The sequence below is a fragment of the Pseudobutyrivibrio sp. 49 genome (assembly GCF_900100545.1).
Lineage (GTDB): Bacteria > Bacillota > Clostridia > Lachnospirales > Lachnospiraceae > Pseudobutyrivibrio.
The window spans coordinates 1-57,671 of the sequence record NZ_FNDP01000001.1 but is presented as its reverse complement, the minus strand read 5'-3'; the positions used below and the strand labels follow the sequence as shown (position 1 = coordinate 57,671).

Annotated in this window: 38 protein-coding genes and 1 pseudogene (1 of these 39 running past the window's edge); 5 read left to right on the top strand and 34 right to left on the bottom strand. The window is 39.6% G+C overall.

What is annotated here, in order from left to right:
- From BLP54_RS00195 to BLP54_RS00080, 23 genes are all read right to left on the bottom strand, one after another.
- Positions 1-1,456 carry the 5' portion of a glycoside hydrolase family 43 protein gene (locus tag BLP54_RS00195; RefSeq protein ID WP_090165598.1) on the bottom strand. Its footprint begins 83 nt before the window's first position, so the window shows 1,456 of its 1,539 coding nt (coding positions 1-1,456); its start codon is at positions 1,454-1,456; its stop codon lies beyond the left edge, outside the window.
- A 166-nt stretch (positions 1,457-1,622) separates the two neighbouring features.
- A complete protein-coding gene (locus tag BLP54_RS00190; RefSeq protein ID WP_090165596.1) occupies positions 1,623-1,871 on the bottom strand; it encodes a DUF6171 family protein in 249 nt (82 codons plus the stop codon).
- A 114-nt stretch (positions 1,872-1,985) separates the two neighbouring features.
- On the bottom strand, positions 1,986-2,294 hold the full coding sequence (locus BLP54_RS00185) for a hypothetical protein (RefSeq protein WP_090165594.1): 309 nt from the start codon (positions 2,292-2,294) through the stop codon (positions 1,986-1,988).
- Entirely contained in the window at positions 2,294-2,764 is a 471-nt protein-coding gene (locus BLP54_RS00180; RefSeq protein ID WP_090165591.1) for a helix-turn-helix domain-containing protein, read from the bottom strand. The genes BLP54_RS00185 and BLP54_RS00180 overlap by 1 nt, the downstream gene beginning before the upstream one ends.
- Positions 2,765-2,873: 109 nt before the next feature.
- Entirely contained in the window at positions 2,874-2,996 is a 123-nt protein-coding gene (locus tag BLP54_RS16185) for a hypothetical protein (RefSeq protein ID WP_255405339.1), read from the bottom strand.
- Between the two features lie 391 nt (positions 2,997-3,387).
- Positions 3,388-8,109: a choice-of-anchor L domain-containing protein gene (locus BLP54_RS00175; protein WP_090165589.1), complete on the bottom strand. Its 4,722-nt coding sequence runs from the start codon at positions 8,107-8,109 to the stop codon at positions 3,388-3,390.
- Positions 8,110-8,388: 279 nt separating this feature from the next.
- Complete coding sequence (locus BLP54_RS00170; protein WP_090165586.1) at positions 8,389-9,966, bottom strand: GH25 family lysozyme; 1,578 nt, start codon at positions 9,964-9,966, stop codon at positions 8,389-8,391.
- Between the two features lie 8 nt (positions 9,967-9,974).
- Positions 9,975-10,760, bottom strand: a complete 786-nt coding sequence (locus BLP54_RS15745) for a hypothetical protein (protein WP_176754420.1) — start codon at positions 10,758-10,760, stop codon at positions 9,975-9,977.
- Complete coding sequence (locus BLP54_RS00160; RefSeq protein ID WP_090165585.1) at positions 10,741-12,027, bottom strand: sensor histidine kinase; 1,287 nt, start codon at positions 12,025-12,027, stop codon at positions 10,741-10,743. The genes BLP54_RS15745 and BLP54_RS00160 overlap by 20 nt, the downstream gene beginning before the upstream one ends.
- Before the next feature lie 4 nt (positions 12,028-12,031).
- Positions 12,032-15,136, bottom strand: a complete 3,105-nt coding sequence (locus BLP54_RS00155) for a sortase (protein ID WP_143001974.1) — start codon at positions 15,134-15,136, stop codon at positions 12,032-12,034.
- A gap of 2 nt (positions 15,137-15,138) precedes the next feature.
- On the bottom strand, positions 15,139-16,434 hold the full coding sequence (locus tag BLP54_RS00140; protein WP_176754419.1) for a class C sortase: 1,296 nt from the start codon (positions 16,432-16,434) through the stop codon (positions 15,139-15,141).
- A gap of 98 nt (positions 16,435-16,532) precedes the next feature.
- Positions 16,533-21,665 (bottom strand): LPXTG cell wall anchor domain-containing protein, encoded by a 5,133-nt coding sequence (locus BLP54_RS00135; RefSeq protein ID WP_176754418.1) that lies wholly within the window; start codon positions 21,663-21,665, stop codon positions 16,533-16,535.
- A gap of 111 nt (positions 21,666-21,776) precedes the next feature.
- Entirely contained in the window at positions 21,777-23,762 is a 1,986-nt protein-coding gene (locus BLP54_RS00130) for a hypothetical protein (protein ID WP_090165575.1), read from the bottom strand.
- A gap of 12 nt (positions 23,763-23,774) precedes the next feature.
- Complete coding sequence (locus tag BLP54_RS15740) at positions 23,775-25,922, bottom strand: hypothetical protein (RefSeq protein WP_176754417.1); 2,148 nt, start codon at positions 25,920-25,922, stop codon at positions 23,775-23,777.
- 69 nt (positions 25,923-25,991) lie between these two features.
- On the bottom strand, positions 25,992-26,813 hold the full coding sequence (locus BLP54_RS00120; RefSeq protein WP_176754416.1) for a LytR/AlgR family response regulator transcription factor: 822 nt from the start codon (positions 26,811-26,813) through the stop codon (positions 25,992-25,994).
- The gene (locus tag BLP54_RS00115; RefSeq protein ID WP_090165571.1) at positions 26,794-28,128 is read right to left on the bottom strand and encodes a sensor histidine kinase; all 1,335 of its coding nucleotides are present in this window, start codon (positions 28,126-28,128) and stop codon (positions 26,794-26,796) included. Before BLP54_RS00115 ends, BLP54_RS00120 begins: the two co-directional genes overlap by 20 nt.
- Positions 28,129-28,138: 10 nt before the next feature.
- Complete coding sequence (locus BLP54_RS15735) at positions 28,139-28,831, bottom strand: hypothetical protein (RefSeq protein ID WP_090165569.1); 693 nt, start codon at positions 28,829-28,831, stop codon at positions 28,139-28,141.
- A 155-nt stretch (positions 28,832-28,986) separates the two neighbouring features.
- Complete coding sequence (locus BLP54_RS00105) at positions 28,987-31,209, bottom strand: SpaA isopeptide-forming pilin-related protein (protein ID WP_090165567.1); 2,223 nt, start codon at positions 31,207-31,209, stop codon at positions 28,987-28,989.
- Between the two features lie 173 nt (positions 31,210-31,382).
- On the bottom strand, positions 31,383-34,991 hold the full coding sequence (locus BLP54_RS00100) for a SpaA isopeptide-forming pilin-related protein (protein WP_090165565.1): 3,609 nt from the start codon (positions 34,989-34,991) through the stop codon (positions 31,383-31,385).
- Positions 34,992-35,175: 184 nt separating this feature from the next.
- A complete protein-coding gene (locus BLP54_RS00095) occupies positions 35,176-37,062 on the bottom strand; it encodes a hypothetical protein (RefSeq protein WP_090165563.1) in 1,887 nt (628 codons plus the stop codon).
- 193 nt (positions 37,063-37,255) lie between these two features.
- Positions 37,256-38,596 (bottom strand): butyryl-CoA:acetate CoA-transferase, encoded by a 1,341-nt coding sequence (locus tag BLP54_RS00090; RefSeq protein ID WP_090165561.1) that lies wholly within the window; start codon positions 38,594-38,596, stop codon positions 37,256-37,258.
- Between the two features lie 103 nt (positions 38,597-38,699).
- The gene (locus BLP54_RS00085) at positions 38,700-39,497 is read right to left on the bottom strand and encodes a PDDEXK family nuclease (RefSeq protein WP_090165559.1); all 798 of its coding nucleotides are present in this window, start codon (positions 39,495-39,497) and stop codon (positions 38,700-38,702) included.
- Positions 39,460-39,702, bottom strand: coding sequence for a hypothetical protein (locus tag BLP54_RS00080; RefSeq protein WP_090165557.1), 243 nt, complete (start codon positions 39,700-39,702; stop codon positions 39,460-39,462). Before BLP54_RS00080 ends, BLP54_RS00085 begins: the two co-directional genes overlap by 38 nt.
- A 496-nt stretch (positions 39,703-40,198) precedes the next feature.
- Here BLP54_RS00080 and BLP54_RS00075 point away from each other — a divergent pair, with 496 nt between their 5' ends.
- Positions 40,199-40,654: an acyl-CoA thioesterase gene (locus BLP54_RS00075; RefSeq protein ID WP_090165556.1), complete on the top strand. Its 456-nt coding sequence runs from the start codon at positions 40,199-40,201 to the stop codon at positions 40,652-40,654.
- Positions 40,655-40,724: 70 nt separating this feature from the next.
- Here the strand turns inward: BLP54_RS00075 and BLP54_RS00070 are convergent, their stop codons facing one another.
- Positions 40,725-40,964, bottom strand: a complete 240-nt coding sequence (locus BLP54_RS00070) for a hypothetical protein (protein ID WP_090165554.1) — start codon at positions 40,962-40,964, stop codon at positions 40,725-40,727.
- 124 nt (positions 40,965-41,088) lie between these two features.
- A complete protein-coding gene (locus tag BLP54_RS00065) occupies positions 41,089-43,428 on the bottom strand; it encodes an ATP-binding protein (protein WP_143001973.1) in 2,340 nt (779 codons plus the stop codon).
- Between the two features lie 141 nt (positions 43,429-43,569).
- Between BLP54_RS00065 and BLP54_RS00060 the strand changes: the two genes are divergently transcribed.
- Positions 43,570-44,517 (top strand): tetratricopeptide repeat protein, encoded by a 948-nt coding sequence (locus BLP54_RS00060; protein WP_090165550.1) that lies wholly within the window; start codon positions 43,570-43,572, stop codon positions 44,515-44,517.
- A 10-nt stretch (positions 44,518-44,527) separates the two neighbouring features.
- A complete protein-coding gene (locus tag BLP54_RS00055) occupies positions 44,528-45,715 on the top strand; it encodes a hypothetical protein (protein WP_143001972.1) in 1,188 nt (395 codons plus the stop codon).
- Positions 45,716-45,718: 3 nt separating this feature from the next.
- Here BLP54_RS00055 and BLP54_RS00050 read toward each other — a convergent pair whose 3' ends face one another.
- From BLP54_RS00050 to BLP54_RS00035, 4 genes are all read right to left on the bottom strand, one after another.
- A complete protein-coding gene (locus BLP54_RS00050; protein ID WP_090165546.1) occupies positions 45,719-46,162 on the bottom strand; it encodes a MarR family winged helix-turn-helix transcriptional regulator in 444 nt (147 codons plus the stop codon).
- Positions 46,163-46,218: 56 nt separating this feature from the next.
- Positions 46,219-46,530 (bottom strand): thioredoxin, encoded by a 312-nt coding sequence (trxA, locus tag BLP54_RS00045; protein WP_090165544.1) that lies wholly within the window; start codon positions 46,528-46,530, stop codon positions 46,219-46,221.
- 44 nt (positions 46,531-46,574) lie between these two features.
- On the bottom strand, positions 46,575-47,435 hold the full coding sequence (locus BLP54_RS00040) for an NAD(P)/FAD-dependent oxidoreductase (protein ID WP_090165542.1): 861 nt from the start codon (positions 47,433-47,435) through the stop codon (positions 46,575-46,577).
- A gap of 211 nt (positions 47,436-47,646) precedes the next feature.
- Complete coding sequence (locus tag BLP54_RS00035) at positions 47,647-49,926, bottom strand: hypothetical protein (protein WP_090165540.1); 2,280 nt, start codon at positions 49,924-49,926, stop codon at positions 47,647-47,649.
- 244 nt (positions 49,927-50,170) lie between these two features.
- Here BLP54_RS00035 and BLP54_RS00030 point away from each other — a divergent pair, with 244 nt between their 5' ends.
- Positions 50,171-51,253: a PTS sugar transporter subunit IIC gene (locus BLP54_RS00030; RefSeq protein WP_090165538.1), complete on the top strand. Its 1,083-nt coding sequence runs from the start codon at positions 50,171-50,173 to the stop codon at positions 51,251-51,253.
- A 43-nt stretch (positions 51,254-51,296) separates the two neighbouring features.
- Here BLP54_RS00030 and BLP54_RS00025 read toward each other — a convergent pair whose 3' ends face one another.
- The 5 genes from BLP54_RS00025 to BLP54_RS00005 form a co-directional block, all read right to left on the bottom strand.
- On the bottom strand, positions 51,297-52,031 hold the full coding sequence (locus BLP54_RS00025; protein WP_090165536.1) for a hypothetical protein: 735 nt from the start codon (positions 52,029-52,031) through the stop codon (positions 51,297-51,299).
- A gap of 106 nt (positions 52,032-52,137) precedes the next feature.
- Positions 52,138-53,997, bottom strand: a complete 1,860-nt coding sequence (locus BLP54_RS00020) for an RsiV family protein (RefSeq protein WP_090165534.1) — start codon at positions 53,995-53,997, stop codon at positions 52,138-52,140.
- Positions 53,998-54,023: 26 nt separating this feature from the next.
- Positions 54,024-55,235: a class I SAM-dependent rRNA methyltransferase gene (locus tag BLP54_RS00015; protein WP_090165532.1), complete on the bottom strand. Its 1,212-nt coding sequence runs from the start codon at positions 55,233-55,235 to the stop codon at positions 54,024-54,026.
- Positions 55,236-55,244: 9 nt separating this feature from the next.
- On the bottom strand, positions 55,245-55,898 hold the full coding sequence (locus BLP54_RS00010) for an HAD family hydrolase (RefSeq protein ID WP_090165530.1): 654 nt from the start codon (positions 55,896-55,898) through the stop codon (positions 55,245-55,247).
- Positions 55,891-57,252, bottom strand: coding sequence for an MATE family efflux transporter (locus BLP54_RS00005; protein WP_090165528.1), 1,362 nt, complete (start codon positions 57,250-57,252; stop codon positions 55,891-55,893). Before BLP54_RS00005 ends, BLP54_RS00010 begins: the two co-directional genes overlap by 8 nt.
- Positions 57,253-57,532: 280 nt before the next feature.
- Between BLP54_RS00005 and BLP54_RS16015 the strand changes: the two are divergent.
- Positions 57,533-57,671: pseudogene (locus tag BLP54_RS16015) on the top strand (IS5/IS1182 family transposase); the annotation flags it as partial.

Here is a 57,671-nt window from a genome sequence, read left to right as displayed (position 1 = left end):
CTTTCATCTGGCAAAAAGCACCACTGTAGTCCTGACCATCAATAGTAATAGTCATATAGTAAGTGCCATCCTTCATTTCCCATTTACCACTTACTTCCTTGCCTTCACAGCTTCCATCATTGTTTAAATAAACAATTATCGGATTTGCGATATCACTGGAAATATCCGTCCCCTGATTAACTACAAAGTAACGACCAACAACATCTTTCTTGTCATATCCTGACTCAGAAACAGTCTCACCCTGAGTCTGATATGGAAGTTCGCATGGCCATCCCTCTTCATTCATCAGCACCTGATGCACTCTTGGAGAATGTCCCTCACCGCCGTCATTAAAGCGGGTGTGATAAACGATATATTCTTTTCCATCTGAATCTACAAAGGCAGAGTTATGACCTGTTGCCATATATGCCTTATCTAAGCTTGGTAGCTTGTAGTTGCCCGAAAGCTTTAAACCAAAATTCTGATGTAAGGCGCTCTTTTCTGGAAAAGCTCCATTCATGTCCACATAGTCTCCATCCACAGTCTTTGAACGGAACACTCGCATCTGATATCCACCATTGCTTGTAAGTCCACCATAGCTTACAAACAGATAGTAATAATCTGTGTTTGCATCATACATTATGTATGGTCCCTCGATGGAGATGTGTCCACCGCCTAAAAGCTTCTTGCCAAAATAAGCATCCACCCTTTTTTCTTCATCAGCTTCAGGATGAATCACCTTGCCTGTGGCAGAATCAAGCTCCAACAGATAAATGCCACCAGACCAAGAACCGTAGGTCATCCACATCCTGCCATCCTTATCATAAAAAATAGTAGGGTCGATTGCATTTGGATAGTCCTCGTAATTATAGGCGCCACCCTTTATATAATTCTTCTTCGCATATGTCTCATCTACATAGTCAAGTACATCCGTATTTGCGATATTTTTGTTTGTAAAACCTGAATAAATCAATGCTCCCTGCCATTCAAATGGTCCTTCAGGGGAATCACTTATTCCAAAGCAAAGATTTGATGCATTAAAGGTACTGGTGGTGCAATAATACATCACATATTTTTCCATGGTCTCGTTGTAAATCACATCTGGTGCCCACACATGAGTCTTTCCATCATCAGTTTTAATGATACTATCCTTGTTTCCTGAATATGCAAATGCCTTATCAGCCACATCATAAATCTGCCCATAAACAGAATTAGTCTTGCTGTAGCCATCTGCCACCTTCTGCCAATTTAATAAATCATCACTCTTGGCGCAGGTCATGTGCGAGCCATAAATATAATATGTTCCGTCTACTTCTAGGATTGATGGGTCATGGACAGAAACGCCCGAAGAAACATCGCCTGTGGCAATGCCGTCATAGCTGACTGTATAGTTTTTCACTTCTGAATCTGAGCCTGAGCACGCCACAAGACCACCTGCCATAGTAATAGCCAGAACACATGAAAGAATTCTTTTCATGGTTCCTCCTCCATAATTGTCTTATCGCTAAGCATCAAGCCCCTATTTCATATGCTTAGTAGATGAGGTATATCCTCAATCGATGATTTCAATATATCAAATTAATTTTACATTTTCAATAAATATTTTAATTTTCTCTAAAATATTTGTGGTGTTGTCTGTTCTCCTACCACTTCTTGTTAGGACATCTAGATACTTTAGCTGCTGCCCTGAGCTCCACATAGCATCCACAGGACATACATGTACCTTCATTTAGCTTCTCGCAGCTGGTACAGATTCCAAGACGTCTTTCATATTCTGCATCATCCACAGTGTCCTCTGCCTTTAAGGCTGCCTTATATTTTTCTATCATCCCCATGTCTGCATCAATCATATCCCTCAGCAAACAGCGGGTGCATACTCTTTTTTCAGTCATAAAATTACATTCCTTTAATATATAATAATCTAGCCCGCAAAAATTGCGGGCTAGGTATAATGCATTATAACATGCATTAGAAATTCTGGAAGCAAAAAAATGTGCTTTCTAAGATTAATCATATTCAAACATGCCCTGAATGGCATCTGATATATTAATGATACCCCAATAATTTATTCTATCAACTTTAGTACATGCTCTTGCAACAGGGTCTATTAGCTTAATCTCCTCACAAATCACTGTTCCTTCTGTCCCATCAACACCTTTTATATCTATATTCATAGGATTAATTATATCAGTATTAACTATCGGACTAACATGAAACATTTTTCGTTCTCTGATAAATACATTCTTACTTATTATCAAAAAAAGGTTTCCAAATCCACTAATTTTAATAATATCTCCTTGATAAAAAACTTTCATTAAAACATCTCTCTTCCTTTTGGTTCTCCCCAATCAAATTTGTAAGTCTGTGCGACCCCACCGCACTCAGCTAATCTTTCCTCATAAGTCTTATGCTTAAAAGTAAACCCGGAATTCAATAATTCCTTTACCTGTTCATCTGACATTTCTCTAACTACCTTCATATCAAGTACCTTCCCCTTTCTTACTATTTCATTAGTATAGGTTAGAAGTCTATTTGCATCTTCTAGCTTCCCTTCCTCGTCAAGAGGTCTAAGGAACTCAATTGTTTCTATTCCAAAGTAATCGCCTAACTTTTCCAAATTTTGATATTTGGGAACGATACGTCCATTAACCCAATCGCAAAAGGTAGTATACTTAATATCCAAATCATTACATACCTTTTTCCTCGACACTCCATGAATTTTTAATAAATATTTTAAATTGTTTGAAACTATAATGTTTGTCTCTAATGCAGTATTTGTTTTCATATGCTCTCCTACGATTTTTTCGTATTATCATAATACGATATTTTCGTATCGTCATCAATAACCTACAACAATTTTCTCTAAAATATTTGTGGTGTTGTCTGGGGAGCTATTAAATCCCAAAAATCTTAATTTTTGCTCCACGCATATAATTTTCTATTTTTTTTGCATTTTTATATGCTTGAACAGGTTTAATTCCTATGTAACCTTCTGCTCTAAGCATATAATTTTTCAATTTTTTCCTTTTTTATATGCTTGAACAGTTTTAATTCCTATGTAACCTTCTACTCTAAGCATATAATTTTTCAATTTTTTTCTTTTTTATATGCTTGAACAGATTAAATCCCTATATAATCTCCTTCTCTAAGCATATAATTTTTCAATTTTTTTCTTTTTTATATGCTTGAACAGGTTAAATCCCTATATAATCTCCTTCTCCAAGCATATAATTTTTGGTTTTCTTCCATTTTTATATGCTTGTTCACCATATAGGTACTAAATAGATTATCTCTTACCCGTTTCTCTTACCACTTCCGTCAATCTTTTTTAACACAAGAACACCTCCCCGTAGGGAGGTGCCTTGTGAGGTGTTGAAATATGAAGTATTAGGCGTAATTATCTTTTTATTATTCCTCTTCCTGCTGCTTTCTTGTTGACTTATAAAGCTCTAATGAAATACCTGCTGCTGCAACTATTGCAAGCCATACAAAGTAGCAAATTCCAAATAATGTTGGACACTTATGACAAACATTACATGTTGAAGCTGTAGATACGATATCTGCCTTTACTGCCACCTGTGGCTCATCATACATAAGTGCGTATGTTGAGAACTGGCCAGTAGAGATTGTAATTGTATCAGGGTCGCTGTCCTTATCCTCAAGAAGTGTGCTGACACCTTCATGTGCTCTCATGATGAAGTATGTATCAGATAATCCCTTATGATTTTCTGGAATATCGATTACGATATCGATAGGATCAACTTCTGTAAGCTGGTTCCAGTCACTGTCATCGATTCTCATGAACATACTGATATCGATGTAATCTGCCATTGAAAGATTTGGTATCTGCTCAGCATACTCTGTCACGCCATCATCAATAACCTGACGGTCTAATTCAGGAATAGTTTCTTCCTCAAGTGGAGTAAGCTCAACCTTGATTTCAAGAATACTTCCTGCTGCAACTGCTGCATACTGTTCTTCTGTAAGAATAGATTTTGCAACTGCCTTTGCGTCAGCAAGACCTGCATTAGCCTTTGAATTATCTGTAAGCTCAAGTGTAACTACAACTGCACCTTCGCCCATAACAAGTGCGATTGGTGTTTCCTTTACAGGAACCTTGTCATCTACTATATCTCTTTCGTTTTCTTCTGCCTTCAGCTCTGCCTTTGCAGATGCTACAGGGTCAATAAGATTTGCTGTCTTAACAACCTCTCCACCCTTCTCCTCAAGCTTGTCCAAAAGCTTGAGCTTGGTGTCCTCTGTCATATCGCCCCAGATGTCACCCTTGTCAATAATCTTGCCCTTGCCAAGAGTATCATCAGCATCTGTTGTAATCTCTTCAGTCTCAGCAGTAACTTTGGTTGTCTCTTCTACTATTTCAGGAATTATCTCCTGAGCTGCCTTTATATCAGGTACATACTCAGGCTTCTTTTCTTCATCTTCCTTCTTTTCTTCTACCTTTTCATCCTTTTTCTCTACAACCACTTTAGAAGTTGTCTCTTCCCTCTGCATTACTGCTGGAGCACTTGAAGGTGCTGAGGTAGTAGTTCCAGTACTAATATATGTTGGAACATATACTGGAGCAGGTCTCTTTGAAATCAAAGGAATAATGATTGTGTAATCCTCATAATTTGTACTTCTTACTTTTGCTTTAAGTACACCAGTTGTTCCGTTCTCATTTTCTGATATGTTGTAAACAATCTTACCATCGATAAAATCAACATTGTCAATGTAATCATATAAATCTCCTTCTATCTGGTAGTCTATTAACTTAGCTCCATCCTCTACATATTTTGTTAAATCAATGTTTGCTTCCTCTGTAGTTTTAACTGGAACATTTGTATTTGTTGTAAGCTCCACATCCTCATGAACACCTTTATCGATTGTTACGGTGAAGTTGCCATATGTTGTAGTACAATCAGTCTTTGTTGCCTTGTAGTAAATTGTGTATTCACCGGCATCCTTGATTACTGGCATTGTGCTGCTAAATTCGCCATCTATATCTGTGCTATATGAGATGGTAGCATCTGTTGGATTAGTAGTGATATCGAAATCAACAGGTTTGCCGTCGTAATCTTTATCAATTGTATTTGAAACTGTAACCTCTACAGTTTCACCAGTTGTTATACTAATACCATCTGAAATCTTAGATGCAGGAACCTTCTTTGTTGCAGGTCTTCTATATCTGAGAATATATTCTGTATACTCCTGCAAATTATCGAATGTAATTGTTCCATCTGGCTCTGGCTGCTTCCAATCCTGTCCTTCAATCTCTTTTTTCTCATTATCGTAAATACGATACACCTGACCCATTTTTTCTTTGTCATCTTTATCGAGAGTAATTGTGATTGAATCTTTAGTTGTGTATATAGGATTTGAATTACCTTCTGATGGTCTGTCTGCATCCTGATTTAAATCAAAACCATCAAATGGATCTGTGAAGGTTGGTCTTTCTGAAATAGATAATTCCTGTGCTTCAGAATCGCCTGTTTCTCCATCACCCTTTTGTACTATTGATAAAGTCTTGCCATAGAAGTCGTACTCTTTATCGTTTTTGTCCTTTCCAAAGATCTTAATTGTTCCATAGTCTGATGCTATAAAAGTGTATACTTCATCATCACAGGTAATCTCGTATGTTACTCCAGGAGTGAATCCCTTAAGTACCTCTTCGAAGTAATCAACATTTGAATTTGGTGCATCAAAGCTAAGAGAACCACCTTCGATGAATACAAATGAATCATAGCTGCTGTCACTACAATCACATATAGCAAATTTTACTTTTACTTTATCTCCTGTATTAACCTCTTTTTGGGCATTGAATACTAAAGAGACTCCTTTTATGCTAACATCAGTAGCTACTCCTACAGGCTTGTTGATGAAAAGAGAATGAGCTTCTGAAAGATCTGTACCTTCTCCATCCCACATCTCATGACCACCTAATCCTGCTCTCAAATTTACGATGGTGACATCATGTAGTGAATTATCACTTCTCTTTATTTTTGCTATATTTTCATAAGGACCATCATTTACACTAACAAATAAACCAAATGCATCATTAAAGCATGATGACTGATCAAATTCACTGGATGCAAAAACGTAATTGAAATTCAACAAATTACCAGATGCAATCATAGTAAATTCCAATGTTGATGTATGGCCGCCATAGCTATAGCCTAACTGTGTAACCAGCTTTTCCAAATCGTAATCATGATTAGTTGAAGCCATATAACTGGTATCTAGAATTATTCCAGATTCAATACCAACCTGATCTGAGCCATTTGTAAATCCATACACAGCACCAGTCTTAGCTGCATTCTCTGCTGTAACACCATCACTCAGTACAGACTTAACTAAATCACTTGCGCTCTTTCCAGTCTTATCTGAATCAGGCTGGATAGGACTATCAACACCATTTTGTGCATCAGTTACTTCTATCTCATAAGTTGTTCCATCAACAACAGTTGTAAGCTTTTCTAAGGATGAAAATGGATTTACTGAGTTTACTATCCAATCATTTCTTAAGTAAACTACATTAAATAATTCAGGTGCACTACTGTATGCTTCTGTTATCTCTCCGTAAATCCCTAAGGTAGCAAGAATATCCTTTAAATAAACGCTTGTGTCACCTTCAAGCACATACTGTAATCCATTATATGTAAATTCTACTGTGTAGAATGAGAATCCTGTTGTTTCTGCTTCTACTGTTGCAATATTGCTTTCTGTCTCAAGCTTTTCAGCTACTGGTGCCTGTGGGTTGGCATCAGTAATATGATAAACATCTGCTTCAAGCGCTTCGTTCTTTGCTTCCTCAAGAGTAAATGAAACCTTTACTGTTCCCTTTGTGGTGTCAGGCTGAATTTCATTTCCTGCTGCATCAAGAACCTTTATATCAAAAGTATATGAAGCTGCTACGTTGTCTGATTCTCTTTCGTTCTCTACTGCTTCCTCTGCAACCTCTGTTTCCTCTGCTGTAGCTCGTCTTGCAAATAAAGATGCTCCCTCAGGGAACACACCCTTATCTGCCTTAACTGTGATAACCACACCGTCTACAACTGTGCTCTGCTCAAATCCCTTCTCTTCTACTAACTCACCAATAATTACAGTGATTGTAGGAATTGATGAATTGATGGCATAGCCTGAAGATATGTTCGCTCTATATACATAATTAGCACCCTGGATATTTGAATCGAAAGCTGGTGCTGTACTTAAGCTTGGGTCAAGGGACCAGGTTATATCAGCAAGAGTAATCTCTGCTGAAGTAGTAATTGTCTCTACTACATATGTTGGCTGAACCTCCACTGGTTCTTCCTCTGGTACTGATTCTCCTGTGACAGCCTCTGCTGTTGCAGCTACCACCTCTGCAAATACTCCTGCCTCTGCTGCCTTTACAGTAATAGCTGGGAATAATGTATCTATAATAAATGCTACAGGATCAGCTGGCTCTGGCTCAGAAACAGGTTCTGATACTGGAGCTGACTCAATCACTGGTGCACTCTCAACTGGTGCTGCTTCAGCTGGAGCCTCTGTAACTACTGGTGTTTCATTAACTACTGGAGCTTCTGCAACTGTTGGTGCCTCTATAGCTTCTGGAGTCTCCACTACAGGCTCTTCTGTTACAACATCATCTGCAGACTCGGCTACAGGTGCCACTGATTCCTGTGACTCTGTATCTGTTTCTGAAATCTCCTCAGCTTCAGTAACCTCCTGGATATTATCAGTAGATTCTTCCTCTGTTACTTCCTCTGTCTCTTCTTCATCTTCCTCAGGTACTTCTTCTTTTTCTTCTACCTCTGGAATAACCTCAACCAATACTTCCTTGTATGTCTCCAAGGTAGCGTTTAATGTATCAGGAAAGATAATGTCGCTTTCTGACGCTCCAACAGGAAGATGCTGTACGGCCACATCATTACCGAGAGACTCGATATTTGTAATTACACTATCAGCACCACCATTTGCAGCTATAGCCAAAGGTGTTCCGAACCCCATAGTAAATACCATGGCAAATACCATAACTATTGCTGTGGTACGATAGGCAACTCTGTTCCTTTCAATCATTTTCTTAGTGCTTCTGACAAAAGCAATTCCGGTACATGTTATAAGCTGTTTAGTACTAATATTTTCCCACTTCATATTAATACCTCCGATCCTAACTACTTCAACATCTCAATACCTATATTCAAATACACTAATTAAATTTCTGACAATTCAACGATTGTGTTATTAAGTTACAGTAAACATATCACAAACATTTTAATAATTAAATTATAACGTTATACAATGGTTATATTGTGTTATAAATTTGAATAAATTGTGAGTTCCGTAACTACAGAACCCATATGGGGCTTTTTCATCAAAAAAAGACCGGATGAAAAAGCTCATCCGGCCTTGTAATTCAAACCTTTCAACTATTTATTTCCTACCAGACTGTCTTACTACATTTACATCTACATATCCTGTGATACCAGCTATTGTCTCCTTTGACGAATACTGCCAGTAATCTGTCTTACCAGTGTAGTTGCATTCTGTGTTGTACTGGGCTACCCAGATACTATACTGCTCCAGACTCTCAGCATACAGCTTGTCATAAAACCAGTTCTTGCTGGCGTATACTCCTCCTCTGTAGCCACTGTTATTGATGGTTTCACAAAATGCCTGTAGACATCTTGTTCTTGTAGCTCTGTCAAGACCGTTGGCTCGGCCTCTAACAGCATTTTCCGAATCTATATAGATTGGAAGGGTGATTTCATACTCCCTGCACATTGCCACTGCCATTGATGCCTCTTCAATAGCCTCCTGCTCAGTGATTGCCTGAGTAAAAAAATACACGCCTACCTTTATACCATTGTCCAATGCCCCTCTCATGTTTTGTCTGAAATATGGATCTTCTACAAGCTGTCCTGAGATAGAACCTCTGAAGCCACATCTTATTATGGCAAAGTCAATACCAGAAGCAGCAACCAGCTGCCAGTCTATATCCTTCTGCCACTTGGAAACATCGATACCCATGTCTCCAACTGCATAGGAAAGAATTCCATCATCACCAAAATCGTAAGGCAAACCTCCAATAATCTGATTTCCCTTTACTGGAAGTGAATCCCCGTTGAAATAATATGTGGCACCGTCGATTGTCTGCCAACCGGTGGTTTTAATCTCTCCATAGAAATATTCATTTCCTGCAAAATCCGATACGTAGGCAGCATTCTTGCCTGCCTTATCAAGAAACAGCTCATTACCAGCCTTGTCCTTCAGCTGATCGTCGCCGTAGGAAACATCCTCCACAAACACGTTAAAGGTTATCTCTCTGGTGGCTGTGTTTCCTTTAGAGGTCTCATAGGTCACAATAATAGATACCGGTACCTTGCCAGAAAATTTCTGACCAACATACTCAATATCCACTGTCTCTCCGGAGGTGGTGGAAAGCTGAACTACCTCTGGCTTTGTACTGGTCCAGCCTAAGGTCCTGATTATCTTTTCATCATCCTCCACCGTGACACTTACAGTGGCCTTTGAAGATTTATCTATTCCCACATTATAAAGATAAACCTCCTTTGGCACTGACACAGTTGAATCATTAATAGAAATAGATTTCTTTTCGTTAAGAATGTAGCTGTCAGGGAAGGCACTTATATCTACATACTCCCTCAGCACCTTCTCACGCTCATTCATAATACTTGGTAACAAAGGTGTGGTGTTGATATATGTGTTTTCCACTTCTACATCGTGAATGGCAGAATCCTCCGCATCCATATCCACATCATCCACTCTTACCACCATGTTTGTCACATCAATAGGCAGGTACTCAAAGTCTGGATTCAGCCTTGGAAATTCATCTTCCCCATCCTCGGCCTCTGTATCCTGTTTGACTTCGGCTTCGGCCTGCTCCTGCTGCTGTCTGTGAACTCTGGCATATAAAATTGTCCCAATAAACATCAAAACCATTGCTGCTGACAGTGCAATAGCAATGGTTATTGTTTTTTTGTCCTCCATGGTCACCTCTAAAACAGTTTAATTCCAAAGGCAGGTAAAATGGTTATAAGCATAACCAGCACTGAAACTACGAATGAAACTGTTGCAAAGATAAGCACGTTGTTCATTCGCTTTCTAAGTGAATCTGATTTACTGTCAAGTCCGAACAATGCCTGATTCTGCTTGGCATTTTCTTCTATAACCACGGCCTGAACATTTCTATATACTTTTATGGCTTCAATATTAGTCTTTTCCATGATGTTGTCATACATGGCTCTAAAATCAAGGCTCAGTCTTTCGTCGATAATCTCCTTCATCGCCTTAATCTCAGCTTCCATATGCTCAACATTATTAAGCTTTTTCATAAGCAGATTAAACTGTTCATCATCAAGCTTTGCAAAATCGGCCCTTGTAATAACAGGTGCTGGCTCTGGATATTTAATAGGAGGAAGAATTATTGGCTTAAGAGTAGGAAACTCTATATCTTCAAATTCCTGCTTCATACCAAGCTGCTTTTCTATCTCATTAAGCTCATCTAAAAGAGAATCCACCTCAGTCTCAAGACTATCTGATTTCTTTGGCTCCTCTTTTTCTTCCTGTGGCTTCTCAGCTTCTACAGGTTCCTCAGCCTTCTCCTCTGGCTCTTCCTCTAGCTTTTCATCTAGCTCTTCCTCTAGCTTTTCATCTAGCTTTTCCTCTGGCTCTTCCTCTAGCTTTTCATCTAGCTTTTCCTCTGCTTCTTCAGCCTTAACTTCCCTTACAACCTCAGCAATGGCTTCCTCTACTTCTTGTGTCTCATCCTTGAACAGAATCATCCCCAGTGTCCTCCTTCATGATAAGATATGTAACTGTAGTGCCAACTCCTTCTGTACTTGCTATAGAAAGCTTTGATTTATTCATCTCGTACAAACGCTTTCTTATATCATGTATACCTGCATTTGCTATTTCTTCGTCAAGCTGTTTCGCATCAAAACCTATTCCGTCATCCTTTACTGTAATTTTATAACAATCTTCCATATCTCGCACGTAGATTTTGATTGTTCCACCACCAACCTTCTTGGTAACACCGTGTCGAACAGCATTTTCAACTACAGGCTGTAGTGACAATGGAGGAATAAGGAACTGATCCTCATCAATACTATATTCTATTTTCAAGTCACCAAATCTCAGCTGCTCCAACCACAAGTAAGTCCTGGTGTGCTCCAGCTCCTCCTCAAAGGTGATCAAATCCTGGTCTGTTATGGTATCCAGATTTCTTCTTAAGTACTTGGTAAACTTATCCATGGCATCTATGGCAAGCTCAGGATTTTTCTTAATCAGATATTTTATGTTTGTAAGAGAATTGAAAATAAAATGAGGCTGCAGCTCAGAGATAATCAAATCTGTCTGCATAATTGTGTCATCCATTTTCTTTTCCACAACAGTCTGCTCTCTTGTAACATGGATTGCTATGAACATAATCAGATAGCTTACGGTGATAGCACCATAAAGCATGGACAGGCACTCACACATTAAAGCTGGGAACAGAACTACAAATGGAATGATGATAAATATGTATAAGGCTATACACACATTTGCATCCAAAACTCCATTTATCTGGTTGTATATAATTCTAAAGAAAATGAAAATCACAAGGATGCAGCCAATGAGCACAACAAAGAAAAACAGCTGTCCCTGACTGTATTCTCCTTCCCGGGAAACCTTGAAGGCATACCCGTGAATCAAAGATGTAATCCAAAACAGAATCATTATCACACAGATAGCAAACGGAACCGCCCTAAAGGCTGGTCTCTTCCCACGCTTCCTTGTAATAAGCTTATCAACGTAAAGATTAAATCCTGAAATACTTACATATGTAAGAGAGCCCTGCAGGATAACGGAAATACGAAGTAAGTTTAAATTATCAACGTCATTTGCAAATACCAGTGTTCCCATATCCGCAAGCAGAACCAGGGCGTTCATAAGTAAAAGAATCGGGAAATATTCATTCATCGAGTTTCTTTTACCTAATAGAACACCCACAAGAATAACAAATGTAATTAGGATGGACAGCATATCTATGCCGATTCCCATCAACTCCATACTTCTACCTCTTCAAGTCAAATCTAATTGCTATTCTCTTCTCTCCTGAATAACTACATGTAAACAGTGTTAAATCCCAGTCGCCTGTCAGCATCTCATCGATTTGATCAGGCTCAAGATTCTCCATCAGCTTGCTGGTATATTCGTACTCACTTCCATCCACCAGTGTCAGCTTTGCTGTAATAACCTCCCTGCTGTCAAGGAGATTGAAATCTCCAAACTGACTGTTATAATTGTGACCCACGATTACCAGATTTCCATTTTCTCTCGTGCCATAATATACACAAGGAGTTGTCTTCATATCTGCATCTGTGTAGCTGCTTAATACTGGAAGCTTAATTCCCAGTCGCTCCACTTCAATAACGCCTATATATTCTCTGCCATCTGCAGGAACAATGGACTTATTAGGTGCCACCTCTTCCACAATCTTTTCAGTGGAGGTATCCTCCACGATTGTGATTGATTCCTCTGGCGTCACCTCCTGTTCAAAGGTTGCATCGCCTGAGGTGACCTGACCATCACTGTTATTTCCTGTCAAATTTTCCATCACCTGATTATTACGCTGAATAATCTTCATCTCATCATATACGTGATAGCTGCCAAAACCAGCACCTGCTAGAAGGCAGATCAATGAAATGACGGTAATGTATTTTACTATCTCTTTTCTTTCATCCTTGGCTTCCTGAATTGCACGGAAAATGAATCCCATCAATCCCATAAATAAAAGAATATATTCCAATCTAAACACTCCTGCCTCAGGAAGCAGTGAGCCTCCTCTGCTCCATGTGATTATATTGTTATCAAAGTCCATATCCATGAAGTAGGCTGCCGAGGTATCCATGTAGAATGCACTTAAATCAACCTCTGAAATACCTGCTGCTGCCAAACCAAAATAGTAATCGTTGGAAAGGGAGCCTATTGGCTGAGTCTCATCCACATCATCAGTGGACATTGTAATTCCTATCAGGAAGCTCTCTGTCTTGATAAGGGCTCCATCAACTACTATGGCTGAATTTACTTCCATGTATACGTTTCTGTCAGTTCTGATTCCCTCAATCTGACCATTAGGGTCAGCCACCTCGCTGTAGCATACATTATTATGAGCAACAATATAGCCATTAACTCTTAAACGGCTTCCATCCTTTAAATAAATACCTGCTGCAGGGTCCCCAGCTGTAGCACCAAGGAGTGCAACATTTCCTGTGAGAACAGTACCCGTACCTGATGAACCTATAAGGGAAAGAGTAGCTCCAGAATCAACGGTAATCATAGAGCCTACAGCTACCTGACTTTCGGAAATATATCCATTGATTGTACAATCATTGAATATCAGCTCGCCTCCTGATACAGCAAACATTGTTCCATCAAATCCAGCTGTGCCTGCTCCACCTCGAGTAAAATTAATATTGTCGATCTGTACCACTGGGTCATAGCCTTCACCATTGCCTGTCAGAGTATATGTCTGTGATATGGCAACGCTGGAAACGACTGTATCATTTATAACAATAACAGTCTTTGCCCCATCATTTGATTTACTGAGACTCTCAGCTGTGCTAAATGCCTCTGCAAAGGTTGAGCAGTAGTAGTCTGTTGCTCCTACCATCTGCAGTGTCACCTTGAATACTGCTGAGCACAAACCATAGCCCTGAACAGAATAGCCACCGATTGAAAGGGCCTTATCCATCAGAACCATACTGTTTGGACAAACAACACTACCCTCATTTCCATCTGTATAAAGACTGTCGTAAACAAAGAAACCGTTGTTAACATTAAAGGTAGTTCTGTTATCAAAAAGACTACCTGATGAATTAATCAAAAATGCATCGTTTACTGTAACTGTAGAAAAACCACTGCATAATACACCACTTGAAATATTGTAATAACCCGTTGTAAATGTCAGAGTATCTGAACCAGCAAAGAGCTGACCACTTGTACCTGAGACGCCACCCGGTCTGGTGTTATCTCCACCGTAATTAATTCCAGAGGTGGTGCTGTCCCTAAAGGTAACACCACTGCTACTGAAATCAAGATATGCTCCTGAATCAACAGAAATCCTGTGTCCTTTTACATCAATGATAAAGTTACAGTTATTTTCAACAGTAATAGTAGAGGAAACATCTATTTCATCCCTGATTTCAATAACGGGAACATAGTTAGAATCCTCCTGACTGTGAACCTCATCGGCAACTGCCTTTGCTCCATTCAGTGCCTCCTCAAGTGTAAGGAACTTTGCAGTCTTTTCCTCCCCATGAATAGAGTACTGAATAATAGCTGCATATTCCCGCTCAACACCTTTACATTTGGTGTAATCCTCGGCACAACACTCACAGCTTAAGTCCACTTCACCTTCTTCGCATAAGTACTCACAGGTACATTCCTTTTCTTCCTCTTCTTTAAAGGCACATTTGGTAAAGTCCTTGGCACATACAGGACATGTCTCATCAAACTCTGCCGAATTACAAAGTGCTGTACAGGTGCACTCTTCTTCCTCTTCCTCGCCTTCCTCTGGGTCCTCTTCCTTAGGTGAACATTCATTGTAATCCTCAGAACAAACCGGACACTCAGAATTTACTTCATCCTCTGTACAATGTGTTGTACAAATGCAGCCATTATCCTCTTCCTCCTCTCCTGGTTCAGGAGTAGGATTTACCTCTGGGGTTGGTGTTACTTCTGGATCTGGTGTTGGTGTCACTTCTGGATCATCTGGATCCGGAGTTGGTGTCACTTCTGGATCATCTGGATTTGGCGTTGGTGTCACTTCTGGATCATCTGGATTTGGCGTTGGGGTAGGATCAGCCTCTGGAACCGGCGTAACAGTTGGGTCTTCTGGATCCCCTCCATCTGAAGGTATTGGAATTGGTTCAGGTGCAGGCTCTGGAGTTTGAGCTCCACCATCCTCTCCACCACCTGCTGATGTAAGCACTACATCACCATTTGGATTAGATAAGTTTTCATCTGAGCCCAACCCGTCTGCAAGGCTCTCATTTAAATCACCATCCTCGGCAACGGTAGTCACAGAAATGGCATTGGAAATAATAAACAAAATCAGCATAGAGCCTGTTACAATAATCAATATGTAGTTCAGGTATTTCTTCCAGGCTCCTAACATGACTACTTTCCTTTCTTGGATTTCTCCAATAGTTCAAATCCTATTCGTAATTCTTCCTTGAAATAATCGTCAAGGTTTTCAAATGCATCCTCAACCTTGCCCTGGTCGATAATTTCATTTATGTTTTCAAACTTAAGATTCTGCTGATTCCTGTCTCTGTCAAATACTGACCAGTCCTGATCAACCTTCTCTAATACCTTATCATCCCACAGTCTTATTGACTCTTCCTCACTATAGTCTACTGACTCATCGTAGAAATCGTATTCATCCCAAGGTCTTTCGCTATCTGATTCTGTAAGCTTATCTGTGTGATTGAGAGTGTCATCCCATCTTCTTCTCTTTGCAAAGGTGTCTGCCTCATGAGTAACACTATCCATTTCCCAGTTTGCTCTGGTAGCCATTTCGGAAACCTTAATGGCCGCCTTACAAACCTCCTCGATATTGTCATCCCAAGGTCTTATATATGCCTTTGGTGTAGGCACTGGTGGGAAAAGCAGAACTGGTACTGCTACAAATACGAATATAGAACCCATAACTGCTGCAATAACATTTACAACCTGTTCACGGGTAAGTCCGTATTTCAGTGCTGATGAGTCCGTGTTCTCAATTACCTCCTCAGCCTTTTCATCCTCTATTCTAACTCCTCGTATCATAAGTCGATGAGTGTTCTCACCGTAAGGAGTGCATGTGACCAATGTAACGTAATCCATTTCTGGATCGATTGCTAAAGGTGATAAATCATTTGGTAATACTGTTACTATCTGATCTATCTGATAAAAGTGCTCCTCACCTAAAACGATGATGGAGAAAACATCTCCCACTTCCATTCTGTCCAGATTTGTGAAAAGTACGGCGCTTGGTAATCCTCTGTGACCTGAGAGACCACAATGGGTACCAACTCCACCTGTTGGAAGTGATGTTCCTTCAATGTGTCCAACGTACTTCTGTAATACGTCCTCTGTAGTACCATGGAAAACCGGCAGGTTTAAGCCCAACTTGTCAATCTTCAGATAACACATCATTCCACTTCCATCTACATCCAAAGTAGAATAATATTCATCCTTCATTTCCTCGGTCATGTCTGCAAAACGACCTACTGGATTTGATAAAAGTGTGGTGTTATAGTCTTCTGTTTCATGAAACAGCACCTGTCTTGTTTCCTCATTCATCTGAGCTACTGTTTCATCGTATTCATTAATTGATTTTGAACTGTTCTTCTGGTTAAAAAAGTCAGAAATGTTGGGATACAAAAGTATTCCTAGTCCCACTACGAAAACTAGGATTAAAAGTAAATTCATGTAATTGAATTTCCTTCGAACACCCATGCCATCCCTCAAAAGTAAACAGGCAGAAGGCAGTTAACTGCCTCCTGCCCATTTTTTGTTAGAATAAGAAACTACATATAACTATTTTTCTTTCTCTTGGCAAGTATTACGATAAGTACTGCTGCCATGATGATGATACCGATAATTGTGAATAACAATGTACCAATACCACCAGTACTTGGAAGTGTAAGTCCCTGATAGTTCTTTACATTAATTCCATAAATACCATCTGAATATCCCTGATAGTACTTAATTACTTCCTGTTCATTTTCTGTAGTCTTTACTGCTACTGCATCTACAATACCTTCCTGTGTTGGGTCAACCTCGTTAGCTGAGTAGAAAATAACGTCTGTGTCATAAGCTGCATTTTCTGCCATCTCATGCTGCTCTACTGACAGCTTGTTAATTTCAAATCTCATTGCCTCTGTAAGAGCGTTGTACCCCTGTGGAGATACTGTCTCGATTAATACATATGAAGCATCCTCTAATCCATCGATTAAAACACCTTCTTCTGTATCAATTGAATAGATTGTATTATCAAGTACTGTCTGCGACTCTTCACCTGCTGCATTTGTTCCAACCTGATCTGCAAGTGCCATCTGCTTGTAAACGATTACATTGTAGTGTTCCTCGTCGATATCATCTGTTCCTGCTGGAACCTGAACATATCTAAAGTAAGTATTAAGTCCACCATCAAAGGTTGTGCCTGATGCTTCAAGCTTATCAAGTGTATCAAGTGTTACAGGTGTTTCACTGTCGTCTGTAGGAATTTCTTCTGTCTTTGATGAGTACTCACCGTTAGCTGCATAACCACCAAACTTATAGAATTCCCAGTTAGAAGGTGAAGGCTCTGCTGTAAATGTAGCTGTTGTAGCGCCTTCCTTTGTCATATCAGGAACATATACATATGCTTCCTTGTAAAGATTGAACTGTGCACCGATAAGGTACTTGGTTGGATTTGATTCTCCATCAGTCTTTACAATTCTCATTCCATATGTGTAGGCTCTTACTGTATCGTCTACTGAGCTGTAATGTCCTGCAATATCACTTCTATACCAGAGGTGAACAGTATTTGTATTGTTCTGTGAGCCTGGCTGGCAATCATCTGTAACTGTAGCTTTGTAAGTAAGACCGATGTACTTATAAATCTGTTCCCACTTACCTTCCTCATTGATTTCTACAAGCTTTGAGTAATCAAATGAGATTGCAAAAATGTTCTTGCTGGTAGCTCTTGCAAATGTTCCTATAGTCTGGATTCCTGTTGCAGTCTTATAAGCACTTGTTATAGATGCGTCTGGAAGTCCTGTAGCATTTGCCTCTGTACTTGCTGTACCAGTTGTTAATAATTCAATGCTTCCTTCCTTTTCGTTGTAAACGTACCATGTAAGATTGTATACATTACCGTTCTTTACAATATGCTTGATAATGTAATATCCGTTCTTATCTGTACTATCCTTGAACCATACAACACCTTCACCAGCTTCTGATGAATATGGAGATGCAATAAGGCTTATGTATGAGTTTGCTGGAGGTGCAACCCACTCGCCAGCTTCTGTAAGAGAATCACCCAAGTAGATCTCTATAGTACTTGGATCAAGTGTGAATGCAGATGACATATCATCAGTAATATTAAACTTGTAATTTGCATTCCAGTCGTATCCAGTGTATAAATCTCCATCTTCCTTGGTGTATACAACACCGCCGTTGATTGGATAGTAGCTAGGAATCTCACCAGCGATTTCGAATGTAACTGTCTCACCAGTTCTTACTACATCATAGTCCATCTCGTTGATGCGCTTATCTACTGTCACATCAGCGTACTTAAGTGTAGCTTCAAGGTCACCTGTAAGATAGTAAACACCCATAGGTCCCTGAATCTCTGGAACTGCTGAAAGTGTAAGTACTGAGTATGATCTACCTATTGTAGGGTTTTCACCCTTGATTAAGTACATACCATAAGCAACGTTTGTAATCTTTGCGTAGTTCTCATTAGTTGTCTGATTTTGAAACTTACTAATGTACTGATCGTTAACCTTGTATGTTGTTCCTATTCCAGACTTATCTCTTGTGTTATAAGCCCATGTAAGGAAATCTGCCTGCTCCTTTGCATTTAACTCTGTAAACTGCTGTGGAGTTGTAGGAATGTTATCATTACCTGTATCAAGTGAATAGTTTCCTAAGTAGCTGTAAAGGTTTGGAACCCATTCCAAATCACTCCAGGTCATTGTTGTATCATCGTAACTTACAGATGCAATTCTATATACTGAAAGAACATCTGCTGAGTCTCTAAGATGAATAATGAACTCTGCTGTGCCATTTGGTGTTGCCTTCTGGACACCAGTACTAACTCCATCACTGTTTCCAAGGCTGATTGTTGTAGCTGCATTTGCATTCATTGAAGGTACAAGAAGTGACAATATCATCAAAGCTATAGCCATGAATGATGCTGCGTTCTTAGCCAGCTTCTTTCTTCTTGCAATTACAAATACAATTGCTCCACCCATAATAATCAAACCTATTAATGTGAATAATAATGTACCAATTCCACCAGTACTTGGAAGTGTTAAACCACTGTAGTTCTTGATAATGAAGTGGTAAATACCATCCTGGTTATCATCCTGTGTTGTTTCTCCAAGTGCGTTCTCATATACATCTGACAAGAAGCTTGCATAAGAATTACCTCTTTCTGTATAGAGCTCGTCGGAAATCTGATTTACCTCAAAGTAAATTGCTGTACTTAACTTGTTATATCCACCTGCTGGTGCAGTTTTCTCAATCATGAGATACTTATTTGGATCAAATCCTGTAAGTAAAACACCATCGCCATCAGCAACTGATGTTGTATCTGCCCAGAATAATGAGTATGCATCCAAGTGCCAGTGTGCTCCTGTATGAACTGCACATTCATTAGCTTCTACCCATCTAGGTACAAATACTACGAAATCACTTTCAAAGTCTTCTGCCTGATCCCATGACTTTCCACTAGCAATTGTCTTAGCCTTTGGAACGATGTAATCAAGAAGAATATTTCCACCGTATCCGCTATGTAATGAATTAAGTGTTTCTACGTTAGTATATAAATCTGCGAAATTATACTTATTTGTAAATGTAGCAGCTGTAGTGTATGAACCAAGCTGTCCAAATGCAGACTGGATAGCACCACCGATAACTGTTGCATCTGTAAGAGCCATCTTCTGAGTCATCTCATACTTCATTGCTCTCTGAAGTACTTCTGCATACTGTCTGTATGACTCTCCATATCTCTTTGAAATATCAGAACTGTCTACTGATGTAACAGGATAAGTGGCATCGTCGTAGAATGAGAATGTATTATATGCTCTCTCTGCTGGTGAAGAGTTCTGATCTGTATTTGCAGAACCACCACAGTATGTTGTATCTAAACGATAGATGTCGAATACAGCGCCCTCCAGATAAGGTGTCTTTCCGGATTCAAGCTGTGCTGCCTGCTGCTCTGGCTGAAGCTTCTCAAAGTCAGAATAAGCTTCGCCGTCTACCTTGACGATGTTTGCACCGTATGTCCATGCAACTACTTCATCCTCAACAGTACCGATTGTTCCTGATGTATCTTCAACATAATATGCTGTTACCGTATTTGTATTGTCGTTATTTCCAAGGTATGCTGAATCATTTACTAAAGCATCATATTTTACCTGAACCTTGCTAGGTAATGTAAAGTTTTCATCCTGAACATAGTTAGCATTTCCAGTAATCTTCTGAGCATAAGTAGCTTCATTCATAAGAGTCTCATAATAGAACTCTACTGAAATAAGGGACTTAGTTGTATCTGAAAGAACAAACTTTGGTGCATTTGAAGAAGTAATGTATGAGCTTGGAATCTGATTGTCTGAACCAAGCTGGTTGTTAATAGCTATTAAGTCATTAGTATTAAATGTATATGTGCCATTAGTCTTAGTCTTCTGAAGTGGAACCTTATTGAGCTTTCCTCCATTATTTACCCAAACAGTAATCTGTGAGCTGGAATCTTCTGTAATGTAGAAGTAAGCCTTCTGATTTTCTTCACCACTGTAATAAACAGGATAACTATAACCAATAAGAGTTGCTTCATAAGTACCATTTGCATCACGGGCTGTTCTGTTACCATACTGCTCACCTACAAGAGCTGCAAGCGGATGATACTCTCTTCCCTGTGAGTCAAAATAAGTAAGTGTTGCTGATGTGGCAATGAGGGTGAAGCCCTGTGTCATATCATCAATAGCATTGAACTTTGTATAATCAAATGTATTACCAGTCTTGTTATAAAGAGGAATGTCAATATCTACTCTAAATGAAACAATCTCACCTTCTCTGATAATATCGCTATCAGATTCGTTGATTTTCTTTCCGATGCTGATTGATTCGTTCTTAAGTGTAGCTGTTTTATTATTATCGATATACCAATGACCTGAAGGACCTGTCTGTTCTGGAATAAGCTCTACTACTACAGGCTGATAACCACCGCCTGAAGCTCTGGCTGGATTTGTAGCGTGTACAAAATACAAACCAAACTGCAGCTTGCTGATTTCATAAGCGTTACCAGAAAGACCAATTTTAACCTCTGAGCCTGAAATATCATTAAGGTTAGCTTCTGGGTCACTTGCAATCTTAGATTCAACTGTTGAACCATCAAGATGTGCAACAGCTGTCATCTGTCCAAGAGCTGTAGCATTCTTATCAACTACGATGTCATAATCTGATTTCATAGCATTGATAAGAGTGATGAGCTTCTTTTCCTTTGCAGCCTTAGCTGCCTTCTCTGCATTTTCCTTAGCCTCACCTGAAAGGGTCTGGTCTACTGTATAAGCACCCAGAGCTGTAGGAGAAGCGTAGTCTGGATCGTTGGCAAACTGCTCATGTGACTGAATAAAGTTTGCAACAGGAGTAATCCACTGAACATCAATGGATGTGATTCCGTTTGCCTCATTATCAGTAGCTACGATGTTTACCAAATTGTACAGAGTAAAGCTGTCATCTGCTCTCTTTACGTTGAGAACAAAGCCAGTTCTGTCTGGTGTGTTTGCAGCAACAGAAACCTCAGTATGATCGAAGTTCTCTTCCTGATTGCTTACACTAGTACTTCTCTGAATCAGTTTTGTGTTGCTATCAGCGTTAACAACCAATACTGAACTGAAAGTAAGAACTATAAGTGTTAGTAATGCGGCTAATCGCTTTCCTTTTCCTTTCATGATTTTTTCCTCCTTATCTGACGTAGTATATCGCATAGAATTTTCTTCTATATGCCATATAATAAACCGTTACTAGTTACAAACTAGTTACAAAGAAAATCTTTTTTATATTTATTTTTGTAACACCCTGTTTTGGTGTAACAGCTTGAGATTTTCCCGTTTTCTGGCTGCCTGAGCAATGGCTGCTGCTGCAAACAGCATAATCAGAATTCCTGCTGTACGTCCTGTTTCTTGCCCACTGTCACCAGTGGCAGGAAGATAAACCGTCTTGTAATCTAACCAGACCAAATCAAATACGCAATTTCCTTCCATATATTCCTCATCCTGCCAGTCATCTGACTCAATGATGTAGGATAACTCTGAAAGGGCAAAGCCCGGAACGTGGTCTGTCTGCACTATCAGATATTCGCCGGCTATAATTCCACCTATGGCTATCTGGGCCTCATCGTTCAGATCCAACAGTGCATATTCTGTATATTCATTAGTTACATTCAAATCAGAATCATAGATAAGCTGAACCTTATCTTTATTCTCTACTGCAACTTGTGTAACAGCTTCGTTAATATCACCTGAATAGGTGTTAGTCTTTTTATATAAGGTAAATTTGTCGTCAAGCATTCTAGGCGCTGTCGCCAAAATCTCATCGCCACTCTTCAGATAGGAATCTGCATATCCCATACAGGCAGTTAGTCTGATTCCATAGGCTGCAGCCCTTGCAGATTCTTTAATAACCGCTCTGAGATTCTTATCCAGCGGACTGACTGAATAGCTAAGACAGGTATAGATGTCATACCATCCGTCAGGTGTACTGTACTGATTCTTCTTGGCGCTGATTTTAGCCTTAAGAGTATCCAGCTCTACCGATGTATCAAGGGATACAATCACAACAGATAATCCACCTGTCTTGTAAATAAGATTGGAGGTATCCACAGAAGTGTCTCCGATAGCCTCAGTTTCCACTGTTACGCCCTCTGGGTCTGTCTGGACCTCCTCAGTGCCCTCTGCTTCTGTAACGTCCCCTGTCTCTTCGACTTCTTCATCTTCTATTGGTTCAACTGGCTCTCCTGTCTCAGCCGCCTTAGCCTCCCTAATCTCCTGTGTGGAGGTATTTCCTCCCTCACCTACAGTCTTAAGGTTCTTTTCCTCAATACTGTACTGCGTTCCATAGGCTTCATTAAACGCCTCCAGAGCAAGCTCTGGTGTGCCATCAGGTCCTGCAAGATGATTTCCGTCTATCTCATAGAAATAATCCTGAGAACCAAAGAAAACAAATTTATCACTGTAATCCCTGTAGAACTGAACATTGCTATAGCTCATTACAGTATAGGCTGAGTCAGGAAGCTTCTCCTCCCCCTCTTCTCCTGAGGCTGTAAGCTCTAAGCTGTCAGCAACATACTCCATTCCATATGGGATAACAAAGGAAACGGTAAGTACCCTTTTACCGTCTGAATACATGCTGTTGTACGATGGCATGGTAATGTCTGATGTTACAGAAACCTGATCGTCCAGCTCTGTCATAGGAACTGTCTCATTTACCATACCCCTGTCACTTGTATCATTTTCGATTGCTGTGGTCATTGAAGGAACACTGTAATTATCCTCTGTGTAGGTAATTGTTTTTTCTGTGCCAGGCTCCAATACGAACCATTCCAAATCGTATACTCTGCTATTTCCCTTAGGCAGGACGATGTAATAGCCTGCATCTGTCTCAACAGTATTTCCACTGCCAACTGCATAGGTAAAGGACTGTCCCTGCAAATTGGCCACACCTGTGGAGGTATTTCTAAGACCATCCAAAAGCAATTCACAGAACTCCTTCGCTGCCCCGGACTTCATTTTAGATAGACCTGTAGGGCTTAAATCCGCGTAGAATTGTCCTGTTCTCTTTTCAGACATCCAGGAGGTTACGGCAAAGGCCCATGAGTAGCTGGCTGAGGATTCATCGTAATTACAGATACGATAAATCTCCACCAAATCTCCAACCTCCAGTCCCTGAAAGATTATGCTGGATGAAGCTGCAGCATATGAAGTTGTCCCCCTTAGCATCGAAAGTATTAATGTAAAAACCACCAACAATGCCTTCGTCCTTTTTTTCATCCTTTAGCTACCTCACTGAGCAAAGAATAACCATTTAACGTTTCCATATCCTGATGGCAAACGGAATTGAATAGATTTATCCTCTTCAATATTGTTTGCTTTTACTAAACGTTCATTATCCACAATCATGTCTGTATAGACATCACTGTTGTTTAAATAATAGATTGTTGTTCCCAATACTTTATTTCCTTCAAAGAATACTGCCTGTATAGCGCTATCCTGTGAAGAATATTCTGCTTCCCAGTCCAGAGGCTGTGGTATATCTGCTACCGGATCCTCCTCCAAAGCCTCGGCATCACCACAATCTGTTGCTACTATTTCAATAGTAAATTTAGCAATATCTGGATTTACAGGCTTTTCTCTTGTGAATATCCAGCTTTCCCCAGGATTTAAAACAGCTGATTTGGAAGTCCCCATTTCATTCCATATCAGACTGCTTCCTTCACCGTCATCCACATAGACGAAATAGTAATAGTACAGCTGAACAAGATAAGATTTTTCACTTCCAGCTGCATTATGAATCAGGATGTACTCATCATTAATCTGATTCAAAGAATCATAACGGGAATAAATAATATCCTGGTTCATTATTCTGTATTCTACATTTCCGTAGTCAGTCGCATTTGTCTTGTATTGTTCATTAGGAAGAGGCAATGAAAGTATTGCACTCATTGCTGCTTCTTTAATCTTCTCCAATATCTCTTCTTCCTGAGGAGTCATCTGTTGTGAGCTCTGCTGGGAAGTATCTTCATTTTGATTTACATATTCATCAGTCTTTTGGGTTAACCCCTTAAGAGACTCTGTAATTTCATTTATTTTATTTGAAATATCTTCAAACACTGTCGCTGGCGTTGGCTCCGGAGTTGGAGTTGGTGTTGGTGTCGGCGTTGGTGTTGGTGTAGGTGTCGGTGTAGACGTTGGTGTCGGCGTTGGCGTTGGTGTTGGTGTTGGCGTTGGTGTTGGCGTCGGTGTCACCTTTGGGGTTGTCTTTGGAGTTGGTGTTGGTGTAGGTGTTGCAGTTGGTGTTGGTGTAGGTGTAGGTGTTGCCGTTGGCGTTGGTGTCGCCTGCTGCTCACTGACAGTCTGACCTGTTGAACCAGAGGATGAACTGCTGGATCTTAAACCCCCGGATGAACCTGATGAACCTGAGCTAACTGTTGAGCTGCTTGATGAATCCTCAGAACTTGTTACAGGCTCTGGCTCCTTAATCTCACCGAATTCCTGACTATTACCAGCTGGGATACTAATAGTATTGCTATCTGGATCCACGATGTTAATATCAGCATTTGTATTGTTATAAAGGTTTGTTAATACGTTGTTGCTTGTAAGAAGTATCTTGGTATCCTCAGCACCCTCCTGCATGTAAACATCCACTGTGCTACTGGAGCTCATATCAAGTGGCACCGATGTCTTTACAACGGAGCCGTCTGCTCCACTTTGTACTCTCACTGGGATAAGCTCTGTTCCTGCTCCTGACAGGGCCAGATTTGTCTTACTGAATACATCCAGATTTTCCAGATGACCGTTAACACTTACCGATGCAATAGACTCATCTGCCTCAAGAGATAACTCCTTTACAGTTCCGTATATTTCTACTGCAAGTGTTGAGCCATATGAAATATTAGATATACTTTCAACTACTCCGTCAGACTCCACAATAACATGGCTGGCAGCTGCTTGAAGGATAATGTTATTACCATTGGCATGCTCCACCCATGTATTAGCTGAAATCTGAGATATATTTATGATATTGAAATTGGCATAGTTCGACACTTCAGTGTATGGAGCGTCAACATTCAAAGCCACCTGACTGTAATCACCAGCAGGAATCTCTATAGACTGCTCCTCTTCAGACTGAATTGTAATAGAGCCAATTGATGCATCATCAGAAGACGCAGTAAGCTTCTCATCAAGCTCCTGCTGATTGGTTACAATAATACTGCCGTCATCAGTGTAACTATCTGTAACAGTATATGTGTCAACCACTTCCTCAGTAACCCCCACAGGGATACCCAGGCCTTTGTGTCTGATGGCAATAATCGCTAAAACTACAGCCAAAACTACAACTGCACTTACCACGAGGGCTATAATTATGGACTTTTTTTCATCTTTTTCGAAGGAAATCATACCGCCCCTTCGAACCATTTTGTTTTTTGCCATAAAAAATCCCCATAGACTAATTCCATGTTACATGAATTGTAGTCTATAGGGTGTTACAAACTCGTTACATCACAGCATATCCAGCAAGGTTCCCAGTGTTGTCTCTGCCCATGGATATTGCATCATATATTCCTCTGAGAAAGATTTCTTTGCTTTCTCATCTCCCTCAAGGAATTTCAGGTAATCACAGGACATGGACTTTATGTCCACGCTGTAGCAATCCATATCGTTACGGAGGAAATTTGAAATACCTATATCCTCCATGCTCTTTCTAATATCGTTGGCAAGCACCCTTATATAGCCCTTCTTCTCTTCGTTGTCCTCGTCCTCCTCCCAGAGAGCACTTCTAAGCTCTCCTGTGGAGACCATCGCTCCTTTTCGATCTATAAGGTAAGCCACCATTTCCTTGGATTTTTTTCTGGCGAAATGAACTGGATTGCCCTTGTGGAAAATCTCGAAGTTTCCAAAACAAATAACCTCCAGCTCTTTTCCTCCCGATTTGTCGGAAGCCTCTGATGATGCCCCCTTGCTTCGATTGGCTGTGAGCCTGTCGATTGCCGCCTTCATGTCATCCTTTGACACAGGCTTTAGTATGAATGCCTTTGCCGTAGTCTTCCAAGCATCCAAGCTATAATGGGCATAGCCCGTACAAAAGACTATATCCACATCTGGATTAATCTCAGAAAGTGACTGTGCCAGCTTCAGACCATTCATTCCCGGCATATCCACATCTGAAAAAACCATATCGACATGGTGCAGCTTCATCTGCTCAATGGCTTCAAATGGATCTGAAGCGGTATAAATAGCCGCACTGTCACCCACGATTTCCCTAAGGGTGTCCTCCATTCCCTCTACTATAATTTTTTCATCATCAACTATCAGATACTTCATCCTTCTTACCCTTAGGCACATGGACTATAGCCTTACAGCCCATTCCCACCTGAGACTCAACCTCTAAGTATCCATTAATCATAAATTTAAGTCTGCTGTTTGTATTCTTTAATCCCACATGATTTCTGCCATCATCAGTTTCCAGCTCTGTAGAATCAAAGCCTACTCCATTGTCTTCAACCTTTGTGAGATATTCATCTTCATTTTCGTATACACGAATTGAAACCCTGCCTCCCTCTGATTTCTTTGCCACACCATGACGCACTGCATTTTCTACAAGGGTTTCTATTGAAAGAGGAGGCACGCTAAAGTTCTCACAAGAAACGGCTATCTCTACCTCCAAACGGTCACCATAACGAAGCTTTTGCATATACAGATAATGGTTTATAATCTCCATCTCCTCTGTGATAGGGATACATACGTCCATATCATAGGCATCTATATATGAGCGCAGGAATGTGGAAAGATGAACTACAGCTTCTGATGCCAGCTCTGGGTCCTTCCTGCACAAAAACTGAATAACATTCAAATTATTGTAAATAAAGTGAGGCTGAATCTGAGTCCAAAGCATATAGTTTTTAAACTGATTGTTGACGCGCTCATACTCTACCAAATCTTCAGCCTGCTTCAGCATTCGCTGATTTTTTTCAATCTCATAAAACAGATACATCAGCATCAAAGAGATGGTGATGGAAATATTTATGATAGATGAAACCTCCCCTGTCACAACCATAACTACAGCACTACAAACAGGAAAAGACAGATACACCAATAGCGCAAAAAACTGTAGCCTGCTTATGTATTTGCGATAATAAAAAACTATAAACAAAATGAGGGCAAAGCAGGCAAATACTGGGATTAATGCAAGCACATAGCTCTCTCCACGGTGATAAATATTATCCTTATCAAAATAATATATCCTGTGTGTATACTGATCAAAAACAAGGACTACGATGGAAATAACCATCAGAAGTATTCCTAAATACTTAAATAACACAGAAAACTTTCCACCATTATTTACAATCACCGCTTTAAGGTACGCCAAAAAGTATATTTCTAAAAGATAAAGTGTTAAAAAAAGGCCAAAGTTAGCTACTCTGAGAATCACTCTGCTAACATTTCCTGGTTCTCCATTATAAGTAACAGCAAACATATCAAATACCAAAATAATGGTATTCATAAGCAAAAGGTATCCCAGCTGGATATTTTCTCTTTTTTCAACTGTCTTGCCACGGTCAATGGAAAAAGCCGCTATAAGGCAAAATAGCGAGCCCCACAGCTCCAATGCACCGATTCCGACACTTCCTGGTAGCATACTGACCTTTCTACTTTATAAGTGAAATAATAAAGAAGCACATCAAAGCAAGAAGAACAACTATTCCTATTGAATCTGCAATAAGGAAGGTGCTTACAGAAGCAAGCTTCTGTAACACATCGCCAATAGTCTTTGTGCCAAATTTTTCTGCCAGAGTTTCCTTCATACTCTCTGCTGCCAAGCCTACCTGCTCCTTCATAGGCTCTGAATAATCCAGATTGTCCTGCAAAGTTTTTAATCTCTCTTCAATGGCCTGACACTTTGCCTCCACAGGCATATTTACCTCTTCAAGCTCATCCCTTAGTGAAGATTTAAGCTTATCAAGACCATTTAAATTTTCCATTCTTGCAGACATATCATTCAAGGTGGCTGTGATTGCTGTCAAAAGCTCTACATTGTTCTTCTCTGCCTGCTTAATAGCCATCTTAAGGTCCGCATTTTCTGCACGTCTATTTTCAAGGGCATCCTTCAGATTATAAACTTCCTTGCGAAGACGATCGATTTCCTCTCTAATCTGTCTCTCGTCCATGTAGTCTCTGTCGCGGCCTCTGTCATTATTTCTGTCTCGGTCGTAGTCACGGTCCCTGTCATAATCTCTGTCTCGGTCACGTCCTCTATCCCTGTCGTAGTCTCTATCCCTGTCTCGGTCATAATCTCTATCTCTGTCGTAATCACGGTCCCTGTCATAACTATTATTTGGCATGTCTTTTACCCCCTGAATCATATATTTAAAGACACAATAACCTAAATTATGCTGATAAAATTGTAGCATCAAAAAAAGTTCATTCTGTTTCTGAACTGTGAAAAAATATTAAAGCCAGCTCAGATGCTGCCATCTGAACTGGCTTTTGAAAAGTCTTACATATATGAGCTTGAATCCATTTTTCTCTGTCTGATAATCATAAGCACCAGGGCTGATGACATAATAGAAATACCTATTACTGTGAAAAGAAGAATACCAATACCACCTGTACTTGGAAGTGTCAGACCCTTGTAATTCAATACTCTAAGTGATGTTATACCATTTTCAATAAGCTGCTTGTTATCGTCGTAGCCATCATAGAAGCCACATAAGCTTCCGTTAAATTCAAGCTGTGCTGTCTCATCGTCAATGCGATTAATTGTAAAGAGGATATCCTCTGCTAAAGCGTTATATCCGCTAGGAGCCTTTGTCTCCATCAGGATATAGTTTCCTTCATCAAGACCAGTTATGGTAACACCTGCTTCACTTGCCACTGATGTAATTGAGCCATCAAATGGTGTGCCTGTATTGATGTGGCCTGAGGTATATTTTGTAAATACGAATGCAAGAACATCTCCTTCCTGATATTCTACTCCTGTCTCTGTTGTTCCTGCCTCTGTCTTTGTCTCCTCATATGTGTAATAAATAGTCTCGTCCCTGTTCTCTTCTATGTCCTCTTTGATTTCCTCGTATGTAAACTCAAGCTTATCGGTTTCACTTCCACTCATATCTGCCTGCCATACGAATTCATCATCTATCTTCTTGTATGTATTTACTTCCTTGTAAAGATTAAACTGTGCACCTGCGATTGGGTCATCAGTATCACCGTCGACCTTGATAACCTGAAGTCCATAGCTGTAGCCTCTTACAGTATCACTTATTCCAGAAGTACCCTCATAAACTATTGTAGCTGTGTTGTAGTTGTTCTCTGAATTAACCTCCACAGCATCTGTAACAATTGCCTTATAGGACATTGTTACTATTGCAGAATCATAGCTTCTTCCGTCAGGATCATCCTTAATCATCTGCTTTAAAACACCAACATTGATGTTTAATTTCATGTATGCACAATCTTTGTTGTCAGAATTAGTTTTTGTTCTAACTGGATCCAGTGTATAAACTGGTGCAGATATTTTTATAGCATAATATGTCTGACCATTTTCATATCCATCCAAATCAGCCAGATGCTCACAGCCTGATGTGTAGTCAGCAATATTTTCATCTGTAAGAACGAAGTAATCCACATCTGCAGTTAAACCACTGCGGTCATATGTAGAATCTGCTATTTCATAATAATCAAAATTAGTTGTAGGGAATGGCTCTGCCACTGAACCAGCCATAGAACCTGTTGTAGTAAAGCTAATATCTCTCTCATCAGCCTCACCATCATTATTTGCATCGTAAATAGTAAATGATGGGCTCATGTAATCCTCAATATACATTGAATACACCTGATCCATTGCTCTGGTGTATGTAACTCTGTCGCTATATAAAGTAGGAAGTGTGATATCGATATCAAAATCAACAATCTCACCTATTCTTACTGCATCAGCCTGCTTGCCATTAATCTTCTTGTCGATTGTAGCATCAGCAGCCTTAAGCTCTGCAAAGTATACTGAATCCACGTAGTAATTTCCCTCAGGGCCGTTTACTCTTGGAGTGAGGTCCTTTACTACAGGAGTAAATCTCTTTGCATCAGCCTTAACCATAACTGCATAGATACCGAGCTCAAGATTATTAAATGAAACCTCAAGTGTTTCTGCATCATCTGCAAGTGTGACACTGTCTCTATATGGATCCAGCTTTCCAGTATATACTGTATTTCCATCAATCTCTTCAGATGAAGAACCATACTCAATTACATTTAATGGCTCCCTGCTATCTCTGTTATAAAGAAGATATTTGTAAAACTCTGTCCATGTAGACTGGCTTGCTGAAGAAAGATTCTTTGGATTTGCATAGGCAGTCTTTATTGTTCCATTTGTAGAATATGTATCATATGTGCTGAGCCAGTTTGAAACCTCTGGTACCCAGTAAGGATCTGAATATTTCTTTGTAACTGTGTCGTAGCTTACTGCTGCAACCTTGTAAATTGTAACTGTCTCCCCTGTGGCTGTGAGCTTTACAACAAGATTTGTAGTAGCGCTCTCACTGTCCACCTTAATAGTAGTGGCTGCTCCAGTGCCAGAAGTGTTTGCTCTGTTATTCAGAGAATCCACCTGAAAATCTGCTGCCAGTGTCTGAATAGCAAACATAGGAAAACATGATATTACAAACACCATTACAATTATGAGACTGAATAGTCTGTTTTTGTTTGTTTTTGCGCTTGTTCCCTTCATATTTCCACCTTCCTATCACCTGCAAGTAAGGCTACTATCTTTATGATGACATCATTTTATACTAGGGGCTGTTACAAAGCCGTTACATTTTATAAGTATTTTTCTTTGTAATTTACTGTAATCAAAAAATACCCAGAGGATATTTAAATCCTCTGGGTATTTTGATTAATTTACTAGATCATCTGGCGCTTTCTTCTACCAATGATAATAACAATTACTGCACCCATCACACCAGTACCGATGATGATGAATAACAGGATACCAATTCCACCAGTGCTAGGAAGAACTAAGCCCTGATAGTTGTATACATCAATCTGGATACATCCGTTTTCATTGATAATTGCTGACTCAGCATCATCTGGATTGTATGGCTCATCAGCTGTAGCCATCTCTCTGAACCAGATGTATGAGTTATCTGCCCTTGCCATCTCAGCGTCTGTAAGCTCATTGATTTCAAAGTAGATATCCTCAGCAAGCTCGTTATATCCTGAAGGTGCCTTTGACTCTACAAGTACATAACATCCTACACCAAGACCATGTGCGGTAATACCTTGTGCAGTGTTAACAGAAATCAATGTATCAAATACATTGTCCTTATACTTATCCTGGAATATTCCATTGTCCATAGATACCTTCTTGAAGTATCTTGCTGGCTCCTCGTCCTCACCTTCTAATACATAGTAGTTAGACTTTTCGGCAGACTCAAGTGCTGTGTAATCAGCATCAGAAAGTGTCACTTCCTTAAAAAGGTTAAACTCAGCACCTGAAAGGTATGTTGTTGTTGATGCACTACCATCAATCTTTACAATGTTAAGACCATATGTGTAAGCATGTACAACATCATGCATTTCTGTCATGCTTGTTCCATTAGAATCCTTTTCATAATGGATATAAGCTGTATTTGTATTTGCGTTGGAATTAATCTGTGCATCAGAATCAAGGATTGCATAATACTTAATTCTAAATCCAGATACCTCACGACCATCTTCGCCAGCCTTTAAATCTGCTTTCCAAGCTCTTAATAATGGCTCGTCAAATTCAATTCTGATTACAGTATTCTTTGTCTTAGAATCTGTTGTAATCTCGAATGGTTCAAAAATTCTACCTGATCTAGGTGTTGCATAGCCACCAATAAGATCTGTATTCTTTGTAAGCAATGTAGTTGGACCTGGATTGCTCTCGTAAACTATGGTTCCCTTCTCTTTTGCATTATCTGCTGTAAGAGGTATTGTGCCTGAGCTCTGTGTAAACTTGTAAGCTGTAGCAGTAGGAATACCATTTTCTGCTATAAGAGCCTCTTTCTCCTCGTTGTTCTCAATGTATACATAGTAGAACTGTAATCTGTAATCGTCATTAGGCTCGTAAACTGTGAAACCTGGAGCCATCTGATCTTCAAATACTAACTCATAGCCACTTCCTGAACCTGTTGTAAATCTGTCCTTATACTGTGGAAGCTGGAAATCAACTACGAACTCTATTGGATCATCAATATTATTAATCTCAGCAATATCCTGCTTCTTACCATTAATTGTCTTAGAAATAGTAGGCTCAACTTCCTTGATATAAACTGTAAATAACTCCTGTGTATAGAAGCTGCCCTGTGGTCCTGACTGCTGTGGATAAACAGTTGCAACTGTTACTGCATATGGATTGTTGCTGCCATCTTTTGCGAGAATTGCATAAATACCATATTCAATATTATCAAATACAACTGAGTATCTTGTTCCATCCTCAGGATCTGAAACCTCATGCTGTGATGAATCTACATACTTATCTCTCTTTGAAGCATATACTCCATCTGCTGTATCATAAAGATCTGTAAGAGATTCAAGGAGTGCTTCACTGTTTACCTTAAGCATATCCTTATAGAAGGATGATATTGTAGAAGATGATGCCTTTCCATTTGACAGATCATTAGGTGTAGCTGCTGTAACTCTGTAGCCTGAGCTGTTAACCCATGCCTGAATTTCTGGAACCCATGCCATCTTGTTTAATGTGTCATCTTGAGTGTTCCATGTCATTTCAGCAAGCTTGTACATCTGAATCTGGTCAGATGAAGTTGCAAGCACTACCTCAAGATCTGAATAAGCAGTGGTTCCTGTAACCTTTCTCTGATAAGGCACTGCTTCCTCAGAAGCCTTCTTATTATTTAATCCTTCAACTGCATACTCAGCGTTAGGATCATAAATCTTAAATGGTACTACAGCCTTTGCTGATACTGTGTTTGATGCAAGGACTGTATTCTTAATTGTAACTGTTACTTCTGCATAGTAATATCCGATTGCAGATGGTGCCACTGTCTGTAATTCTCCACCAGTTACGGTGTCTGCTGTGGAAACCTTGTAATATTTAACATCCGAAATCGTAGCTGTATTACTTGTAGCGGACATTATGTCCTCTGCCCCAACGATATTGGTGCTTGAATAAGCTCTGCCATCGTATGGAACATCAGCTGCTTCAATCTTTAAGTCGATTGTTTCGCCTAAGCTTGAAGAGCTAACTGCATAATATGAACACTTAGGATCAGATGCTGAACAGAACATATGAATAGTGTCTGAACCATCTGCTGCATATAAATTCCAAATGTGATTAAGAGGCTGTGTTGTTGTCTTAAACTCAAAGTTTGTCTTCTGAACAAGTGCTGTCTGGGTTAATCCCTTTACATAGTCACCATACTCTACGAAGAAACCTGTAGCTGTGTAGCTTGTAACCTTAGAGCTACCGTACTGAGCCCAGTTTGTATCAACGATATCATTCCATGAATATCCAGATGCTACATAATATGGAGAGTTAGTACCGATCTTTCCGTTTCTATTACCTGTATTCCAACCAGAACCAATCTTAAGGGTTGTCATAGCAAACTCACCATTAGAGTTATTAGGCTCGCCACTGTTCCAGTTGTTGTAATAACCCTTGCTGTCAGCTGTCTGTAAAACAGAGTTTGATGCAGCGGTTGGGCTTTGTAAGAACTTTCCACCGCCTTCATTTACATCAGGACCTACTGCCCAGTACCAGTATCCAATACCATCTCCATTACCAGAAGGTGTAAATGTCTTATAGTAAGGAATACCATTCTTTGTATCAGCTGCGCCATGGGTCATCTTTGTACCACCAAGCCAACCAATCTCATTAGAGCATCGGTAGATGAACGCATCTTCCTCTACACTTGATACTGTTGCAAGGTATCCCTGAAGTCCTTCATATGTCATATTAAGAGCTGTATAGTAAGCCCACTCCCAAGTACCATATGTCCAAGACTTTCCAGTTGGATCCGCAACAGCTGTACCAGTTGACTTGTCGAACTTAATAAACTGGTAGTAATGCTGTGAATCCTCTGAATAGAAGGTCATGTACTTAACGATGTCTTTACCTACAGAGAAGTTAATCTTCTGGGAAGAATTCTGACAGTTCAAGAACTGAATCTTTCTAATATAGGCTGCTATCTGTACAAGATTCTTTCCTTCTGGGATGTTAATAATATAAGTACCATCTGTAGAAAGAGATGTCTCATATGTAAATCCACTTACGCTAGGAAGTACAATCTTCTCACCATTCTCTCGAACGGATGTGAAGTTAATAACAAGACTCTTGTAAAGATTAGTACCTGTACCTAAGCAGTTATAATAGGTCATAACACCAGATGCATTATAGCCTGGCTGTCCTACATCGATTGTGTCGGCAACTGCATAGGATGGGAATGATGGCACGGCAATAGCGGCCACCATCAAGATTGTCATCATTACTGATAATAATCTCTTTTTGAATGTCTTTCCTCTTGCCATAAGAATAACCTCCAATCACAACTCTATACTATTATCGATTGTGTAAGGTTATTCTAGACGCACCCCTGTTACAAACTAGTTACACTCTTAAAAAAAATTTTTGTAATTCACATTTTTGTTACGAATCAACTAAAAAAGCCCAGTTGTAATGGCTAAAAACCATAACAACCAGGCTTATTATTTATTAATTTGTTTTAAACTCATAAACCACACGCCCAACAGAAGCTGGTGTAGTTTCAGTAGCATATATTCTTGCCTTTATAAGATATAAGGTATCTGACTGTAATCCTGAGAAGGACAGGTTTCCATCACCAGAAACTCTGGTCCAGCCAAAGCCTTCGATTTCCTTTCCATTCTCATCACAGATGCGGTATTCCTGAGCAAACAGCTGAAGACTTCCAAGAGGGATGCTTAATTTAATTGAATCCTCACCAATTGATGCTATCTCCTCTGAATCAGGGATTCCCTGCACATTATATGGGCGGGAACTTACATTGACAGTGATTTTCTCACTCTCACTACCATTCTTTGTAATATAAATAGTTTTACCAGTAAAATCGAAATAATTGCCATTTGTATCTACTCCTGTTAATGTAATGTGACCTAACGCATTTGAAATAATTGAATAGGTCGTTTCTTCACCCTCTACAGCTACTGTATATTCTGTATTTTGCTTGAGTCCTTCAATGAGCTCTGCAATATAGTTCAAATTGCCACCGTTGGTAGTAACTCCGATACTATCTGCATCACCAACTGCAAACTTAAAGCTAACCAAACCATCTGGAACATTAAACCATGACATTGTCATTCCAGCGTCAATGCCCTGCGTTTCTGTTGCCACATTATCTTGGTATTCACCGTCTACCGTGATATTTCCAGTACCTTCATTAAAACTGAAATACTTTCTCTTATCGTACTGACCAAGCCAGAATTCCAATTCTTCAGAAGTAATAGGTGTAATCATAAAGGCTGGATTACTTCCCACTGACTGGCTGGAAGAGCTTGCTCCAACCATGGCTATATTTGCAACTGTATTATCTTGATTCTTATTTACCTCAAGAGCTGCAAAATCCGAATGAGATCTTGAAGTAGAATCATTACCAAGCATAGTATCACAGCCAAAAGCAAAGGATGTCTGACCTGATGCCAAATCAGCTGTTATGTATAATTCATACTGGTTTGCAGCATCAAAGCTACAAAGCAAATCATCCAGCTGTGCTGCTGTATGCTCCACTTCCGGTGCATCCGATGAAGATGTAACCATTGACCAACCCTTTGAATAGGCTGTCTGAATCATATAGGAGCTTCCGCTCTTGCTGTAAAGACCTACTACATCAAACACTGTTCCTGCAGAATTGATTCCATAGGCTACAGTTCCATTGCTGATATACCATGGCATAAGTGGATTAGTCCAGATTCTGCCCTGTGAGTCCTTCTCGCTTGTGCCCTCGCATTTAAACTGACCTACCACCTGAACAGCCTGGCTGGCAACGCCATTAACGACGCATCTATACCATCTACCGTCCTTAGGAGATTTGTTTTCAAAAGTCTGATTTGTCTCACCATCTAAATCAGACCACTGTTCTTTGTCATCACTACGCTGCCACTGGAAGGTAGCGTTTGTAACAGCATCAGATAATTTAATGGCAAGGGTAACACCTTCTTCTGCCTTTTTTGCATAAGGATATCCGTTGTTTGCAATATCCCCTACTGGCTGAGAAGCTGTTACTGCTACTTCTTCACCATCTCCATCATTTAAATACATTCCGTAGACTGTAAACTCTCTTATAGAAGCCTCAAGTGTTTCCTCCTCAGACATTACAGCAGGTGCACTGTCAGCTGCAATAGCTGTGGTATTAACATCCGCTGCAATAGAATTTGGAAGAGCCATTGCTACGATAATGAGCATTATCACCATCATGCCAAAAGCATGCTTTATTATTTTCCTGTGTGGCATAAAAGAGCGAAAATCGATGCGCTGTAAGGAACGCTTTAAGCTCTTTATAAATGCCTTTATAAAAATCTTAATCAAATCTATCTTATCAATCTTCGACATTCTTTCTTTTGTCATAGAACCCTCTCACATGTAAAAACCGTAAATCAAAAACCTCTGAGATTCTACTTTGAAGTTGTGTTATATTTGTGTTTTGTTTATGAATAAATTATGTTCGAAATAACATAATACACTCGTGTGTATTTTAAGAAACAAAAAAGGCCAGATGAGTCTTGTAACCCATCTGGCCTGTAGTAATTTCTATATTATATTACTTATTAGATCTTCTCCAGATATTCATCTTCTCTGCTTCTGCGATAAGCTCGTCTCTGAAATCTGGATGAGCGATAGAAATGATAGCCTCTGCACGCTCCCAAGCTGAAAGTCCCTTAAGGCAAACCTTACCGTACTCTGTAACAAGGTAGTGTGTGTTAGCACGAGTATCTGTAACGATTGAACCCTCTGCAAGTGTAGGACGAATACGGCTCTTTACTGTACCATCCTTTGTTGTGGAGGTAGATGAAAGACATACAAAGCTCTTTCCACCATTTGAAAGGTAAGCACCAAGTACGAAATCAAGCTGTCCGCCTGCTCCTGAGATGTGCTTTGTTCCTGCAGACTCTGCATTAATCTGTCCGAATAAATCTACATCAACTGCATTATTAATAGAAATGAAGTTATCAAGTGCAGAAATCTGACGGATGTCGTTTGTATAATCAACAGGTGCACTCATAAGCTCTGGATTCTCATCCATGTAATCGTACATCTTCTTTGTACCAGCACCGAAAGCATATGTCTGACGGAAACGGTCAATGTTCTTCTTTGCACCAGTAATCTTACCAGCCTTAGCGATATCTACGAAGGCATCAACGTACATCTCTGTATGAACACCAAGATCCTTAAGGTCTGACTCAGCAATCATAGCACCAACTGTGTTAGGCATACCACCGATACCAAGCTGTAAGCAGGCGCCGTTTGGGATCTCCTCAACGATAAGCTTAGCAACAGCCTTATCTACATCTGTAGGAGCTCCGCCGCCACCCATCTCAAGAATAGCTGGGTTCTCACCCTCAACGATAGCGTCAACCTTAGAAATGTGAACGCCCTCTTCGAAGCCGCCTAAGCAACGAGGCATGTTCTCATTAACCTCAACGATGATGTGCTTAGACTTTTCAACTGCAGCCATAAGGTGTGATGCGTTAGGACCGAAGTTGAAATATCCATGATTGTCCATTGTAGTTGTCTGAATCATAAGAACATCGTTTGGCTCGATGTGCTCTCTATAATATCTAGGAAGCTCAGAGTATCTGATAGGTGCATAGAAAGAGCAGCCTCTAGCAATAAGCTTTCTTTCAATACCACCCATGTGCCATGAGTTCCATGTGAAATGCTCGCCAGCATCCTCACGCTCAAAAATAGCTGGAAGCTTCATTAAGATTCCACCACGAACCTTAATGTCTCTAAGCTCATCTGTGCGAGCTGCAAGTGCCTTATCCAAAGCATCTGGTGTACCTGTGCACCAACCATAATCTACCCAGTCACCGCTCTTTACTACCTTTACAGCTTCTGCTGCTGTAGTAAGTTTTTTCTTGTACTCAGCTTGAAAATCCATATTATCCTCCGCTCGTTAAAAAATTATCAATTAATGATATTCTAACACTTTTATTCCTCGATGTCATCTACGATTTAACAATAATATGTATTATATTCCACAATTATAATAGTATTTCTTTTATCTTTTTCTCTACCAATTTTATATTAAGCGGTATTCTTTCAGACTCCATTGTTATAATCAAATCCTGACCAATTGCTATCCCAGCCTCCTCATAATACGCCAATTTTCCCATATTTTTCACCGCATATTCTTCATTATCTATCAGCCCCAAATGCTCCCAAATATATGTCTTTCTTTTCTTCACGTTCAAAACCGTAAAATCAGGATACGTTGTTTTATTCCCAATTCTATACTCTGTTTCGTATGAATAAGGTATTCCATATTTGTGCAACATATCGGCGATAATCTTTTCTGATTTCGAACGCACCTGTTCACCTCGGTCCGTTTCATATCCAATATTAATAGGGTATGTATTCATGTTTCCTGGGTATTTCTGATACCATTTTCCAATATAATCTTCTGTAGATGAAATTAGGGGCCTAACTAGCTGTTTTCTTCCTTCACTGTAGTTTTCAAATATTTCCGCTACATCAGAACATTCTATATATTTTATAGCCGACAATAATGCTTTTTGTTTTTTCTTAAGCAGTCTGCTAGCTTTTTGTTCATAATCAAGCTGCACTACCTTTATTGCAAGATCTCGTTCCGATACTTTCAGATATCTTTCCACAGTATCCTTTGGCCCTTTGAAATAGTACTGAAAGGTTCTTCTTTTCTTTGCTATTCTTATTACTCCTTCAGGTGTCCCCCTGAGTTTTTCTATATTTCCATTGTTAATCTTTATAAGAGCATTTACCTTTTCAAGTTCCTTTTCTAAGTGCTTCCTGTATTCTTCCAATTCCTTTACTCCTTTTCCATAATTTAGTTACATTTTTACCCATTGTTTCGCTTCTTTTGCTGTTTGGCAGGTACACTATGCCTGTCACTGTACCCACTGCTTTGCCACTTCCGCAGTCTAGTAGGTATGTCATACCTGTCTCTGTACCCACTGAATTGCTGTTTTCACAGTCCAGTGGGTATATCACGCCCTTCACTGTACCCACTGCGTTACCACTTTCACAGTTTCATGGGCACACTTCACCTACCTCCGTACCTACTAATGAATTAACCCGTCAATTTCGTAGGTACATACCACCTGTCACCGTACCCACAAAACCTATAAAATGGTAAAACGATGGGCACCTTCACTAGCAAGAGACCTTATTTATTTGTCAGCCAACCATAAATGGAAATTCTAAAGAAATAGATTTTCTAAAAAGAATGCTTGCACCGCATATGATATTTCAATTTCCAATAATAAACCCAATATTTGAAGATAATAACATGATTTATTTAAAAATGAAATAACCAATCCATTCACAATGAGTATCACCCAAAAACCAAACGCTATATCACACCATAAATAAAAACCATAAACACATCACAAAAAACTCAGGTATTTAATACTCCACATCTTTTCATTAGTGCTATAATATGGATAGATGTTAAATGGGGTTGATGCCTGTTTGGCACCTACGTATTTCATCAGGAGGTAAGACTATGGCAAAACAAGAAATTGAAGTTGCTGGTGCGAAAAGGCAGATTAAGATTACCCCTTTTGAGCATCACACCAAATATCACGAGACAGATCAGCAGGGTATTATCCACACTTCTAATTATGCCAACTGGCTGGAGGATGCCCGTATGGATTTAATGGAACAGATGGGACTGGGCTTCAAGCAGATGTTAGATATGGAGGTCAGTTCTCCTATCGTGTCCTCTTCTATAGAGCACAGAAGCTCCATTAAGTTTGACGAGACAGTCATTATAGATACAAAACTCATTTCCTATGATGGTCATGAAATGGAAATCGCATATCGCATTTACGATAAAGCTACCGGAGAAGACAGAGCTGTTGCAAGAACTGTACATTGTTTCGTAAATAAGGCAGGCATTCCTATTTCCATGAAAAGAGCATATCCAGAACTGGATACAAAATTCTTTGAATTTAAATAAATATCAAAAAATAAAAGCCAGTCTGTGGCACCGTTCATGTGCCCACAGATTGGCTTTTCTGATTTCTTAATTACCCTTTAGCTCCGATTTCCATTAATAAACGAATCAGCTCAATATCTGATTCCTGTACGCGAAGATTTGTTTCAACACGCTCTCCGCTTGGATCAACAACAGCCATCTCTATAACTGTGCCTGGTGTCATAGCCTTTCCCTGGATTGCATGGAAAAATGGGACAAGCTTTGGATGATTTCTGTTGAAAGTCTCCGCTGCAGATTTTACTTTAAATAAATCAGCTGGATTAAATGCCATGATATAATTTACTCCTTAATCCGCCGGTTACGGTCACAAGCCAAATTGTTTCTACGTTCGGCTGAAGAAAGCCTCACTTAAGAAACATTAGAGCTTGTTACCTACCAGCTCATTTATAATCTACCTAGATTATATATTTACGTATCAGCTTTCGCAACTCCTCTTCCTTAATTGGCTTGGCGATGTAGTCGGTGAAGCCTAAGCGCTCGTACTCCTCCTTGGCACCTACTACCGCATTTGCGGTTTGCATAACAAGTGGTGTGCCATTATTTGGATTGTCTTCCATTTCATCAATTAATCTCTTAAGCTCGATTCCATCCATACCTGGCATCAGATGATCTATAAATATGATATCATACTTATTTCTCTTAATCTTCTCCAAGGCCTCAGGTCCACTTATGGCAGTGTCTACTATAATATCAGTGTTGCTAAGAAGCACTGAAAATACTCTAAGGTTAATGGCCACATCATCAACAACAAGGATTCTTCCAAGTACATCGAATACCTCATGTCTGTCAGCCACACGACGGTCTCCGTTTGGTCCCATAGAGAACATCCCGCAAGGCTCTACTGAGCGAATCTCCTGAGGAATCATTACTGTAAAGGATGAACCCTTGCCAAGCTCAGATTCTACTGAAATCGTACCATCCATCAAATCAACCAGCTGCTTAGTGATAGTCAAGCCAAGACCGGTGCCTTCGATTCTTCTCTTATTAAACTCGCCAACTCTTGTAAAGGTATCGAAAAGATAAGGTATATTCTCTTCTGCCACACCAATACCGGTATCAGTAACTGTTACGATGAGTAAAAGCTTTCCTTCTGATATCTTTCCCTGAACAGAAAGTGTTATACGTCCCTCAGGTGTATATTTCACCGCATTGGTCAAAAGATTTGTAATAATCTGGATAATTCTTTCCTTGTCACCGCGAAGTCTTGATGGAAGCACATCGCTCATATCCACTTCAAAGGATAGTCTGCTGGCCTTTGCTCTAGGTCTTGCCAATGAATAGCATTCTCGAATCATATCCATCAAATCGTAGTCTTCTGGAACGATTTCAATCTTTCCTGCGCTAACCTTTGCAAGGTCCAAAACCTCGTTAACAACACCAAGCAAATAATTGCCTGCGCTGTTTACATCTCTGGCATACTCCAAAACATTTTCATCCTTGCTCTCACGTAAAATCATTTTATTCATACCAAGGATGGCATTGATTGGTGTACGCATCTCATGAGACATTCTTGTCATAAAGGCTGTACTTGCATCCTGTGCCTGTACCGCTGCAAACATTTCACGCTCTGTATTTCTAATATCCTTAAGGGCACGGAAGTATGCCATGACGATTAAGAATAAAAGACCGATGATTAAATACAAGGAATTGATATTTGTAGGATGTAAGATTGCATAATCAAACATCTGCATAATACCCATGATTATGGCACCACAAATACCTACAAATTCCAGCCAGTAGGCTTTCACTCTTCCCTGGATAATATCTGGAATTACCGTAATTACGTAGGTCAACATTGTAAGACCAATAGACACAAAGGCGATTGGTAAAATTCCAATCAAATCTGTGTTATTGAAGAACTGTAATAATATGGCGACTACCGCACTAAATTCCTCCAGTACTGCAAGTCCCATGTAAAGTGCACGATATCTTCCTTCCTGAAGACAATCAAAATACAAGGCTACGGTATATGGTAGCATAATCAAGCTAAGGTACGTCATATAGGAAAGCAGTGAAAAGTTTGGCACGAAAAACTGCCTGCAGTCCGTCTCGGCAAGTGCCCACATCCCTGCACAAATCATCGCCCATCCAATAAAGAAAAGTGACAGTGTTTTTTGATAGGCAATCTTTACACTTACACCGATGATAAATGCTATTACGCCAAGAACTAAAAGGAATAATGTAAATAACAAAGTGTATCGCTCACGGCTGTAGACATGCATTACAATACCCTGCTGGGTTCCCAAAATAAACTCATCCAGAATACCTGAATAATTATTGTCTCCTGTAAGAACAATCTTTATCGTCTTTCCGTTATCGCTTGGATGTAATGGAATGAACACCATTGTTCCAGGTGTATTGCTTCCAAAGATTCGTGTATCTTTTGTACTGAAAGAATATCTCAACTCATCCCCTAAATAAACATCCACATCCTGCTTATTTGAGTTAAAGCTTAGATAACTATCTCTGTCCTCCCAAACATTTAGTTTCTTTCTTAAAATAAACTCATGAGAGTCTTCTGGCTCATAGGTTCCAGGAAGAGTTATTGCTTCCGCACTACCGTCCCAATGAATTCGTTCCCAGCCATCGCTGTAGTTTTCAACTGTTAAGTCTGTAAAAGTCCTCTCATCGGGAAGAGTAAACTCTCCCACAAAAAGCAGGGTTACTACAAAGGTAAAAATCAATAATCCAACAATGAGAATTAATCCATATAAGAATGTACTAGTTTTTTTCATACTCAAGTCCCCTAAAATCACACATAATATCACAATAATTATAAATTTTTGCCAGTAAATAAACAACAATTTACGAAAATTGTCACAAAGTTTTCTTATACTTATAACGTATTGAATTGTAGGCATTTTCAGGAGGTCATTATGGCAAGTTCAGAACAGATTGCAAATGAATATTATCAAAAAGGCATGAATTTGATTCGAGCTAACAATATAGAACTTGGAATAGATAATCTAAATATGGCTATAAGTATCTACGAGGAATTGGAGGATAGCACACAATACGTCAAATCTCTTCGTGGTCTCGCTATAGCCTATGGAATCATGGGATATGATTCAAAGATGCTCTATAAATGCCTTAACGCCTTTGATTATTTAGATAAGCACAGCATCCGCGGTGCCAAGCATTATTTCTATGCCACAATTTGCAATCGCTATATGATTCTTGGAGATTACGACAGTGCAATAAATTATGGAAAGATGGCTATGCAGGATTTGGAGGATTATGGAGACTCCTTTAGCAACAAGCCTCACTCTTTTCTTGTTGCATGTTTAAATTTGGCTTACTGCTATTTGCAGACTCATCGATTTAATGAAGCTGAAACGTATTTACGAAGAGCTAACAGTATAGCTGCCAAAAATGATATGCATCATCACGATTTCAGTCTGGCGATTTTGAACTCTAATTTGCATCATCAGCTTGGAGATGATAAATACGTTTATGATCACCTAGAAGATTTGGCAGTACTAATGAAGGATCCTTCTATCACTATCAATGATTATCTGGAGGATTTAAAGCTTTTAATCGAAACTTTCTGTAGTATGAAGGAATTTGAAAAAGCTGAGGCCGTAGCAAAGAATCTTGATTCTACCGCCACTATTTCTTCGGATTATCATATGAAGCTGGAAACTTCAAAGCTGTATATGGCTATATATAAAAAGAGCGGTGATGAAGAAAAATACCATCAGGCTTGCGTTCGTTATGCGGAAGATAATTTAGCTTATGAAAAGGCTCAGGCTGCAGAACATTTATTGGAGATGGACACATCAATTGCTTTGTCTATTGCAGACACTCCATTAGAATTACTATAATGTTCTTATTATGAAAAATAAGAAAATAGGGATAATAATTTTTGTGGTTTTAGCTCTCACCATAGTTATAAAAGCAGAGCTTATGTTGAATCCTTCCATGCGAATACTTGCGTCAGTAGTACACTTTTCAGAGACTACCTTAAAAAGTCCTGACTACCTGGCTTACAACATTGATTTGAAGGATTTATTTATCAATTACACAAACGCAGACATTGATTACTCTGGTAATGCCTACATCAAAAAATTACAAGGATTTCCATACTCAATCAGCGGCAGTATCGAGGGTCAGCGTTCTGCTTCTCAAAAGAAGTTCTCCTGCAAATCAAATTTGGATGTGCTTGTTTTGAATGTTGGCGAAATGGATTTTTACGCTCAGGATAAGACCGTATATCTTTTTGCCCCTCTTCTTGGTGATATCTCCTATGGCTTTAACACTGATTCGGATTTATTCCCAACAGCACCTAATCTTAACAACGATATCAACCATGAGTGGTTCCATAACAACAAGCGCAACATCTTCGACTTTGTTCGTAAAATCGATATTCAGAAGACAGATGTAATCTACGTTGATGAGGACGGAACTGAAAGCGAAGAATTTCAGATTACCATTCCTCAGGGCGAGGGTGATTTTATCTGGGAGCTCCTTGGCATGAAGGCGCCAGATCACGATATCAAGTGCTCTATCTTCTTGGATAAATTCAATCACACAAGAAAGCTTACCTTCGATCTTTCGTATAAGACAAAGGGCGCTTACATTTCAATCCTTGGAAAGAATTGCAACAAGATAGAAATCTTTGCTCCTCTTCCAGATAATGAAAGAGTTGTGGCTACTATCACTCGTAACGGCCAGAACAACTACACTAATTCCTTCACTAACAACATCACCTACATCACAAATTCAGGTGGCAACTACATGCTAGATTGCAATGTACTTATGAACTTCGTTGATGAAGGCATCAAATTCGAGGCTAATGACATCAGCGTCACTCAGGATAGCAACGTTCTCGCTCAGGGTTATATCAAGGGCAAGGTCGCTACTAAAGAAAACATGGGTGATGTCTTTGAAAATGCTGGCGTTGACTTATCAGGTGTTACTATCATTGATTGGGATAAAATAAAAAATGACACCGCCTCATTCATAGACGATGTCATCTCTCAAGCTCGTGAAAATGTAGATATATTAAACTTATTTGACTAGTGATTATTCTTCCTCTTCAAAGGAACCAAGAATCTTGTAGAGCAGTTTGTATAGCTGTTCTGACTCCTCTGGAGAAAGACATACACACTTACCCATTTTAGCAGGTATCGTTGATGCCTGCTTTTTTAATTCCTCGCCATCCTTTGTCAAAGTGATAATAAGATTTCTCTCATCATCCTTTGAACGACTACGCTTAACATAGCCCTTCTGCTCCAGCTTCTTTAAAACAGGAGTAAGTGTACCTGAATCCAGGAACAGCTTGTTCCCAAGTGCCTTAACTGTAATCTCCTTTTCCTCCCATATTACCATCATGGCAATATACTGAGTGTAGGTAAGATCCAAAGGATCGAGATATGGCTTATATCTCTTAACAATCTCCTTTGAGCAGGCATAAAGAGGAAAACATAATTGATTAGAAATTTTTAAGCAATCGTACTTGTCACCCATTATTTATCACCTCATCGTTTTAATAAAATCTTTCTGAGCTTAATAATAGATTTATTTTAAAGGTTCTTAGAAACGAAATCCTTAAGGACATCCTTTGGAACAAATCCAACGTTCATGTCAACCTTCTGTCCATCCTTTAAAATAACAACTGCAGGAATATTCATAATTCCGAATTCTTTTGCTAAATCTGGATTCTCATCAGTATCGATGCTGTAGAACTTTGCATCGTCAGCCATTTCCTCAGAGACCTCTTCCAATACTGGGCCGAGCATCTTACATGGTCCACACCAAACAGCATTAAAATCTAATACTGTAACTCCTGCCTTATCCATTGAATTAAACTCATCTGTACTAATTTTCTTTACCATAATAATAAAACTCCTTTCAATTTTAATCAATTATATTGTATGAATTATTTGTTACTATTCATATATGAAACAGCTGAAAGTGCTGCCACATTTCCTTCACCAGCTGCCTTAATATACTGGTAAGGTGCTCCAGTAATATCTCCAGCAGCAAACAAGCCTTTGATATTTGTGGCCATTGAACGGTCTACCTTAATGTGATTTCCATCCATTTCAAGGCCTGGAACAAGCTGTGATGGAGCAATCTGCTCTCTCAAAATAAATATACCATTTGCTGTAAAGGAAGAATCCCTGGTATTTAGAACTGCCATACCATCTTTCATTTCAATGGACTCAGGCTTTACCTCTAAAGTAACCTCGATATTTCCGCCTAAAGATCCTGCATACTCATACTGTGGAAGGTAATAAACCTTCTCTGCTCGCTCTGCAAGGAACTCTGCCTCTGGCTCATCCTCTGCACTGTAAGCAACTATGATAGCTGTCTTTCCTTTATATAAAGCCGCATCACAAGTTGCACAATAGCTAACTCCACGTCCGAGATTCTCCATCTCTCCTGTGAATGGCTTCATAGCTGTCATACCAGCTGCTACAATCACAGTGCTTGCTTCATAATCACCGTTGTGGCACTGTATTGCGAAATACTGTCCCATTGAGTAAATGGCATTTACCTTATCCTCTGTAATCTCCACACCCATCTTTGTGGCATGATCTAAAAATGCTTTTGCCATGTCTTCTCCAGACACATCTGGCAAGCCAAGATAATTCTGTATGGTGTGTGCTTTTGACACCTTATCTGATGAGCCCTTTCCTCCAAGAAGAAGAACTGTTTTATTTCTAACCTTTGCTGTAATAGCTGCTTCAAGACCTGCTGGTCCAGTACCTATTATTGCTACATCGTACCTTTCCATTGATATTACCTCCATTGACATCTCGATTAAATTGCATACAACTATTCTTTGTAATTAGATTGTATGCAATTAAATTGTTTTTGTCAACAGTTTTTTCTCATATTTATTTGTTTTAAAAAAGGCTTTAGGACTTAGTATCCTAAAGCCTTCATCAATTATATTATCAATAATTGAATATTTTGTTAATTGTTTTCAGCATTTATTCTGAAGCTTATTTCTTCTTTTTGCTGAAGACAAAAGCTGTACCAATACCAGTTGCTGCAATAACTGCTACTAATGAAACCCAAATCCATGTTAAAGACTTTGTCTCCTTAGCAACTGTAGGAACTTCCTCGTCATCGATCTTTGTCTCTTCTACTGGAGACTCCTGAACGATTTCCTCTTCTTCCTCTTCAACAACTTCTTCCTCAGCCTCTTCTGTCTCTTCTTCCTCAAAAGTAGCCTCTTCTGTAGAAGCAACCTTCTTAGAAGCGCTCTTCTTTACTGTTGGTGCAACATTTGCTGCAACAACGATTTCCTCATCAGCTAAATCCTCAGCTGTTACACTTGTAAGTGTATCAACTGTGCCAGCATTCTTTGTTGTAGATGCAGAAGCTGAAGATGTTCTGCCTGAAGATGCTGTGCTTCTAGATGATGTGCTATTAGAAGCTGCTGTGTTGTTTGAAACTGTTGTGCTGTTTGAAGAATTTGAACCACCGTTAGATGGCTGTACTGGAGTAACAACTGGTGTTGTCTCCTCGCTCTTTGTCTTCTTTGTAAAGAGCTTTGAAATGTTGAACTTCTTTACAGTATTAATAACTGTATCTACAACCTTCTTACCTGTTACATATGTCATCTGACCAATGTAACCTGGAAGATTTACCATAGCCTTAATAGACTCCTTAACAGCGCCTGGATAATCAACCTTTGTGTCGATGTGGAACACATTTCCAGAAATAGGATTCTGAATGTCCTGCTTAACCTGAACACCTGAATTTACGTAGTAATCAGTCTTAACTGTGTTACCGTTCTCGTCCTTTTTAGTGCCATAAGCTTCGTTCCATACAAGAGCGCCAACTGTTGTACAGTTGTGATTGAAAGCGTTAACGTAGCTGTGTGCATCGAAAGCATCAAGCATTACATTGAGCTCACGCTCTGTGAACTCCTGCTCAACAACCTCGTTTGGTCCCTGATCGTAAGCATACTTCTGGTTGTAAAGCTCACGGTTAATCCAAACACCACCCTCAGTAGTAGTCTCTGCAACATGCTGTCCAAAAGACTGACCATGCTCATCTAAAAGCTTAAGGATAGTTAAGTAGTTTGCAGCAACATATTCCTCTGTTAACTGCTCGTTAAGAGCTTTGTTTGCAAACTCTGTAAGCTTAGCAATATCTTCCTTAGTCATTCCCTCGTTCATTAGGTATGGAATGTAATCTTTCTCAAGCTCTTCCTCTGGAGTAGACATGCTGTAGTTTCCGATTGTAACATACTCACCACGGTTTAAAATAACTGTGCCCTTAGTGAAATGCTCAATCTCCTGATCAACGTACATATCATTAGCCTTAGCTATTCTGATAGCTTCGTTAGTATCAGTCTGCGCTGCCTCATTAATTTCCTCAAGAGTGCTTCTCCAAGATACTACACTGTCATCGTTATCGCATGCTTCTCTAAGACGATCTGCATACTCAGGATTTGCGATGTAATATCCATAAAGCTTATCAAGAGAAATCTCGAGATTATCAACGTAGCTTGTGTAAACAAGATATACGTGACCATCTCTGAAGTTCTTTGAATCATCGTGGCGTGCAACAAGTCTTACGCTACCTAAAACGCCACCGTATAATCCGCGATGCCACTTGTCTGTGTCATCATAGTCCTTGATACCATCCTCATCAGTGTCAGCCTTACATGGGTCTGATACAAGAACTGCATAGAGCGAACCATCCTCTCTAGTCTCAATAACGACTTCCTCGCCGTTTGATAATCCGTCAGCATCTAAGTCGTTAGACTGCTGAACCTGAAGATAAGAGTAATCTCCAAAAACCTTCTTGCCAGTCTCTGTAAGAATCTCGCCTTCGCAAAGCATCTTTGTGTGTAAATCACTGATGCCATCGCCATTGAAGTCCTCATCTTCCTTTGCTTCGAGAAGCTCGAGCTCTTCATCTGCTAAAAGCTCTTCCTCTGTCTTCTCTTCTTCCTCAGTCTCCTCTTCAGAAGACTCCTCTGATGAAGTCTCGTCTGTAGCTGGTGCTCCATCTACAACAACCTCACCTTTTATTTCGTCTGTTCCTTCCTTATTAGTGTCGTCAGAAAGAATAACAGTTACTTCTGTTGTCTCATTAGATGTCTCGTCTGTAGCTGTGTTTGATTGCTCGGCAACAGCCTCTGCTGCCTCATTCTCCACTAATACCTGGTTTTCTTCTTCCTCAGCCATGGCAGACATAGGAACAAAAGTCTGCACAGCGAGCACTCCCGCAAGCGCTAAAGAAGCCGCTTTGTAATGATTTTTCATTCGTTTTTATCCTCCCTGAATAAAATACAACCGAGTAGCATTATATCATATAACTTTTCTTTTATAAACTAAAATTTTCAAAATCGTTTCCATTTGTTGATTAAGCACCGAGCTAGATTTTACGGGGTTTTTAAGACATTTCAGATAATATATTTTTTAACTAGGGAACAGTAATCTATGGATTGTGAATAACCAGCTTTTCATATAAAATGTTAAGGTAATTTTCATTAAGGAGAAGATTAATATGAGAAAATTCTTAAAAAGAAAAAATATCGAGATATCAGTTAAGAGATATCTTATTGATGCTTTAGGTGCCATGGCGCAGGGATTATTCTGCTCCCTTTTAATTGGTACCATCATCAATACTATTGGAGCTCAGTTTGGAATTAGTTATTTAACTACTCCAGTGGCTACAGTAGGTGGAATTGAATACACCGTAGGTGGTCTTGCAGTTGCAATGAGCGGTCCTGCCATGGCTGTTGCAATTGGATACGCTCTTCAGGCTCCTCCACTTGTACTGTTCTCACTTATATCAGTAGGTTTTGCTGCTAATGCTCTCGGCGGTGCCGGCGGCCCTCTTGCAGTATTATTTGTAGCAATTATCTCTGCTGAGATTGGTAAGGCTGTTTCAAAGGAGACAAAGATTGATATTCTTGTGACTCCACTTGTTACTATCGGAGTTGGTGTTGCCCTTTCAGCATGGTGGGCTCCTGCATTAGGACGTGCTGCAAGCTCAGTTGGTACACTTATCATGTGGGCAACTACAAAGCAGCCATTCTTAATGGGTATCCTTGTTTCCGTAATCGTAGGAATTGCTCTTACACTTCCTATTTCCTCTGCAGCAATATGTGCTGCCCTTTCACTCACTGGTCTTGCTGGTGGTGCTGCCGTAGCAGGCTGCTGTGCACAGATGGTAGGCTTTGCTGTAATGAGCTTTAAGGAAAATAAATGGGGTGGACTTGTTTCACAGGGTATCGGTACTTCAATGCTTCAGATGCCAAATATCATCAAAAACCCTCGCATCTGGATTGCACCAATCCTCTGCTCTGCTATCACAGGCCCTATTGCTACCTGCATTTTCAAAATGGAGATGAACGGAGCCGCTGTTTCTTCTGGAATGGGTACCTGCGGACTTGTTGGTCAGATTGGTGTCTACACTGGCTGGGTAAATGATGTGGCCGCTGGCACAAAGTCAGCCATCACAACCATGGACTGGGTAGGACTTATCCTTATCTGTTTCGTGCTTCCAGCTGTAATCTGCCCTGCCATCAACAATTGGCTCAAGAAAATTGGCTGGGTAAAGAGTGGTGATATGAAGTTAAGCTAAATACCGCATATACGAAAACAGGTTGCGAGATGCGACCTGTTTTTTATTCTTTTTTCAATTTATTCTTAATCACACAAAGTTTTTCTTTACACTGGCTGCACTGTAGCCGCTGATTACTTCCATACCAGAAACGCTCTGGATGCTTGGCGTAATTTACTTCCCATCTAATGAGCACTATCAGCGATGTAAAAAACAGGCTCCAGGAGAAAAAGTTCTTTATAAACAGCATTGGTGTGAACATCATAAAATGCCCCCAATCGTAGATGCGACAATTTATACAACATCTGTTGTGCATAATTGCTGTCTGGAATGGACAGAAAAACAAAATACAAAGGTAATCACTTAAATAAAAGAACACCGTCAGCATCAGCATGTCAGCTACATCTATTATTTTAAAAAGGTATAGCACTGCAAACACTGCATTAAAGATGAGCCAGCTCAGCATTACTATCCAAGCCTTCACATTCATGTTCTGAACGAATTCCAACAGCTCTAATCGGGAATAACCAGGCACTTCCTCAAACTCTTCTATCTTCCCTTTTTTGTAAGCCATCGACAGCTCCTTGTTTGGGAAAATATGTTGAATCATCATCACCATAAATACAAACCACAGCGCATGAAGCGGGCTGATTCCATACTCAGAAATTCCAAAGGTAAACTCATGAGTCATGAATTCAAACAGCATTTCTTTTTTAGTCAGATATAATCCAAATATAAATATGAATACGAACAGTCTAAAAAAGAAATTGATTAGAGCTCTCTTCATCATTCGAGTCATAGGTTACCTCCGCTCTCCCTATGACAGAATCATACTCCACATTTGTTTAGAAAAAGTGAAAGCACATTACAAAATCGTAATGTGCTTTGTGGTTAATTCTATTCTCTTATTTTGCTATTCTTGTAAGCTGATTTGCTCCAAGGAATTCATCGTATGGAAGCTCTATATCAATAAATCCTGATGCATAAGGTCCTAAATCATATGGATAGAAATAATATACTGCATGGTCCTCATACCAGATAAGATTTCCTGAATCAATATGTGTTGATTCATAAGCATTTGAATATGCTTCCTCTGCATCTGCTGCAAAATATTTTTCCGAACCATTCTGGTAATCTTCCTTTACCTTACCTGCAACAAGTGTCTTGAACTCTTCCTCTGTTCCTTTGTAGAAAGCAGTAATGTCAAGCTCTTCTCCAGTAGTCAAATCAAACAATCTTGTTCCACGACCAGGCATGCCATGTGCTCCGCCGCCATACCAGTAATCTGCCATCTGGACCTCAAGGAATCTGTCATCAATTATTGATACATCAGAAACAGTAGTCTCATCTGTTTCGCAGCCCTGCTCTTCATTTTCTTTATGCCAATCACAGTCGTCTGTATAAGCATCTGTAACAATCTCACCGTTCTTAGCGTCAGCATATGAAAGAAGCTTATTAATCTCATCAGCATGTGAAGAGTATTTTGCATCTAAAACGAAATTCTCACCATAGTTTTTAGAAACTATCGTGCCACAGGCTGAGCATTTTTCAGTATATGAATAGTAATTGATAGTTCCGTAATTAAATACAGAATATTCTTTTACTGATAAATCTAAATCCTCGAAGGTGCCGTTGCTCTCATTAAATCGTGCCCACTTTTCTTCGTTGCCAAAGAACTGCAATGCATAAATTTTTCCATCGATAATCTTAAATCCATCGATACCAAATCTATTATTATCAGTTCCTGGAATCTTTGAAGTTGTATAAAGCAGTGCGGCTTGATCCCTGCTGCAATCATAACGATAAACGCTGTAGTCCTCTACACCATACTGTTTCTCAGTAATGGCCTCATAATATACTACGCCATCCTCGTATGCTAAATAAAAATCTGAACTATTATCTTTTCGAATAGTATGTGCTTTTCCATCCTCCAGATTATAGCAATCCATGATTATGTCATCGTCATCGAAATCTCTGAGATAGAGATAGTTCTTGCTGTAGCCTGTAAGGTACTTGCCAGTATTTTGAAGACCTTCTATAGCTGTCTCTCCATCAGCTGTAAGCTTTGAAAAGCTCCACTTTGTTTCGTCACCATCTTCTGTAATCTTACCAACCACAAGGAATCCTAGCTCATCATAGGTGCGCTGGATACACTCATTATCCTTTGCTGGCTGAATCAGACTACCATTATGATTTTTTAATATATCACTGACTTCAGAGGCACCTTCTACAAGTGTTAAAGAATCCTTATCTACAGTAAATACGCGTTCATCCTGGCGAATATTATCTTCGTATGTACGAATATCTACATATACCTTGCCCTGATAGTAATCAAAGGACATAGGTGACCACTCACCTGAGATGTTATAAAAGTTTGCCCAGTTTTTTGATGAACCATCAATGGCATAATAGCTGGTTACTGATTCGTCCCCAGAATAATCTGTGTTATGGAAATAGATTATTCCATCGTACATACCGTCAATGGATACACCATACTCATAATCTACACCGATTTCTTTAAATACACCCTTGTAATCTTCAAGGGTGTACTTGCCGATTTCATTGCCATCAGCATCTACCGTATATCCGATATTATAGTCGTAGGTAAGATAATACTGCTCATCAGAAGAGCTTACAGCATCAGAAACTGTTTCTGACAAGGTATCTTTAACATCACTGATTGCATTGCTAATATCATCTTTTTTGCAGCCGCAGCTTCCCACTGCAAGGACTGCGCATAAAAGAATTAATATAGATTTTTTCATTTCATATTCTCCTAGAATTTTAGTCCTTATTTCTCGTCGCAAACCTGGAAGGTCAAGAATTTAAGGTAGTAGCTTTCATCTGCCGCCCAAAGGATTGGGTGGTCTGGAGCCTGTGTTCTAAACTCTACCTGACGAAGGCGCTTGTGAGCTGCCTGTGCTGCCTGTCCGATTACCTTTATGAATAAATCCTGAGTCATGAAGTGTGAGCATGAACAGGTAGCAAGATAACCGCCATCCTTTACAAGCTTAAGTCCCTTCATGTTAATCTCACGATAACCTTTAATGGCATTCTTTGTAGCCTCACGAGACTTTGTAAAAGCAGGTGGGTCAAGAATAACCACATCAAACTTCTCTCCTGCCTCGGCAAGCTTTGGAAGCTCATCTAATACGTTTGCCTGCTTGAACTTTACTGTGGAATCAAGTCCATTTAACTTCGCATTTGCGGTAGCCTGAGCCACTGCAAATTCTGAAATATCAAGTCCTGTAACCTCAGCTGCACCACCAAGACCTGCATTAAGGGCAAAGGTACCCATGTGAGTAAAGCAATCGAGAACTCGCTTATCCTTGCAAAGTCTCTGGATAGAAAGACGATTGTACTTCTGGTCAAGGAAGAAGCCTGTCTTCTGACCATTAACAACATCTACCATGTAGTGAACACCGTTCTCTACTATCTCTACGTTTGTATCAAACTCCTCACCGATAAAACCCTTGTAAGGTGCAAGACCTTCCTTAGTACGAACCTTTGCATCGCTTCGCTCATAAACGCCACGAATCTTAAAGCCATCGGCAGCCATAAGCTCCTTAAGCATATCTACAATCTTAAGCTTTAGCTTGTCGATTCCAAGGGCAAGAGATTCTACAACAAGTACATCATCGTACTTATCAATAACAAGCCCTGGTAAGAAATCTGCCTCTCCAAAGATTACTCGACAACAATTCAAATCCACTGGAAGTAATACGGATTTACGATACTCCCAGGCATTCTTTACTCTCATATATAAGAAGTCATCATCAATAAGCTGATCCTTCTTGCGAGTCATCATACGAACTCTAATTTTTGAATTAGTATTGATGAATCCACGTCCCATCATGTATCCATCAAAATCATGCACTACAACAATGTCCCCATTTTCAAAAGAGCCCATTACACTATCAATCTCGTTATCAAAAATCCAGGCTCCGCCTGCTTTGATGGTACGACCCTCTCCCTTTTTCAATGTAACAATTGCTTCTGACATAGTTTTCTCCTATTCAAACAATGATTTTATATCTAATAATGAATCCAGCCTTGCATAAAGCTTTTCCTTAAGCTCCTCATCTGGTTCAGTTAAATCTGGAATCATTATAACATTACAGCCGGCTCCATAGGCACTAAGGCAGCCATTTGGTGAATCCTCAACAGCGTAAGTCTCTGATGGGCTGATTCCAAGGCTCTCACATGCGTATGCATATATATCTGGAGCAGGCTTTCCAACCTTAACCATATCTGCGCAGACTACTGCATTGAAATACTCAAAAAGGCCAATCTTCTTAAGATATCGCTCTGCTCTTTCCTTAACATTAGCAGTTACAAGCGCAATAAATATATCATGGTCTCTGAGCCATTGCAAAATCTCTTTTGCTCCTGGCTTTAAAGGAATACCGGTCTCTGCAACCACATTTTCTACAAGCTGCCTACGATAATCGCGCACCTTAATATAATCGAAATCGTCACCATACCACTCTCTGAACTGTTCGACTGCGAAAGCACTTCCCAGTGAGCGAAGTATCAGAGGCTTTTCAGGTGTCATCTCATAGCCAAAATGCTCCATTGCTTTTGGCCATTGTTCCTGATAAATCTTTTCTGTATCTGTAAGTGTTCCATCTAAATCAAACAGAACAGCTTTTATTTCTTTACTCATAAGCACCTCTTGCATGTTTGCTAATCACTCTATAAAGCAGTGTTGTAGATACAATCATCATAATAACCTCAGTCACAGGCTGTGCCCAAATCATACCATTGAAACCAAATACGTGATTGAAAATCAATAGTAATGGCACATATAAAAACAACTGACGAACCAGTGTTATCGTAAATGCGTATTGAGGCTTACCCATAGACTGAAAGGAAGTACGACTCATGGATATGGCGCCTACAAATGGAAGGATACACATAAGTGTTCTAAGCACCTTTGCTCCTGTAGCGATTACATCAGGCGACTGTGTAAATATGCCAATCAAGTGTGGGGCAAATATTCCAAATATCGCCATCACACAAAGCTCCACAGAGCTTACTACTGCGATTCCTGATTTTAGAATATTAAGCATTCTCTTATAATTCTTTGCTCCGTAATTGTAGCCCATAAGAGGCTGGGTACCTGCTGCAAAGCCCTGATAAATATAATTACCCATGGAAAGAATCTTCTGTGCTACTCCCATGGCAGCTACTGTGAGCTCTCCATAGCCTACAGCTAAGTTGTTATTAACAATATAAGCTACAGATGTAAGTAGTGTCTCTAAAGTCGCAGGCACACCTACCCAAAAAATCTCTTTCAGTATCTCCTTAGTTGGGAGAATATATCTAATACTAGGTCTTAGTAATGATTTACCAGTTGCGTACAACAAAACAGATGCCAACATTCCACAGGCATTTCCAAGTATTGTGGCAATGGCCGCTCCTCTTATTTCCATTCCAAGAACAAAAATAAAGATAGGATCTAAAATGATATTTACAACTGTTCCAAGCACCATTCCTATAATAGAAAACTTAGCTGAACCTTCTGCTCTAAGGAGCTGTCCAAAGGTATAATTTCCCATGGTGAAAATGCTTCCTAAAAGAATGATAAAGGTGTACTGACTTGTGTAGCCAAAGGTATTTTCCTTTGCTCCAAGTCCTGTAACAATCTGTGGTAACAGAGCTATTCCAATTATTGTTACTATAATACTATTTAAGACGGTAAGTGAAAATCCAACCGTCAGAGTATGATTAGCCTTTTCCTTATTACCTGCACCAAAGCTCCTGGCAATAAGGGATGCTGCACCTGTTCCTACCATATTAGATATGGCAATGGAAATCATCATTACAGGATAGGCTAAATTAACAGCTGCCAGCTGATAATCATCATGCATCAGGCCTATAAAATAGGTATCTACCAAGTTATAGAGAACCATTATCATCATGCCCATAATAAGTGGCACACCCATCTTTACAACAGCCTTAGCTGGTGCCTCTTCGCTAAGAGTGTATATTCTTTTATCTTTCTTTGTGTCTTCCATTTCTAGTTACTCTCATCTTTTTTGATTTAAAAAACCTAAATTACTATACCACATCCATACAAAAAAAGCTTCCCGACTGTATAAGTCGAGAAGCTCAGAGTGTAGACAAAGTGTCGCGGCTTCCGCCGCGACATTTTCTTTTTAATAAGGAGGAACTGGAGTCTGCGGACTCCAGTTCTTTCATTTTTAGATTATCCAAATCCTTAGAAAGCCTTGATTTTACAAGCGTTCTAGTTACTTTTTTGGTATAATAATACTATCAAAACAAGGGGTTAGAATAATGATTACAGAACAGAATGAGAAGGCAAGAAAGCAGATTGAATTTGTATGTACTGATGACTTGGTTCCTCAAGATCATCTTCTTAGGATTATAGATAAAGCTATTGATTGGTCTTTTATTTATGATTTAGTCAGAGATA

Excerpts from the sequence above, each read along its gene's own strand:
- BLP54_RS15745 (WP_176754420.1), bottom strand. The coding sequence starts at position 10,760 with ATGATTCTGTTCAAGGATGAGACACAAGAAGTAGAGGAAGCCATTGCT.
- BLP54_RS00065 (WP_143001973.1), bottom strand. The coding sequence starts at position 43,428 with ATGAAAAAAACTAGTACATTCTTATATGGATTAATTCTCATTGTTGGA.
- BLP54_RS00185 (WP_090165594.1), bottom strand. The coding sequence starts at position 2,294 with ATGAAAGTTTTTTATCAAGGAGATATTATTAAAATTAGTGGATTTGGA.
- BLP54_RS15740 (WP_176754417.1), bottom strand. The coding sequence starts at position 25,922 with ATGGCAAAAAACAAAATGGTTCGAAGGGGCGGTATGATTTCCTTCGAA.
- BLP54_RS00155 (WP_143001974.1), bottom strand. The coding sequence starts at position 15,136 with ATGTTAGGAGCCTGGAAGAAATACCTGAACTACATATTGATTATTGTA.
- BLP54_RS00140 (WP_176754419.1), bottom strand. The coding sequence starts at position 16,434 with ATGAATTTACTTTTAATCCTAGTTTTCGTAGTGGGACTAGGAATACTT.
- BLP54_RS00190 (WP_090165596.1), bottom strand. The coding sequence starts at position 1,871 with ATGACTGAAAAAAGAGTATGCACCCGCTGTTTGCTGAGGGATATGATT.
- BLP54_RS00040 (WP_090165542.1), bottom strand. The coding sequence starts at position 47,435 with ATGGAAAGGTACGATGTAGCAATAATAGGTACTGGACCAGCAGGTCTT.
- BLP54_RS00115 (WP_090165571.1), bottom strand. The coding sequence starts at position 28,128 with ATGCTACCAGGAAGTGTCGGAATCGGTGCATTGGAGCTGTGGGGCTCG.
- BLP54_RS00050 (WP_090165546.1), bottom strand. The coding sequence starts at position 46,162 with ATGGGTGACAAGTACGATTGCTTAAAAATTTCTAATCAATTATGTTTT.
- BLP54_RS00035 (WP_090165540.1), bottom strand. The coding sequence starts at position 49,926 with ATGAAAAATCATTACAAAGCGGCTTCTTTAGCGCTTGCGGGAGTGCTC.
- BLP54_RS00020 (WP_090165534.1), bottom strand. The coding sequence starts at position 53,997 with ATGAAAAAATCTATATTAATTCTTTTATGCGCAGTCCTTGCAGTGGGA.
- BLP54_RS00180 (WP_090165591.1), bottom strand. The coding sequence starts at position 2,764 with ATGAAAACAAATACTGCATTAGAGACAAACATTATAGTTTCAAACAAT.
- BLP54_RS15735 (WP_090165569.1), bottom strand. The coding sequence starts at position 28,831 with ATGCCAAATAATAGTTATGACAGGGACCGTGATTACGACAGAGATAGA.
- BLP54_RS00060 (WP_090165550.1), top strand. The coding sequence starts at position 43,570 with ATGGCAAGTTCAGAACAGATTGCAAATGAATATTATCAAAAAGGCATG.
- BLP54_RS00075 (WP_090165556.1), top strand. The coding sequence starts at position 40,199 with ATGGCAAAACAAGAAATTGAAGTTGCTGGTGCGAAAAGGCAGATTAAG.
- BLP54_RS00030 (WP_090165538.1), top strand. The coding sequence starts at position 50,171 with ATGAGAAAATTCTTAAAAAGAAAAAATATCGAGATATCAGTTAAGAGA.
- BLP54_RS00170 (WP_090165586.1), bottom strand. The coding sequence starts at position 9,966 with ATGGAGGACAAAAAAACAATAACCATTGCTATTGCACTGTCAGCAGCA.
- BLP54_RS00005 (WP_090165528.1), bottom strand. The coding sequence starts at position 57,252 with ATGGAAGACACAAAGAAAGATAAAAGAATATACACTCTTAGCGAAGAG.
- BLP54_RS00120 (WP_176754416.1), bottom strand. The coding sequence starts at position 26,813 with ATGAAGTATCTGATAGTTGATGATGAAAAAATTATAGTAGAGGGAATG.
- BLP54_RS00090 (WP_090165561.1), bottom strand. The coding sequence starts at position 38,596 with ATGGATTTTCAAGCTGAGTACAAGAAAAAACTTACTACAGCAGCAGAA.
- BLP54_RS00010 (WP_090165530.1), bottom strand. The coding sequence starts at position 55,898 with ATGAGTAAAGAAATAAAAGCTGTTCTGTTTGATTTAGATGGAACACTT.
- BLP54_RS00160 (WP_090165585.1), bottom strand. The coding sequence starts at position 12,027 with ATGGAGTTGATGGGAATCGGCATAGATATGCTGTCCATCCTAATTACA.
- BLP54_RS00135 (WP_176754418.1), bottom strand. The coding sequence starts at position 21,665 with ATGAAAGGAAAAGGAAAGCGATTAGCCGCATTACTAACACTTATAGTT.
- BLP54_RS00130 (WP_090165575.1), bottom strand. The coding sequence starts at position 23,762 with ATGAAAAAAAGGACGAAGGCATTGTTGGTGGTTTTTACATTAATACTT.
- BLP54_RS00175 (WP_090165589.1), bottom strand. The coding sequence starts at position 8,109 with ATGAAGTGGGAAAATATTAGTACTAAACAGCTTATAACATGTACCGGA.
- BLP54_RS00095 (WP_090165563.1), bottom strand. The coding sequence starts at position 37,062 with ATGACAAAAGAAAGAATGTCGAAGATTGATAAGATAGATTTGATTAAG.
- BLP54_RS00105 (WP_090165567.1), bottom strand. The coding sequence starts at position 31,209 with ATGAAGGGAACAAGCGCAAAAACAAACAAAAACAGACTATTCAGTCTC.
- BLP54_RS00055 (WP_143001972.1), top strand. The coding sequence starts at position 44,528 with ATGAAAAATAAGAAAATAGGGATAATAATTTTTGTGGTTTTAGCTCTC.
- BLP54_RS00100 (WP_090165565.1), bottom strand. The coding sequence starts at position 34,991 with ATGGCAAGAGGAAAGACATTCAAAAAGAGATTATTATCAGTAATGATG.
- BLP54_RS00015 (WP_090165532.1), bottom strand. The coding sequence starts at position 55,235 with ATGTCAGAAGCAATTGTTACATTGAAAAAGGGAGAGGGTCGTACCATC.
- BLP54_RS00070 (WP_090165554.1), bottom strand. The coding sequence starts at position 40,964 with ATGGCATTTAATCCAGCTGATTTATTTAAAGTAAAATCTGCAGCGGAG.
- trxA (WP_090165544.1), bottom strand. The coding sequence starts at position 46,530 with ATGGTAAAGAAAATTAGTACAGATGAGTTTAATTCAATGGATAAGGCA.
- BLP54_RS00025 (WP_090165536.1), bottom strand. The coding sequence starts at position 52,031 with ATGACTCGAATGATGAAGAGAGCTCTAATCAATTTCTTTTTTAGACTG.